The sequence below is a fragment of the Novosphingobium aquimarinum genome (assembly GCF_009746585.1).
Taxonomy (GTDB): domain Bacteria; phylum Pseudomonadota; class Alphaproteobacteria; order Sphingomonadales; family Sphingomonadaceae; genus Novosphingobium; species Novosphingobium aquimarinum.
The window spans coordinates 283840-341229 of record NZ_WRPO01000003.1 but is presented as its reverse complement, the minus strand read 5'-3'; the positions used below and the strand labels follow the sequence as shown (position 1 = coordinate 341229).

The window sequence follows — 57390 nt, the reverse complement described above, 5'->3', positions numbered from 1 at the left end:
GAGGGACCAAGGGCGATGACGTTCTCGCGCCGGATGATCCATTGGCAGCGCGCCAGTTCGAGCACCTGCATCTTGTTGAGCTTCGGGATGGCGGTAAAATCGAAGCTGTCGAGGCTCTTGGCCGCCGGGAACCGCGCGGCCTTGATCCGGCGCTCGACCATCCGCCGTTCCCGGTCGATCAGTTCCAGTTCGACAAGCCGGGCAAGATAGCGGACATGATCCACGCCCTCTGCCGCGCATTGCCGGGCCAGCTTGTCATGCTCACGCAGGAACGTCGGCAGCTTGAGCGTCTTGAGGTGATTGGTGAGCAGCAGTTCGGGAGCCGGGCTGCTCATGCCGCATCCTTCGCATCGCTCGACAACAGCCGCATGTACGAGCGCGCCGATGTCGTCTCCACCCTCGCCCTGGGCAGGTAGGGATAGATCGCCATGTCCAGTCTGGGTGGGCGGCGTTCAACCCGGCACAATACAAGGTGCTTCACCGCATCGAAGCCGATTGCCCCCATGTCGAGGGCCTGCTTCACTGCGCCATGCAGATCGGCAAGCGTGAAGCTTTCCAGCAGGCGCAGCACCTGCACATACTCGCGCCGTCCATGCTTGCCCATCCGCGCTTCCATCAACCGGCGCAGCGTCACAAACACCTCGGGCAGGTTCCAGCCCTGCAAGGGTGCGGCCTGATCGAGGGCATTGATCTTCTGTTCGATCAGGGAAAGGTAATGGACAGGATCGAAGATCACATCCTCGCGCTCGTAGCTGCGGGGATGGCGGGCAATGACCTCGCCCCGGCAGCCGATCACCACCTCGCCGACATAGCCCCGGATCCACACCTCCTGATGGCCGAAGCGTACCGGCACCGAGTAATCGTTGGTCCGGTAGCGCACCAGCGCCTGCGACGAGACCTGGCCGCTGGTCTGGTCACAGGCCTCGAACGGCGACGCCGGCAGCTCCTGCATCGCCGCCAGATCGCGCCGCAGCCTCTCGCCGATCGTCTCGCTCTCGCCGCGCAGCCGGTCGTTCTGCCGTTTGCGGCATTGCTCCTCGAGCCACAGGTTGAACGCGTCCCATGTCGCGAACCGCGGGATCGGGACCATGAAGTTGCGGCGGGCATAGCCGACCAGACCTTCCACGCTGCCCTTGTCGTTCCCCTTGCCGGGGCGACCATACCGGTCGCGGATCAGGTAGTGCGACAGGAAGGCGCTGAACAACCTCGCGCGCAGCCTCGTGCCGTCGGGCAGGATCTTCGAGACCAGGCAGCGGTCATTGTCGTAGACGATCGAGAGCGGCACAGCACCGAAGAACGCGAAGGCATGAACGTGGCCGTCCATCCACGCCTCGGCCACGGCAGCAGGATAGGCGCGCACATAGCAGGCATCGCTGTGCGGCAGATCGAGCACGAAGAAGTGCGCCTTCTGCTCCACGCCGCCGATCTCGACCAGCGCCTCGCCAAAATCGGCCTGGGCATGGCCGGGAGCGTGCGCAAGCGGCACGAACATCTCCCGCCCGCGCTGATCCCGCTCCCGGATGTAATCCTTGATGATCGTGTAGCCGCCGGTGAAGCCATGCTCTTCGCGAAGGCGGTCGAACACACGCTTTGCCGTATGGCGCTGCTTGCGCGGAACCGACCGGTCCCCTTCCAGCCAGCCATCGATGATCGGTATGAACGCTTCCAGCTTAGGTCGCCGCACCGGGGCGCTGCGACGGTAACCGGGCGGCACCGAATACGACAGCATCTTGCGAACCGTGTCGCGCGATATGTTGAAATGCTTCGCTGCCTCGCGCTGGCTCATCCCTTCAGAACACGCCAGACGAACCCTCAGGTAAAGTTCCACGGTGTAAATCCCTCATCCCCCTCGCCGCCATCGCGAAAGGGAAAAAGTGGACGACTTTTACGCCGCCCGCAGCAGCACTTCGCCGCCGCTACCGTGGTCTAATTTTGCACCGCCGTTCTCACAGTCGGGTGTATTGCAGCAGGTCGTAGGACGAGCTGAAATAATAGGCACCGACCACGTAATCCAGTCCGAAGCCAAGATCGCCGGCGGCGCGCAGCTCCTGGCTGAACTGCTTGTAGTCCTGGCCGCGCAGCACGTAGTAGAGATCGACCGAGGACGCATCGAAATCCTGGGTCTGCGATTCCGTCGATGTGCGGTAGCCGGTGACGGACGTCAGCGTTACGCCGCCCAGTCGCAGATTGGCTTCTGCGGTCACGGCAGGGGCGGAGTATTTGGACACGTTGGGATCGCCGAAGACGGTATAAAGGTCGCCGCGATTGTTCCGGTTGCATTCGATCGCCGGAATGAACCCACAGAACAGTTCGGTGGAATTGGTCAGGTTCGAAACGACCGGATCCGCCTTCTGCACCTGCTTTTCGCCGGTGAGCAGGATGTCGAGCGAATCATTGGGAGTGACGAGTATACTGCCGCCGAAGTTCTCGTTGTTGCCGAAACCGCGGCTGCGTCCATCCTGGAACTGTTTGTACCAGCCGTCGGTCTCGTTGTGGAAGTAGAACAATTTGGCGGCGATGATGTCCGGGACGACAGGGATATTGACGACGGCGCGCGTCGCGAGCGAATCGTACTTGCCGTAGGAGACTTCGGCCTTGACGCCGAATTCTCCGGTGGGCCGGGTGCGGCGAATGTTGATGACGCCGCCGATGGTGTTGCGACCGAACAGCGTGCCTTGCGGACCGCGAAGGACCTCAATCTGCTCGATGTCGAAGAAGTCGAAGAACTGGCCGGTGCTGGTGCCGATGAACACGCCATCGACGACTACACCGACCGTGGGTTCCTGCGACTTTTCGACGTCGGCATACGTGAGGCCGCGGATCGAGAGGTTTGCCGCCGCTGCGCCGGAATTCTGGTTGGTAATGATGAGGTTAGGCGCGGTGCCGGCGAGATCGCCGATGTTCACCGCGGCCTTGGTCTCGATCATCGCGGCATTGATCGCGGTGACCGCGACGGGCGTGTCCTGAAGGCTTTCCTGGCGGCGTCGGGCCGTGACGATGATGTCCCCGGAGTCGGCGACGGCCGCCTCGCTATCCGCATCCTGCGCCATGGCAGGAGCTGCGACGCAGGTCAGTGCGCTTGAAGCTAGCGCGACGGCGAACACACCGCGAGTATACGCGAAGTTCATGGAATACTCCCCCATTTGTCGCACGGACTTTATGTCCGCGCATTTATTCTGGGCGTATCATGCACGACAACTTGGGCAGACATGACCTGCCACTATGATCAGGTGTTCACACACCGAGGGCTGGCGGGAATTGAAACGATCGCCGCGGACCATTCTTCAGCCAAATCGGGCATTCCGATAGGTCGGCAATCGGAAATTAACCTTCTTTGATCAGTCTCGCGAACGCCAGGACTTGGCGCGGGGAACCTGATGTCCAATACAACACCAGAGCTGTCAGTGGTTGTGCCATGCTATAACGAGCAGGAGGTCATCCGACTGACGCATGAGCGCTTGTGCGCTGCTCTGCGCAAGATCACTCGGGATTTCGAGATCCTCTACGTGGATGACGGGAGCCGCGACGCCACCGCACGGATGTTGGCGGACATACACCATGCGGACGAGAGCGTGCGGGTCGTTCGGCTATCGCGGAATTTCGGCCATCAGATCGCCGTGAGCGCCGGGCTCGACAGCGCGAGTGGGGACGCCGTGGTCGTTATCGATGCGGACTTGCAGGACCCTCCCGAAACGATTGCCGCTCTCGTCGCCAAATGGCGCGAAGGCTACGACGTGGTCTACGCGCAGCGCACCGAGCGCGCTGGAGAATCCCATTTCAAGCGTTGGACCGCGAGCGCCTTCTATCGCTTCATCAATCGCTTGTCGGAAGTGCCGATCCCGCTCGATACCGGCGATTTCCGGCTAATGGACCGACGGGTCGTCGCCGCGATGAAAGCAATGCCCGAGCGGCACCGCCTGCTACGCGCGATGACCAGCTGGGTCGGCTTTCGCCAGGCGTCCGTGCCTTACGAACGCGCCGAACGGGCCGCAGGCGAGACCAAGTATCCCCTGCGCAAGATGTTCGCGCTGGCGATGGACGGCATCACCTCGTTCTCGGTGATCCCGCTGCGGCTGGTGACGTTCGCAGGGCTCATCTTTTCCGGGCTCTCGGTGGCTGCCATCGGCTACGCCCTGGTCTTGCGCCTCCTGACCGACAACTGGGTTCCGGGCTGGACGCTGAGCTTCATCGCGACGATGCTGATCGCCGGCCTTAACTTTCTGTTCCTGGGCGTGATGGGCGAATATATCGGACGCATATACAGTGAGGTGAAGGCGCGGCCCATGTTCCTCGTGATGGAGCGTCTGGGCTTCGACAACCCGGAAGCATCGCGAAATCCCGTGGCCGATCAGCTCGCGGTGATAGCCGAACGAGTCAATGCCGCCTGAAAGCTTCCCGGTTAGGGGCGAGCACGCGCTCAGGCCTGAGCGCCATCGCGGCCCCAGGCACCACTGGCGAACGCCAATGCTTACCCACGAGGTCTCTAACTCCATGACTTTCACGAGAGAAATCCTCGCAGGGTCCACGTCATGGCGGAGATATTGATCGGCGAGAGGCCCCTAGGCGCGGAAGGTGGTTCGGGGGGCTCAGAAGCTATGGGGAGCATCGAGCAGACGGAGGCCGGTGCTGCGCGCTGGGTTCGGTACGTCCTGCCAGTGGCGATCGTGCTGACGCTGGGCCACCGGCTCTGGCTCGCGTTCTCTGCGGACTTTCCTTACAACGATGGCGCGCTGTTTCTCGCCTTCGTCAATTCGATCGGGAAAACCTTCCCGGCATTGCCTGCGACCGTGGATTTCAACGGTCTCGCGATTCCGTTCGCGTATCCGCCGCTTTCGTTCTGGATCGGGGCCGGGTTTGTGCGGCTGGGGATGGCGCCGCTGGACGTGGTCAGGTTTCTGCCGATCCTGTTCAGCACCTTGTACGTCCTTGTCTTTGCCGCGGTGTTGCACCGGATGCGCTGCTCCGCGGCCGTGGTCGGCCTCACGCTCCTTTTCCTGCTTTCGAACGCGCGCGCCTTCGAATGGCTGGTCATGGGGGGTGGGCTCAGCCGCTCGCTGGGCGCCCTGTTCTTCGCGCTGACCTTGCTGCTGAGCGAGTGCGCGGTGCGCCAAACCGATCGCATGCGGCGGCTGCTGCTGCTTGCCGCTTCGGGACTGACCGTGAGTGCGGCAATCGTGTCGCATCCCGAATTCGGGCTGGACAGTGCGGTCGCGGTCGTCGTCTGGCATGCCTTTCGCGGGGCCAGCCTGCGCCAGTCGGTGCTCAACGTCACGTTCGTAGGGGCGCTGGCAGCGTTGGGAATCGCGCCCTGGGTCATCCAGATGCTGGAGGTGCATGGGATTGGCCCCTATCGGGCGGCGTCGCAGAGCCGAGGCGAAGTCGGCCTGCTGTTCGAGATTCTGATCAAACTCGGGCGGCACTTCCTCAGCAACCCTCTGGCCTTGCTGGGACTCGTCCTGGCCTTGCGCAAGCGCGAATGGCTCTGGCCCGCGCTGCTGGTCGCGACGCTGCTCGCGACGCCGCGCCACGGACTGACGCCGGCGGCCTTGATCCTTGCGGTTCTGGCCGCCGAGGCCTTCTTCTGGCTGCTCTCGCTGCGAAGGTTCTCGGACAATCCGGTCGATCGCAAAATTCTTGTCGCCTCGCTGATCGTGCTTTTGATCCTGCCGCTCAGGGCCAACCACTTCGGCTATGGCACGTCGATCGCGCCGCTGACACACGAGCAGCGGGAAGCGATGGCGTGGGTCGCTCGCAACGCGCCCCACGGGCGCTTCGTCCTCGCCAATGCCCATTCCTGGGACCTCGACAGAGCCTCGGAGTGGTTCCCGCTCCTGACGGGTGCGACCGGGGTGAATACGGTGCAGGGGCGCGAGTGGCTCAACGGGGATCAGTTCAACAAGTGGGTCACGATCGACGCGCAGATGAAGTCCGCGACAAGCTGCGATGGCATCCATCGAGCGATATCGCGCTTTCCTGCGCGCGACTACATCTGGATAGAATTTGCGCTCAAATGCTTTCCGTCCGCGCAGTATCCCCGCGTTTACGCGAACAGCGAGGTCGTGATCGTGCGGACCGATGCCTCGTCATCGCTGGCGCACGAAAACCCGGAACCCCGCAACGCCCGGCCGCTCGCGATAGGCAGCGAATAGTCTGCGCAGTCGCGGATCGCTGCGGAGCCAGGGCGCATAGTCGAAAGGCTTTGCGTCGAAGCCGAGTTTGAAGTCCCGGTCATCCACCAGAAGGATGCGCGGCGGGTCGTGCGCGAGGTTCGCGATCAGGTCGTCCAGCTTGCGAGTGGCGACGGCTCGCGTCCTTCCTGCGCCCGAAGGTCCCCGCTCGTCGCCGCGGACAAGCGCGGGAACGAATTGGACGCAACACGCGCCGGACCGCCAGCGCCGATCGGTTCGCAAAACGGCGGGCAGAACCGCGCGCGGCGTGGTGATGAAACCGAACACACCCTCGCCGGGCCGGGACCATTGCCGGATCGTCGCGGCCAGCGCGCGCTCGTCGCGCAGTGCCCCAGCACTCTCGCCGCGCCGCTGCACGGTCGGAGCGAGCGCGGCGAAAAGGATCGGCGCCAGCGCAACGAAGCGGAACACTGCGCGGCCGGGGAGCCCAGCCGCGTCGATGATCAGCCAGATCGCACCGATCACAGCGAAAGCGCGTTCCGGTAGGAAGTGATATTGCCAGCCTTTGAATTGCAGCACCGCCGCCAATAATGCGCCGAGCGTTGCTGCCGCGAGGGCTTGCGCGCGCGGCGGAACCGAAGTCGTCGCGCGAAGGAGCATGGCCCCGCCGGCGACGATCAGCAGCGAAGGTAAGGCGTGAATGCGCAGGATCTCGGCGAACGATACGTCGAAAGCCCAATAGATCGCGAGCGTATCGGGAAGGACCCGCGTGTAGTATTCGGGGGCCAGCGCCCAGACGCTCAGGCCATAAAGCACGCCGATCGCGAGCAGACCGAAGTTGCCGGGCCGCAGGGCATCAGCCAGCGATCGTCGGCGCACGAGGAACCAGCATTCGACCGCGATCGGTATCAGAACGAAATAGGGTTTCAGACAGAAACCGATCGCGCCGCTCGCCACCGCCACCGTCCGCATTCCACGGCCCAGCTTCCGCCGGTCGCGCCAATCGGCGGCGGCCAGAAGCCATGGCAGTGCCAGGATCGCCAGCCAGTGCTCGCGCTGCCCGAAATCATAGCCGGGCAACGCGAGCAGGACGATCGCTGCCGCGATCGCGTGCCTGGTCCCGGCGGCACGGGCAATGAACAGGCACGCACCGAAGGAGAGGGCGAGCGTAAAAACCGTGGCGGATGTTTGCGGAGCAAGCCGCAGGGCGTTTCCGATAGCGAGGAAGGCTGTCGCGAGCCACCAGGCGAGCGGCGGATTGGGATCGGTCACGTCCACGCCGAACTGGCCGCCCACGAGCAGCTTCTGCCCGCCCACGACGACGAAGGCGAGGTCGTGATTGAAAGCGCCGGAGCGAACGAGGACGAAGCCGAGCGCGTGGATCGCGAATAGTGCGACAACGCTGCCCATCCCCGTCCAGCGCTTGCTCTTGCTCGCGTCCATTAGACCCACGCAATCCCCCCTTTGCGCTCGGCTAACGCCAGCAAGGGCGCGTGTCGAGCAGACTGTGCCGGGCGCCCACAAGCTCAAGGAGTCCTCGGAGGAAATCCGATTATTCGCTCTCGAAGTAAATTCCGACAGCTTCTAAGGGAACCTGGGGTCAAGGGGGGCGCGCGATGACATACATGTTGCAGGATCTGGCTGGCCTGGCGCTTGGCACGATCATTCTCTTTGTCATTCTCATCGTTCCAGGGACCCTGATCGCAGATCTGCTCGACCGGTTTTGTCCTCCGGCCGACGACCGCACATGGAAGGGCTGGTCTCCCATTCTTGGGCTGATCGCGATGCCCGTCCTCATCGTCCTGGGGATCCGACTGATCGGTCTCGAGCCGACATCTTTCGTGGTGGCCGGCATCGCCATTGCCGCCATGGTCTGCTCGAAGGGAAAACTCTGGCTTCCGAACCGACTGATGGCGGGTTTCATGGCGGGTTGGTGGTTGTTCTGCGCCGCCTTCTACGTCGATGTCGATGCCGGGGGCGGGCTCCATCAGTCGCTGGCTATCCTCGATCTGGTCAAGCATGCCGCCGTGGTCCGTGAGATTGCGCAGCACGGCTTGCCGATGCACGATCCCTTTTTCCTGCGCGAAGGGACCGCCGGTTACTATCACTATTTCTACGACGCTCCGGCGATGGCGTATCGCATTTCCGGTGGGCTCGTCGATCCGCGCATGGCGTTCGTCGCGGGCGCGTTCTGGACCGGAGGAGTGTTTCCCCTGTTTCTCTATGGTCTGATCCGCGAATTGGGCTGGCAGCGCGTCAGCGATACGCGGCTCTGGCTGCTGTGCGGGGTCGCCGCGATGCTTGGAGGGCTCGATCTCATCGGGCTGCTGTTCCGGTTTTCGGTGTTCGGCATCCTCGAGCCAAACATCGAATGGTGGGACGATGAAATCAGCTTCGTCCCCACCACCGCCGCATGGGTGCCGCACCATCTGAGCGCGGTGATTGCCGTGTACCTCGCGATCGTGATGCTCGGACGAGCCGAACTGGCATCGCAAGGGCGCGAGCGGCTGGTCCTGATTGCAGCGGCCGGCGTGGCTTTCGCGGCGGCGTTCGGCCTATCGATCTGGGTGACGATCGGCGCGGTGTTCGTCCTGGCTGCCAGCCTGCTGCCGCTGTCCCGCCTCAGCGCGCGGTGGATTGCCGGGCTGGCCGGGGCCGGGGCCGTGGCGCTGCTGCTGTCGCTGCCGCAGTTTTACGATCTGCTTGGTGGCCGGGCGGTGGACCAGGCGCCGCTCGGTCTAGGCGTGCGTGAGCCGGCGCGATCGTATCCGGTGTTGTTGTCCGCATTGCCGATGCCGGTGGTTGCGCTTCTGGCGCTCGCGCTCGCACCGCTTGTCTGGGGGATCGAGTTCGGCGTTTTCGCGCTGGGCGCCTGGTTGTTTCACCGCAGCCCCGGCTTCGATCGGGAAAGTCGCTTGGCCCGGCTGCTGCTGAGCGGAGCCATCGGGGCTCTGGTGCTCAATTTCTTCGTGCATTCCACAATCATCAACAACGATTTCGGCTGGCGGGTCGCCTGGTTCGCGCAAATGCCTGCGATGATCTGGACGATCTGCGCTGTCCAAAAGCTGCCCGCCGGCCGCGCCTTGCGCCGCACGCTCACTGTCGCCGCCGTACTCGGCCTGATGGTCCCGCTTTACGACCTCGCCGCCGCCCGGTTCATCCGTCCCCCATTCTTCCGCACGGCGCACCCGGAGATCAATCCCGATCCCGAAGTCGATCTGGCCATGCGCCAGGCCTACGACTGGGCCAACGCTACCTTGCCCGCAGATGCGGTCCTGCAGCACAATCCCGCGGTCGGGATGCGCGCTTATGACTTCGGGCTCTATTCTAACCACAGGATCGTCGTCGCCGATCGGCAGGCGAACCTGTTCGGGGGCAGCCGGGACGACGTCGCGCGGCGCGTCAATCGAATCGGCGAAGCGTTCGCGGGTGAACGCCCGATCGCGGATGTCGCCCGAGCGGGGGCGACGCATCTTGTCGTCACTCGCCACGATCCGATCTGGACGCGCATGGGAGGTAATTGCCGCAGGTTCGATGGCGTGGTCTGTATTCTGCCGCTGGACCGCACACCTTAAGGGAGGGGCGTCAGCCTGCGAGGCCCCGATCCATCAGGTCCATGAAATCCCGCGCGGCGTCGCGATCGCGCGGGTCCTTGAAGGCGACATCGAGATCGGGCGCGTTGCCCAGCATGAACATCAGCGTCCACAGCGCGAAGCGGCGGCCGCGGTCGGTCTCGAGCCCGAAGTCGACCGCCATGCGTTCGAGACCCGCCTCGAGCGCGCCTTGGGGAAGGGATGCCAGCTCGGTGGTGCCGAAATAGCGGCGCATCTGATCGTCGAGTTCCATCACTTCGCTCCTGTCAGACGCCGCTGTTCTCAAGCGCCTCGCTGGTTTCCAGCCACACTGCCTCGGCCGTCTCGAGTTGCTTTTGCAGGTCGGCCCGGCGCTTCATCAAGTCGGTCATCGTCAGCTTTGCGAGCGATGCCTCCGCGGAAGACGGATCGAACATGGCGCGGTCGATCGCACTGATCGCCGTGCCGAGCTTTTCGATGTCGCTTTCGGCCTTCCTGGCGCGCTTGCGCAAGGACGTGCTTTGTTCGCGTGCCGCGGCCGCGGCGCGGCGCTGATCCTTGCGGTTGCCGCCTTTGGTGCCGCCGTCTCCAGTCTCGGACGTGCTTTTCGCCGGATCTTTCGTCAGCACGAAAGCGATATAGTCGTCGATCGAACCGTCGAATTCGTCTGCCGTGCCCTGATCGACGAGGATGAGCCGGTCCGCGGTCATCTCCAGCATGTGCCGGTCGTGGCTGATGATCAGGACTGCCCCGGCATAGGCATTCAGCGCGTGGATCAGCGCTTCGCGGGCATCGATGTCGAGGTGGTTGGTCGGCTCGTCGAGGATCAGGATATGCGGCGCATTGCGCGTGATCAGCGCCAGTGCCAGCCGGGCTCGCTCACCGCCGGACAGCTTGCCGACTTCGGTGGTGGCCTTGGGGCCGGAGAAACCGAAGCGGCCGAGCTGGGCTCTCACATGCGCGGGGCTGGCGCCTTCCATCTGCTGCGTCATGTGCTGGAGCGGGGTTTCCGACCGATCGAGTTCCTCCACCTGGTACTGCGTGAAATAGCCCACGCGCATCTTGGTGGAGGCGTTGATTTCGCCGTCCATCGCATCGAGCTGCCCTGCCAGCAGGCGCGCGAGCGTGGTCTTGCCGTTGCCGTTGCGCCCCAACAGCGCGATGCGCTCGTCGGCATCGACTCTGAAGTTGAGGCGGCTGAGGACGGGTTTGTCGCCATAACCCACGCTGGCCTGGTTCAGTGTGATCAGCGGCGGGCGCAACTCGTCCGGGCTGGGGAAGTCGAAGCTGAGCGACGGATCGTCGATCTGTTCCGCGATCGGCTGCAATTTGGCCAGCGCCTTGGCGCGCGATTGCGCCTGTTTGGCCGTGGAGGCGCGCGCGGAATTGCGAGCGACGTAGTCCTGCAGCCGTTCGCGCTGCGCCTTCTGCTTGGCGCGGGCGGACTCGATCTGCGCGTGTCGCTCGGCGCGCTGGCGCTCGAAGGCGTCGTAACCGCCGGGGTAGATCGTCAGCTTGCCCCCAGAAAGATGCAGGATGTGATCGACGACGTTGTTGAGGAAATCCCGCTCATGGCTGACCAGCAGGATCGTCGCCGGATAGGACTTGAGGAAATCCTCCAGCCACAGCACGGCTTCGAGATCGAGGTGGTTCGACGGTTCGTCGAGCAGCAGCAGATCGGGCGCCGAAAACAGCAGCGAGGCGAGCGCGACGCGCATGCGCCATCCGCCCGAAAAGCTCTCGAGCGAGCGATGTTGCGCTTCTTCGTCGAAACCCAACCCGTTGAGGATGCGGGCGGCCCGCGCCGGAGCCGAGTAAGCATCGATCGCGATCAGCCGCTCGTGAATCTCTGCCAGCCGGTGCGGCTCCGTGCAGGTTTCGCTTTGCTCGAGCAGGGTAACGCGTTCGGCATCGGCCGAAAGCACGGTCTCGAACGGCGTCGCCTCGCCGCCCGGTGCTTCCTGCGCGATGTAGCCGAGGCGGCTGCCGCGCGGCATTCCGACCGTGCCGCCATCGGCCTCCAGCATCCCGGCGATCACGCGCACGAGCGTGGACTTGCCCGCGCCGTTCCGTCCGACCAGGCCAATCCGGCCGCGCGGCGGCAAGCTGGCGGTCGCTCCGTCGAGGATCGTGCGTCCGCCGAGGCGAACGACTATGTCGTTGAGGTTGAGCATCGTGCGCGCCTAGCGCGGAGCCCGGTAGGCTGACAATCGCGCAATCGGCCAACGCGCCTGCAAATTTGACCGGGGCGAGGGCGGATACGCCGTTTTCTGGTGGGAAGACCGCCCATGATGCCTTGTCGCGCGTGGCCGCGAGACAGCCTTGTATATCGTACGCTTGGCCATAGAATCGCCCGGTGGAGCCGACCTTACGCCAGTTACGTTACCTCGTGGCGCTTGCCGAGCACGAGGGTTTCTCCAGAGGCGCTGCGGCGGAGGGTGTGTCGCAGCCCAGTTTCTCGCAAGCGATCCGCAATCTCGAGGATCTGCTCGGCTACCCCCTGGCAGAGCGCGGCACGCGAGCGATCATGACGCCATTGGGGCGCGAAGCCGTCCTCGCCGCGCGCATGGTGCTGGCCGAAGTCGACGCCTTCATGTCGCTCGCTCAGCGCGATCAGGCGGAAGGGACGGGAACGCTCCGGCTCGGGGTGTCGCCGACGCTTGGTCCCTATCTGCTTCCCAAACTCGTGGCCGAATTGCATCGCGCGAAGCCGAACTTGCGGGTTCACGTCCGCGAAGGCTTGCCGAGCGAATTGATCCGGATGCTCACGGAAGCCGAACACGATGTCGTGCTGGTGCAATTGCCGATCGGCGAGCCCGGCCTTCACGTCGAGCGACTGTTTCGCGACCCTCTTCTCGTGGCGATGGCGCCTGAAGACCCGCTCGCTGCGAAAGAGGCGATCGAAATCAGCGATCTGGAAGGGCGGGGGCTCCTGACGCTGCTCCCACAGTATCGCCTCAGCGAACAGATACAGACCCTTGCGCAGGCAGCAGGCGCGCATGTCCGGCGTGACTACGAAGGGACGAGCCTCGATGCGATCCGGCAGATGGCGGGTCTCGGTATGGGGCTGGCAATCATTCCGCAACTTTATGCCCGGCAGGAAGTCCGCGGAAACGATGTCGTGGTCAAACCCTTCGCGGGCGGGCGTTTCTACCGGGAAGTCGGGCTGGTGTGGCGCAAGGGAGCCGGTCTTTCGCCCACCTTTCAGTCGCTCGCCGAATTGCTGAAGTGTGTCGCCTGATAGACAAAAACTATTGAAGTTATAATTCGGGGCCGGTTGTGCAAATATAGTCCCCTTCTCACCTTCGCTTGTGCAACAATGGGAAGCGCACGTGTCACAACCAGATTATGGCGTACGGGATCTTGGGCGATGGATCGGACTGATCCTTGCCCCCGACGCCACATTTCTCAGACTCGCGCTCGTCTATGGCCTGGCGATTTCCTTGCTGTCGCTCGCCACACCCATCTCGGTGCAATTGCTGATCAACTCGGTGGCGAACACGGCTCTGACCGCGCCACTGTTCACGCTGTCTGCCATGCTGCTGCTGCTGCTGCTGCTCGTTGGCGTGCTGAGCGCCTTTCGCGTCCACCTCATGGCGCTTTTCGAACGCCGGCTGTTCGGGCGCATCGTGGCCGAGATCACCTTGCGCGAAGTGCACGCGCAAAATCCGTTCTTCAACGACGCGCGACAGGGCGCTCTGTTCAACCGCTATTTCGATTTGATGACGGTTCAAAAGGCATTGCCCAGCCTGTTGATCGGCAGCTTTACGATCCTGCTGCAAGGTGTGGTGGGGCTCGTCGTCACCAGTTTCTACCACCCGTTCTTCCTGGCGTTCAACGCGCTGTTGATGCTCCTGCTGTATCTGGTCTGGCAGATCTGGGCCAACGGTGCGGTCAGGACGGCCATTGCCAAGAGCCACGCCAAGCACGCGACGGCACATTGGCTGGAAAGCGTTGGCGGATCGAACGGCTTCTATCAGTCGGCGCGGCATCTGGACTACGCGATCACCCGCTCGGAGGCCATGACCGAAGGCTGGGTCAGGGCGCACGAAAGGCACTTTCGCTACACCTTTTCCCAAACCGTTTGCCTGCTGCTGATCTACGCCCTGGCCAGTGCCGCTTTGCTGGCGCTTGGGGGGTGGCTGATCATTCAGGGGCAGCTTTCGATCGGGCAACTGGTCGCGGCCGAACTGATCCTGTCGAGTGTGTTCTACGGCATCGCGCAGTTCGGGCCCTATCTCGAAGCGTTCTACGACCTGGCCGCCGGACTGGAAGAACTCTCGCTGTTCTGGGACATCCAGCAGGACGAGCCGCGCGGCGACGATCGCGGGCCGGCTGACGGCACGATCAAGCTGAGAAACGCCGAGTACTCCCAGTTCAAGCTCGATTTCAGCCTCGCCAGCGGTGAGCAGGTGGCGGTCGTGGCGGCGCCTGGGGTGGAGCGCTGCCTCAGGTTGCTGCTCAAGCGTCACGAGACCCCCGAACGCGGCCTCGTGCTCGTTGGCGGCAGCGATATCGGCCACTTCGATATTTTCCGTCTGCGCTCGGAAGTCATGGTCCTGGCCCGCGCCTCCTTCGTCGAAATGACGATCCGCGAGTTCTTGGAACTGTCATCCTTCGATAAGGGCGGGGATATCAGCGAGGCGGTGGAGATTGTCGGTCTGTCGAACACGATCGCCAGCTTGGCGGATGGGTTCGATGCCGTAATTTCCACGACTGGCTCGCCGCTGTCGGTCGGCGAACTGATGGCGCTCAAGCTGGCGGGCGCGTTGCTGGCTCGTCCGCGGGTTCTGTGCCTAACGCAATTATACGACCTGCTTGCGCCCGAATGCCTCGATGCCTCGCTTGCCGCCTTGCGCGAGCATGGAACCACGGTGCTGCAATTCACGCGTCGACCCGAAGCCTCGCGCCGCGACAGATACCTCTGGATGGGGCGGCGCGAACAGCGCTTCTGCGACTCCGCCGCCGAACTGGTCGCTGTCGCGAGCGAACAAGGACGCTCCGATGCCTAACCCGGAAAATTTCGCCCAGTTCCGGACGCTGGCCAAGCTCAAGCCCCCGCGGTTGACGCGAGTGTTGGCCTGGATGATCGGCCTTACGATCATCATCGTCAGCATCATTCTCTTCACCGTTCCGTGGGTCCAGACCTCTGCGGGGACCGGACAGATCGTCGCTCTCAATCCTGAGGACCGGGTGCAGACCGTAACCGCGCTCGTCCCCGGACGAGTCGAACAGTGGTACGTTCAGGATGGCGACCGCGTGGAGAAGGGCGCTCCGATCGCGCGCCTGGTGGATAACGATCCGTCGCTGCTCAGTCGCCTGGCGGCCGAGCGGGCGCAGGTCGAAGCGGAGATTGCCGCCGCACGGCAAGCGATGGCGGTCGCGCAGATCGATGTCGATCGTTCGCGTCAGCTCCTGTCCGAAGGACTGGTCGCCCGGCGGGATTACGAATCCACTCAGATCAAGGTGGCCGATCACCGGGCCAAGCTGGCCGAGGCGCGGGCCAAGCTCAATCGCCTGGATGTGAGCCTGAACCGCCAGTCCGCGCAAACGGTGCGGGCGCCGCGCGCGGGGCGCATCCAGTCGATCAATGCCTCAGCCGGGGCCAGCCTGGTCAGCGCCGGGGACGTGCTTGCCATGCTCGCGCCCGAAAAGCCGGTGCGGGTCGCGGAACTCATGGTCGATGGCAGGGACATCGCGCTCGTCCATCCCGGGCGACGGGTCCGGCTGGCGTTCGAGGGATGGCCCGCGATCCAGTTCAGCGGCTGGCCGTCGGTCGCCGAAGGGATGTTCGATGGCCGTGTCCGAACGATCGATCCCTCGGCGCAGCCCAACGGACTGTTTCGCGTCCTGGTCGAACCGGCTCCGGGCAAAAGGCCGTGGCCGCCGAGGGACTATGTCCGCCTGGGCGCCAAAGTGCGCGGCTGGATCCAGATGGAAACGGTGACCGTAGGTTACGAGCTCTGGCGTCAATTGAACGACTTCCCGCTCGAATTTCGTCAGCCCGCGCTTGAGGGAGGGGGAACCGGTTCCGGCAGCGGCAGTGGCACCACGGCGGAGAGCAGCAAGTGATCCGGATCGTTTTCGGGTTGCTGGCAATGCTCTATCCGCACGCGGCGTTCGGCGAGGAGCCGTTGCTGCTGGAGGACGTGCTGCAGTCTTCGGCGCGCCATTCGCCGGCGATCATCGAGGCGATCAACAAGGAACAGGCCGCGCAGGGAAAGCAGCTTTCGGCCTATGGCGCCTTCGACACGGTCGTCGATATCGACATGAAGTCCCGCGCTCTCGGCTATTACGACGGCACCTACCTCGATGGCGACATCACCCGCCCGCTGACCAGCAATGGCGGGAAGCTCTATGGCGGCTATCGCGTCTCCCGCGGCGAATTCCCGGTCTACGACGGCAAGGCCTATACCAATCGGTTTGGCGAAGCGCGGGTCGGCACTGTGTTCTCGCTGCTGCGCGACCGAGTGACCGACGATCGGCGCACGCAAGTCGGACTCGCCGCACTGGATGTCGAACTGGCGCGGCTCGATCGCGATCTGGTGGCGATCGACGTGCAGCGCCGCGCCATCGCCGCCTATCAGGAATGGGTCGCGGCCGGGATGCGCGTCGGCTTGTACCGCGACTTGCTCGGGCTCGCGGCGGAACGGCAGACGTCGATCGAACGGCAGATCCAGCTTGGTGCGCGTCCCGGCATCCTCGGCACCGAGAACCAGCAGAACATCGTGCGCCGCGAAACCCTGCTGGTCCGTGCCCAGCGCGAGCTCGATTCCGCGGCCAACGCGCTGTCGTTCTACCTGAGGGACGCGAACGGTGAACCTTACGTGCCCTCGGCGGACCGCTTGCCTGCCAGCCTGCCGAGTTTTGATCTGCCGCAGATCGATGCGCTGCTGCGCAACGGCCTGTCGCGCCCCGAATTCAATGCGGTTCTGGTGAGGCTCAATCAGGCAGAAGCCCGCCTTCGTCTGGCCGAGAACGATCTCAAGCCGAGGCTCGATCTCCAGGCCGAGCTGTCCAAGGATGTCGGCCCGGTGGGGCTGGGCGGCAGCACCCGCACACCGACCGAGGGTTATGTCGGCTTTCAGTTCAGCCTTCCGCTTCAGCGGCGCAAGGCCCGCGGTCGCATTGCCGAAGCAGAGGCCGAAGCGCGCGCGCTCGCGGCGCGGCGGCGACTGATCGAGGATCGGATCCTGGTCGAAGTGAACGAACTGGCCATCGAAGTGCGCGCGACCGACAAGCTCGTGGCGCTGGCCGCGGATGAGACCCGCCTTGCCCAACGCATGGCCTCGGCCGAACGGCGTCGCTTCACGCTCGGCGCGAGCGAAGTCCTGGTCGTCAATCTGCGCGAGGAAAGCGCGGCGGACGCGCGCTTGCGCCAGATCGAGGCCGAGTATCGCCGCGCTTCGGCCCGCGCGGATCTGATCGCGGCGACCGTGGACCGCGAGCAGCTCGGCCTGGAGCCCGTGCCATCAGGCGTTCGCTATGACGATGCCGAGATATACTGCGTAGGCTGCCAGCAGCCCCAGAGCCGCCATGCGCGAGATCCGGCGCCTCAGCGCCAGGGCGAGGATCACCAGCCCGCTCGCAAGGACAACTCCGATGTCGAGTGGTAGCAAGTCCTGCGGAATGGGAGCTGGGGCGAGGAGCAGGGTCGCGCCGCCGATCCCGAGGATATTGTAGATATTCGAGCCGACGACATTGCCGAACGCCAGTTCCGGCTCCCCCTTCCGCGCGGCGATGACGGATGTGACGAGTTCGGGCAGCGACGTGCCCAGCGCGACGATGGTAAGCCCGATGAACGCTTCTCCCAGACCCGCAAGCAGGGCAAGGTCGATCGCGCCGCCGACGAGCAGGCCTCCACCCCACACCAGCAGCGCAAAGCCACCGATAAGAAGCACCACCGGCTTCGCCCACGAGCCCTGCGCATCGTGCAAGGCCGTATCTGCCAGTTCGAGCGCGCGACCGCGATCGTTCGGGGCGTTATGGATGGTGTCCGGTGCAACGAGCCGCTCTTCGCGATAACACCAGGCGATATAGGCGATCAGGCAGGCGAGGAGCGCAGCGCCAGTCCACCAGCCGCCAATCTGGAACACCGCGAGCAGTGTCAACGCGCCCGCGGCCGCAAGCGCGACCGCCGGATCGCGATAACGGTTGGGCGCGGTTATCGTGATCGGCGCGGCGAGCGCTGCGGCGCCCAGGATCAGCAGACTGTTGAGGTTGTTGGAGCCGACGATATTGCCCCAGGCGATGGCGGGCGATCCCGCCAACGCCGCCTCGGCGCTCGTCACCAGTTCGGGCAGCGACGTTCCGAAGCCGATGATGACCAGACCGATGACGAGGGCACTGACCCCGAGCTTCTCCGCCAGCCTGACGGCGCCGCGGACCAGCAGTTCTCCCCCGATCACGAGCGCGATGAGGCCGCCCGCGACGGCCAACAACGCTGCGATCATGCGGTCATGCTTCCGGAGCGAGCGCCTGGAGCGAAGCGAAGGATAGTCATGCCGGCGATCGCGGCGATCAGCGAGGCGCACAGGACGCCGAGTTTGACGGCGGCGATTTGTCCTTCGTCCTCGAAGGCGAGGTTGCCGATGAACAGGCTCATAGTGAAGCCGATGCCTGCGAGGCACGACAGTCCATAGATGTGGCGCAGGCTCACGCCGGCCGGGAGCGCCGTAATCCCGCTCTTGGACGCGATCCAGCATGCTCCGAAGACCCCGACCTGCTTGCCGATGACGAGCCCGGCGATAATGCCCAGAGACAGGGTGGAGGTGAACGCGTCGATACCGACCCCGGCGAACGATACGCCGGCGTTGGCGAAAGCGAAGACGGGCAGCACGAAGAACGCGACCCAGGGGTGCAACGCATGCTCGAGCCGTTCGAGCGGACGTTCCTTACCGCTGGCGATCGGAATGAACATCGCGGTCGCCACGCCAGCGAGTGTCGCGTGCACGCCCGACTTGAGGACGCAGACCCAAAGGAGAGCGCCAAGCAGCACGTAGGGAATGGTTCTGGCAACGCCCGCGCGGTTGAGCAGCAGCATGAGCGCTGCGGGGACCAGCGCCAGGCCGAGAGCCTGCAGATTCAGGTTTTCGGTATAGAAAAACGCGATGATCGCGATCGCGCCGATATCGTCGATGATCGCGACCGTGAGAAGCAATGCCTTGAGAGCCGTCGGGACGCGCTTGCCCAGGAGCGCCAAAAGCCCGAGTGCGAAGGCGATATCGGTCGCGGCAGGGATCGCCCAACCGCGCAGGTTCTCGGGCGAACCGGAATTGATCGCCGCGAACACGAGCGCGGGAACGATCATTCCGCCCAGCGCGGCGTAAATCGAGAGCGAAGCCTGCTTCCAGCTGCCGAGATCGCCCTCGACGATCTCGCGCTTCACTTCCAGGCCGATCAGGAAGAAGAACAGCGCCATCAACCCGTCGTTGATCCACAAGAGCAAGGGCTTGTCGATCGTCACCAGGTCGCCTGCACGGAAGTAAACCGGTGTGCCGAGCCACGCTTCGTAGAAGCTCAAGGCGGGGGAATTGGCGATCACCAAGGCGATCGCCGCGGCGATGATCAGGATGATCCCGCCGGCACTCTCGCTCGCGATGAAGTCGCGTAAGCGCTGTTTGGGGTTGCTAAGTGGCATGAGAAAAAGCGCGGCGCCCTTGTACAGTCGGGGGGCGGGTGCAGTCGGGCGCCGCTATGGTGCTACCTCGCAAGGTTTGAGGGCTGACGAAGCATCGCGATCTCGTCCTTGATCCGGAGCCGCAGGCGTTTGAGCAACTTCATGTCTTCCTGCCGGCTGCGAGCACGACAATTGTCGATGAGCCGGTTGAGGCGTCTGTGCCGCTTTTTAAGATTGTCCAAGCGATCCATGAAATCGTCTCCTTTCTGCTGACGATCATTACCGGAATCCCGCTGATTAGGCCAATTGAAAGTTGGAGGCCCATTCGATAGCCTGCGCCTATCGGAAGTGAGGCTGATGCCGACGATCAAGCAACTACAATACTTTGTCGCCGTCGCGGACGCTCGACACTTTGGCAGGGCCGCCGCCGCGGTTCACGTCTCGCAACCGACGCTCAGCCAGCAATTGAAGGCGTTGGAGGCCCGTCTTGGCGTCATGCTGATCGAACGCGGCGAGACCCCGGTGCAACTCACTCCTGTGGGCCGGGAAATCGCGGTGCGCGCACGCCGGATCCTGCTCGAGGTCAGCGATCTGCGCGGCCTAGCCCAGCGCAGCAATTCGGGGATGGCGGGCACGGTGCGGTTCGGCGTGACGCCCACGCTCGGGCCCTACCTGCTGCCCCCGGTGGTCGCGCAATTGCACCGCGATCATCCGATGATGCGCCTGCACATGCGCGAGGGCATACCCGACGATCAATTGGCCGAATTGCGCAAGGGTGGGCTCGATATGGTGCTTTCGCCGCTGCCCGTGGCCGGTACCGATCTGGAGATCGAGCCGCTGTTTCGTGAGCGTCTGCATCTCGTGGCGGCGCCCGATCACCCGCTTTTCGCAAAGTCCTCTCTGCGAAAGGCCGACCTCGCGGGCTCCGGAATCCTGAGCCTGGACCGCCGTCACCACTTCCATCGCCAAGTTTCCGGGGTCTGCGAGGATCTGAACGCGGAGCTCTTGCGAGATTACGAAGGCACTAGCCTGGACGCCCTGCGGCAGATGGCAGGATCGGGCATCGGGCTCGCCATTCTTCCCGAACTATACTTACGCTCGGAAGTGGGAGGGGAAGACATGGTGCGCCGTCTGGTCGTCGAAGACTGGTCGGCAACGCGTTCTATGGCGGCCGTCTGGCGTTCGGGGGCCGCCTATTCCGAATACTACCGGGTGATCGCGCAGTCGACGCAAGGGGCCGCGAGAACGTTGCTCGAAGGGGCTTGATCGTTCGGGCCGGCATTACCGCTCGCGTCGTGGAGGCGTGACCGTCGCCGCAGGGCGCGCCATGCGCCGTCGCAATCCCATCCTCAGCGGCGGCCAAGGCGTGGCAACTAAACGTTAATATCTATCGACTTACACGTATGTGCATGCCATTAACCATAAGGGTAGCGCGGGACCCTGTGGGCGGGGGCGCTGACGTGGGGGGCTGCTGAATGCTACAAAGGTTGAGCGTTTTCGTACTGCTGCGGGTTTCCTCCCGGCGGGCTGAAATCTGCCGGGAACTGACCGGCGATCATTTCGTCGCAATGCCGGTCGAAGATCTCGAAGACATGCTCTGCAAACCGCCAGAGACCGGTCTCCTCCTGTTCGATTCCAGAGAGCTGTCCATCGACAGCCTCACCTTGGCCATGGACACCCGCAACGTCTGGTTGCCGTTCGTCGCGATTGGCGAAAATCCCTCGGCGAGCGACGTGGTAAGTTGCATGCGCGCGGGCGCAATCGACTTCATCGATCTGGCGCGGACCGAAAACAATTTTGCGCATCAAATCGCAAATGCGGTCAGTGCGTTGAACAGCCTTTCGGGTGTCCGCTATCGTCAATACCGCGCGAGGCGGCTGCTCGCGAGCCTGACGAGCCGCGAACGTCAGGTGCTCGACGGTATGGCGAACGGCAAGAGTTCCAAGTCGCTCGCGGCCGAACTTTCGATCAGCTATCGCACTGTCGAGGCACATCGCACCAACATGCTGCGCAAGATGAACGCCTCCAGCTTTCAGGCGATCCGTATCGCCATCGAGGCGGCCATCGCTTAACAGCGTGGCTCAGGCGCGCGTAAGGGCGCCGTCGCCCGAAAGCTTTGGTTTCCATCGGGGCGAGCGGTCCTGGCTCGCGCTTGTGTCGGACTTCGAGCGCCGTGCGGACGATTCTACGCCGCGCCGGTTCCCTTTTGTGTCTCGATTTGTTAGGGGGCTCGCCTCCCCACAAACAGCACGAGCACCGGCAGCGCGGCCGGCAGGATGGTCAAAGGCAGATCTCGTTCTCGAATTTTGACATCGTTTCGCATCGCAGGACTTCGGTCGCGTCATCGGTTTCCTTCATTCTTTCAGCGGTGCGGCGGCTTTGTTCTGCGCGATTTGTGCTCGTTGCGGCGCTGGGTGTGTTTTGTGCTCCCGCGATGCTCTACGCAGCGTCCCCGCCAACCTTCCGTTCGGATGGCGCGATCGATAGCGATACCGGATATAGCTTGATCGAATGGGATGCGTCCGGCCCGGCGACCCTCGCGATCGCGCCGCCCGGCGCGCCATCGCGAGAGCTTTATTCCGGCAGCAACGAAGCCTTCTTCATTTCCGGTCTCGCCGATGGGACCTACCGCCTGACGCTGCGCGACGCATCAGGCCAAGAGGCACCGCCGCTGGAACTGCGCGTCGCGCACCAATCCGTGACGCAGGCGCTGTGGCTGGTAGCGCTTGGCGCCATCGTCTTCCTGGCGACCGTCGCCGCGATCCTGCGGGGTGCGCGCGATGACTAAGACGCAGGCTCTGCTTGATCCGACGCTCGGCTGGGTGCTGTTGGCGGCCTTCAGCGTGCTGTGGGTTGGCCTCGGCATCTACTGGGGCCGACGCAACAAGAACTTCGAGGATCACGCGCTGGCGGGGCGCAACATCGGCCTCGCGCTGGGTTCAGCGACGGCGGCGGCAACGTGGATCACGTCGAACACGACGATGCTGGCGCCGCAATTCGCGCTGCAACTCGGCATCTGGGGCATGCTTGCCTATTCGACTGCCTCGTTCGGGCTGCTGCTGTTCGCGCCGATGGCGGGCCGCATTCGCAGCTTGATGCCCAACGGCTACACCAGCGGAGATTTCTTCCGGCTGCGCTACGGACGAGTGGCCTGGGGGATCTTCCTCGTCTTCACGCTGTTCTATTCGCTGACCTGGTTGGTCTCTATGGCGATGGCGGGCGGCATCCTGCTCAACGCGCTTTCAGGCATCAGCTATGCCTGGGGGATGAGCGTTATCCTGGGCGTTTGCGTGCTGTACACCATGCGCGGCGGGCTCGCAGCGGTGATCGGCACCGACTTCATCCAGAGCATGATCATCCTTGCGGGCATCGTCATCGTCGGTATCGCGGTGCTGAGCCAGGTGCCTGTCGCGGAGATTCACGCCAACCTCACCGCCGAGCGCCCCGCACTGCTCGACGTGCTGTTCCCGGCCGCGATCATGGCGATCTTCAACAACCTGCTGTTCGGCCTCGGCGAGGTGTTCCACAACAATGTGTGGTGGAGCCGAGCCTTCGCGTTCCGCAAGGGCGTTGCCGGCAAGGCCTTTGCGCTGGGCGGGCTGATCTGGTTTCCGGTGCCGATCGCGGCGGGCTTCATCGCGCTCGCCTCGGGCGCGCTCAATGTCCCGGTCCCGGCCTCCGACATGGTCGGACCGCTGGTGGTGGCGACTGTGCTGGGCAAGGCGGGCGCGATCGGCATCTTCGTGATCGTGTTCTGCTCACTCGCCTCCAGCATCGACAGCCTGCTCGCCGCGACGTCGGACTTGCTGACCGAGGATGTCTATCGCCGCATGATCAAGCCTGCCGCTACGCCTGACCGGCTGAAGACGGTCGCGCAGTGGGTGACGCTGGGCCTGGGCGTGTTCACCTGGGCGGTGTGCCTCCCGCGCATCGGCACGCTGGCGACCGTGTTGTTCTTCGCCGGGCCGCTGGTCGGGGCGATGATCTGGCCCATCGTGACCGGCCTTTACTGGCGCAGCGCCACGACCACTGGCGCGATCGGCGGCATGCTCTTAGGCGCTGCGGCGGGGCTTGCCTGTTACTTCCTTATCGGCTGGTATACCGGCGCGCTCGTCGCCACCGCCGTCTCGATGGTATGGGTAGTTGCCTGTGCCCGCTTTTCCGCCGCCCGGTTCGATTGGGCCAAGCTGAAAGAATCTTCATGACCTTTTCCGCAGGCTTCCTCGAAGTCCTCGTCTATGGATCGATCGCGTGGTGCGCGATCTCCGTGATCGGGCTGGGCGTCACGCTGGTGCCCGACATCGCGCGGGGGGAAACATGGTGAGCCTTCCCGCCGCGCAAGTCGAGCATGGCCCCGATCCGGTCCGCAAGGATGGTATTTTGGGCAATCGCCCGGACCCGGCCAAGTTCCTCGAGAGGTCGCCCAAGCTGAAAGTGACAGTGCTCGATCGGTTGCATCACCAGTCGGTGCTGTCGGCGACGCTGTTCGACAAGGAACTGCTGACCGAACTCGCGAAACTGGCCGCCTATCTCCAGCTTGGCCGCTTTCCGGCGGGGCATGCGCTGGAAGACAAGATCATGGCGGCCGCCTTCTTCGAGCCGAGCACGCGCACCCGGCTCTCGTTCGAAAGCGCGATGCTGCGCGTGGGCGGCAAGACGATCAGCGTGGCCGACGCCAAGACCACCGGCGTCGCCAAGGGTGAATCGATGCGCGACATTGGCCAGATGTTCAATTCGTACGCCGACGTCGTCGTGGTGCGGCACACCGAGCAGCGCGCGATCGAGGACTTGACCGAATACCTCAAGATCCCGCTGATCAATGGCGGCAATGGCTCGGATGAACACCCAAGCCAGGCGCTGGCCGACTGGTACGCGCTGCTCAAGTGGAACCCCGAAATCGCGTTCGGAACGCTCCCCGAGCAGTTTCGCCTGAACATCGGCATCATCGGCACGCCAGGCAACATGCGCACGGTGAAGAGCTTCCTCATGCTGGCGCTGCTGTTCCACGAGAACATCAACCACATCACGATCTTCTCCGAGATGGCCGATCCGCTGGGCGACGAAATGCGCGAGCTGACCAAGTCGAGCCCGATCGGCATCGATTTCTCGCGCAACCTCAAGCAGAGCCTCGAATATCTCGACGTGATCTACATGAACGCGATCGCGTTCCTGGGTGACGGCTACCGCAGCTTCGGCAGCGAGTTCGCGCTCGATAACGAGAGCAACCTGAAGTCCGACACGGTGATCCTCCACCCGCTCGCGCGCGGACCGGAATTGTGCACTGGCCTCGACGAAACGCAGCACAATCTCTATTTCAATCAGGCGGACGGGGCCGTGTGGATGCGCCAGGCTCTGCTGCTGGCGATTTTCGGCCGTGTGCGCGATGTCGTGCCGACCACCTTCCTCGCCTGACCCGAACCCTTTCGAACCAATACCAGATCAAGGATACCTGACGACATGTGCGGCATTGCCGGGCTCTGGAGCCCCAACGCTCCCAAGAACGCCGACCAGGCACTGGCCGAGAAGATGGCCGACACCCTCTACCATCGCGGTCCTGATGGGCGCGGCTTCCATGTCGATGCCGACAAGGGGCTGGCGATGGCGCACACGCGGCTCTCGATCATCGGCCTCGATGCGGGCACGCAGCCGATCTACGGGCGCGAGGACGATGGCACGCAGGACCTGATCCTTACCGCCAACGGCGAGTTCTACGATTACAAGCGCCTGCGCGGCCTGCTGCGCACCGACGGTTATGCGTTCAACACCAAGACTGACAGCGAGATCGCGCTCAAGCTTTACGACAAGCACGGCCTCGATTTCATGCCGCATTTGCGCGGCGAGTTCGCCTTCACGCTCTATGACGCGAAGCAGGATCGCCTGATCCTGGTGCGGGACCGGTTCGGCATCCGCCCGCTGTTCTATCACCTTGGCGATGAGGGTTTTTTCTGGGGTTCGGAACTCAAGGCGATGCTGGCGCACCCGGCGGTGCCGCGCGAAATGTGCCCCAAGGCGCAGCTGCACCAGATGATGCAGGTTCAGGTCCCCGGGATGACCCTGTTCAAGGGCATCCACGCGCTGAAGCCCGGGCACATGCTGATCGTCACGCGCAAGGGCGACGGCTTCGAAGTGGAGGAGCGCGAATACTGGGACGCGGTGTTCCCGCTCGATGGCGAGCATGACGAGCTCACCGACGAAGAGCACATTGAGAACGTGCGCGCCAAGCTGGTCGAGAGCATCACCTTCCGGCTCGAGGCGGACGTTCCGGTCGCCTGTTATCTATCGGGCGGAATCGATTCCTGCTCGATCATCGGCATGGCCGCGGCGATCCAGCAGTCGCCGGTCAAGGCCTTCACCATCAGCTTCGACGATACGCGTTACGACGAAGCCGCGATCGCCACCGAGATGGCTGAGAAGGCGGGGGCGGATCAGGACATCCTGAACGTGAAGGCGCTCGATCTCTACGGCCAGAACTTCGAGGACGCGATCCGCTTCTCGGAGCGCACGTTCTACAACACGCTCGGCGTCGCCAAGATGCTGATGAGCAAGCATGTGCGCGAGGTCGGCTACAAGGTCGTCATCACCGGTGAAGGCTCGGACGAACTGTTCGGCGGCTACGCGCAATTCAAGGCCGACTACTTCCTCCACGATCCGGCCTACGCCGAAACCGCGGCGGGCGATGACATGAAGAAGCGCAACGCGATCTTCTCCGGTTCGGTACTCGCAGAACAGGCGATCAGCCACCCGGCCTTCGAGGAAGTGATGGGCTTCACCCCCTCGTGGATTCAGCCGTGGATGCTGGTGCTCGAACGCGTGAAGCCGCTTCTGTCCGAAGATTTCAAGGCGAAGCTGGGCGACTACGATCCGATCGCGGCGATCGCCTACAGCCTCGATCGGTCGAAGCTCGACGGGCGCCATGTGCTCGACAAGGTCCAGTACTCGTGGATCAAGACCATGCTCGAAGGCCAGATCCTCAATTGGGGCGGCGACCGCGTCGACATGGCCAACAGCCTGGAAAGCCGACCCGCCTTCCTCGATCACCACGTCGCCGAAATGGCGATGCGGATCCCGCCGCACGTCCGCATCCGCGACGGCATCGAGAAATGGGTCGTGCGCGAGGCGATGAAGCACGTGCTTCCCGAAGTGCTCTACAAGCGCGAGAAATTCGCCTTCATGGCCCCGCCCGCGCACACCGACGAGGCCAAGACCGCCGAAATCAACAAGCTGATCGAGAAGTGGCTATCGTCTGAAAAGCTGGCCGAAGTGGGCATCTTCGACGAGGCGAAACTGACCGCCTCGATCGAAGATTACCGCAAGAGCGACGATCACACGCAGAACACGCGCAAGGACATCATCCTCAACCACGCGATCGGCCTGCACGCGATCGGCGACTTGCTTTAGCGCACCGACGAAAGGCGGGTCGTTCAGGCGCTTGGGGAAAGAGCCTTTTGGACGGCACCGACGGCGTTACCGAGGGCCTTGGCTTCCGGGCACGCGGCGTCGCAGGCATCGCGGCGCGACTCCAGTCGGTCGAGAATGCGCTGCGCTGCCGCTTGGTCGCCCAGCTGAATTTCGGCGAGGGCCAGGCCGGTCAACGCGCCGGGATGTTCGGAACGCCGCATCGATGCGGCCTTCTTGAACAGCCGGCGTGCGGTCTCGGGATGGTCCTGCCCCAATGCGGCGACGCCTTTCAGGAGCCGTAACTGCAACAGGCCGCCGTTGGTCCGAGTGGCACCGAGTACGTTATCGAGAACGTCGTCGGCTTCGGCATAACGGCCTTGCGCGAGCAGCCCGCTGGCTTGCTGCAGCGGTCCGGGCGTAACGTGCGGTGCGACCTTCATATTGTCGAACCACAGGGTTCGGGCGTCTGTCGTGATGACAGGGCCGACAACCGGACCCGTGCTTTGTGCGGCAAGCGGTGCGGCGATCAGTGCTGCTACCAGGGTCAGCGATGATGTCAGGCGCATGTTTCGACCTCCTTTTGGGAAGAAGAGATAGTCTCACTCGTGCCAGCAACCGTCAATCTATAACTGGGATCGAGACTGCACGCTTTCCTTAATCTGCGAAATCCAGGTCTCATACAGAACAAGGCGCGCAACCCGAAAGTCGCGCGCCTTGCTCTTGATCGACGTTCGGTCGTCTTCGGGAATTACATCATCATGCTGCTGTCGGACGAAAAGTCGTTGAGCATCTCGATGATGTTCGACGCGTCGTCGGACATCACCATTTCAAGCTCGCCCGCCGCGACGGGAAGGTTGCCCTTGTAGCCGGCGGTACCGTCGGCTTCGCCCGGGCCCGCGCCTTCACCGGCTTCGAGCGTCATGCCATGCAGCACGATCTCCCGCAGCGCGAGCATCGGATCGGCCCCAAGGTCTTCCTCGGGAAGCGTGAACGACATCGTGTACTTCACGACACCATCGTCATTCGGCATGGGGAAATCGCCCATGTCGTTGGTCAGCGGCAGCAGCACGGGACCGTAGTCGGGCTGTGCTTCGGCCAGTTCGATGAACCCGTCACCATCGGCATCGGAGTCCATCGTCGGGAGCATCGATTCCTGAACCATGCCCATCGCATCGGCCATGAAACCATGGATGTGCTGGGCATGCATCTGGCCTTCTTCGAGACCTTCGGCGTAGATCGTGACGGTCAGCTCGTTGGTGTCCTCGTCAAAGCCAGCGATCGCCATGCCGCTGACGCCCGAATCGTTGAGCGCGGTGAACGAGGTCGAGAAGAACATCTCATCATCGGCAAATGCGTCTTCACCGGTCAGCGCGGCGACATCCGCACCGAAGCCCATCGGGAAGTTGCTGTCGCTGGCGGTATCGAGCATGTCGAACACGTCGGCCTGGGTCTCGGCGGTGACGAGATTGAGCTCACCGGCCGCGACCGGCAGGACGGCTTTGTATCCGGCGGTGCCGTCGGCTTCGCCATCGCCCGAACCTTCGCCCGCATCAAGCGTCATGCCGTGCAGCACGATCTCGCGCAGAGCCAGCATGGGATCCGCGCCCAAGTCTTCCTCGGGCAGTGTGAACGTCTGCGTGTACGTCACCATGCCATCGGCACCCGGCATCGGGAAATTGCCGGCATCATTGGTCAGCGGGAGCAGGATCGGGCCGTAATCCGAGGAGGCTTCCGCCAGTTCGATGAAGCCGTCATCGTCCGCGTCGGCGTCCATGCCGGGCGTCATCGCATCCTGCACCATGCCCATATCGTCGGCCATGAAACCGTGAATGTGCTGGGCATGCATCTGACCCGCTTCCAGACCATCGGCGTAGATGGTGACGGTCAGCTCCTTCGTATCCTCATCGAAGCCAACCAGCGCCGTGCCGGTCACACCAGAGCCATTCAGCGTGGTGAACGAGGTCGTGAAGAACATGTCGTCATCGGCGTACGCATTTTCGCCCGTCAACGCGGCCACGTCGGCGCCGAAACCCATCGGGAAATTAGCGTTTTTGGCGTTGTTGATCGTTTCGAATGTGTCGGACGCGTTGTCGGCGGTGACCATTTCGAGTTCACCGGCCGCCACTGGCAGGACGGCCTTGTAGCCAGCCGTGCCATCGGCTTCGCCATCGCCAGAACCTTCGCCTTCATCAAGCGTCATGCCGTGCAGCACAATCTCGCGAAGGGCCAGCATCGGGTCGGCGCCAAGGTCTTCTTCGGGAAGAGTGAAGCTCTGCGTGTACGTGACCCTACCATCGGCGCCGGGCATCGGGAAATTGCCTGCGTCGTTGGTGAGCGGAAGCAAGATCGGGCCGTAGTCCGACGCAGCTTCGGCCAGTTCGATGAAACCATCGTCATCGTCATCGGCGTCCATGGTGGGCGTCATCGCATCCTGCACATTGCCCATGTCGTCGGCCATGAAGCCATGGATGTGCTGCGCGTGCATCTGACCCGCTTCGAGACCATCGGCGTAGATGGTGACGGTCAGTTCGTTCGTGTCCTCATCGAAGCCGACGAGCGCCGTTCCACTCACGCCAGAATCGTTGAGCGCGGTGAACGAGGTGGTGAAGAACATCTCGTCATCGGCATAGGCGTCCTCGCCGGTCAGCGCGGCCACGTCGGCGCCGAAACCCATCGGGAAATTGGCGGTCTTGGCGTTGTTGATCGTGTCGATCGTGTCGGCGGCGTTGTCGGCGGTGACCATTTCGAGTTCACCGGCGGCGACCGGCAGGTTGCCCTTGTAGCCAGCGGTGCCGTCGGCCTCACCGTCGCCCGAACCTTCGCCTTCATCAAGCGTCAGGCCATGCAGCACGATCTCGCGAAGGGCGAGCATCGGGTCGGCCCCAAGATCCTCCTCGGGAAGGATGAAGCTTTGGGTATATGTGACCATCCCGTCCGCGCCGGGCATCGGGAAGTTGCCCGCGTCGTTGGTGAGCGGAAGCAGGATCGGGCCATAGTCCGACGCGGCTTCGGCCAATTCGATGAAGCCATCGTCATCGTCATCGGCGTCCATCGTGGGCGTCATCGCATCCTGCACATTGCCCATGCCATCGGCCATGAAGCCATGGATATGCTGAGCGTGCATCTGGCCCGGCTCGAGACCATCGGCATAGATGGTGACGGTAAGCTCGTTCGTATCTTCATCGAAGCCGACGAGCGCCGTGCCGGTTACGCCCGAACCGTTGAGCGTGGTGAACGAGGTCGTGAAGAACATCTCGTCATCGGCATAGGCGTCCTCGCCGGTGAGCGCGGCCACGGTATTCGCGAAGTTGACCGGGAAGTTCTGATCAACGCCATCTTCGAGGTCGTTGACGGCAACCGTAATGTCCTGCCGCGTCTCGTTGCCCTGCGCGTCCGTCGCGACGACGGTGAAGGCGTAGTTTTCCTGCATCTCGAAATCGGGCGAACCGGCAAAGACGATGTCGCCGTTATCCGCGATCATGAACGCGTCGGCATCGTCGCCTTCCAGCGTGACGGTGATGTCGCCACCTTCGGGATCGGTGACACCGGGCGTAAGCACCACGGTTCCGGCCGGGCTGTTCTCATCGAAGTCAAAGGCGGTCGTCGTGTTGCCGAAGACGGGCGCTTCCGCGACGTCGGTCACCGAGATCGTGATGTCCTGATCGGTGGAATTGCCCTCGTCGTCCGACGCGGTGACCGTGAGCGAGTAGCTGCTCTTAGTTTCGAAATCAGGCGAATTCACGAAAGTGATCTCGCCGCTGGTCGCATTGATGTTGAACGCCGAGGCATCGGTGCCCGTAATGCTGAAGGTGATCGGATCGCCTTCGGGATCGGTGGCGTTGGCATCGGCGACAACCGTTCCGGTCGCGCTGTTTTCCGCCACGCTGGCATCGGCGACAGTCAGCGTCGGCGCCTCGTTGTCGTCATCGTCGTCCGTGATGATGATGACCGCGGCGGCCACCGCAGCGATGCCAAGGACGGGCAGGATCCAGCCGGCCATTCCGTTGCCGCCGAATTGCGCGTAACCTTCCGCCGCGCCATTGTCGGGATTGGCGGTGATCGTATCGCCCTCACCGCTCCACGCCACGTCCACCGCTTCGCCCATCATGGTCGAAAGCTGCGCGGAATTGTCGGCGGCGATCTGTTGCACCGGTGCCTCACCGTGGGCTTGCGCCTGCGCTTCGGCGACCTGACGGTCGTCTTCGGAGCGAACCTCCTTGCCGTCCTCTTCGGTGTCGCGCTCGATCTTTGCCCACTTGACGTCCGCGAAGTTGGCAGGTGCCTGGGCGTCGGAATTCGCAGCTACTTGCGCGGCATTCGCAGCGTTCGGGGCCGCGCTTGCGGAGCCGTCTTTTCCAGCTGCGCCGGGTTGTGCCTGATCCTGGTGAGGTGCCGGCGCGGCGCCCGCGACGGTTGGGGCGACTGCGGCTTGGGGTCCGCTGTTCGTCTGGTCACTCATCGATGTCTCCCTGTCTCGAATGAAAAGCGGATGGGTAGACACTATTGACCAAGCAACGCAGCCAACTCTCCCCAGCCAATATAATACGATGCCCACGTCTACTCGTGAACGTAGCGTATATTGGGCATCGTCCAGGAGCGAACGATCCTGAGAAAGGAATGGTTCCCCGATAGTTAGCGAAAAATTATGCGTTCACACTTCGACACAAATCGCATTTGGCCGGTTCTACTATTGAATAGTGGCAGTATTTTCTTGGATTTTTAGGTAAAGGAAAGCAGTATTATTTAGCGCCCAAAGTGCGGAGGCGGGGGCGGCCCAAGGCGCGCAGGTTGCATCCTAATAGGATTCCACAAGCCTAGGCTCGCCAGCCTGTCGAGTGCCCGCGCAGTGACTGCCACCGGAACGCTGGGGTAGGGCGCCGCTACCGCGCGCCAGTAACGGGCGGCGCGCGGTCTTGACGACTTTGGATGAATCAGGCCTGCGCGGGCACTTTTTCGCAGGCCAGTTCCAGCACGCATTCGTAGAGCAGCTGCGTGCCGCGTTCGATGTCGGACCAGTGCGTCCATTCGTCGGGAGCGTGGCTCACGCCCTTCACCGAGGGCACGAAGATCAGGGCTGCGCGCGTATGATTGCAGAAGAACTGCACGTCGTGTCCCGCGCCCGAGGGCATGATTTTGTAGCTGTAGGCCAGGTCCTGCGCCTTGCGTTCGATCAGCTGCATCAGACCGGCATCGCAATAGGCGGGTTCGAGCCAGCTCATCCGCTCGTACTCGAAATGCAGCTTGTGCCGACGCGCGATGGACGAAAGCACGCGTTCGCAAGCGTTCGCGATCGCGCGCATCTTTTCTTCCGAAAGATCGCGGCCGACGATGGTGAATTCGACTTCGCCCGGGACCGTGTGCGGGAAGCCGGGCTTGCAGGCGACGTGGCCGATCGTGATGCGGCTTTTGTCAGTGCCTTCTTCATCGATGATGCGCTGAATTTCGTGCGCGAAGTCGACCATGCCCATCAGCGCGTCGGAGCGCATGTTCATCGGCGCGGTGCCGGCGTGGTCGGCCTTGCCGATCATCCGCACCTTCCATTTGAACACGCCCGAGATCCCTTCGACGATCCCGATGGTGACTTTTTCCAGATCGAGAACCGGGCCTTGCTCGACGTGGAGTTCGAGAAACGCATGGATCGTCTCGGGCCGGCGATAGGCATGCAGCGCCTTGGTATAATCGAGGCCCGCCTCGGTCATCGCATCCTTGAGCTTGTAGCCGTGTTCGTCGGCGGCACCTTCCAGCCATTCGAGCGTGAGGTTGCCGGTCATCGCCTGAGCTCCGAGCATTCCGCCGAAGCGGCCTTCCTCCTCGCTGGTGGCGATGATTTCGACCGGGTAGTGCGGGACGACGCCGTTCTGCTTCATCGTGCGCACCACCTCGAGTCCGGCCGCGACGCCCAGGACGCCGTCGAAAATGCCGCTGGCGGGCACCGAATCGAGGTGCGATCCGATCACGACCGCGGGCCGATCCTCCGGACCGTAGCGGCCCCAGACATTTCCGGCGCCGTCGATCCCATGACCCATGCCGAGCGCCTCGAACTGCGCGCGCAGCCATTCCCGCGCAGCCATGTCGGGTTCGCTGAAGCCTTGCCGGTAAACGCCGCGATCCTCCTCGTTGAAGCCGAAACGGGAAATGGCGGTGATGTCCTGCTCGACGCGATCTACGTCGATGCCGGGGGTCTGGGCCTGGGCCACGGGTCCTCCTTTTTATCGCTTGGGCCCAACATAGGGCCTGGGCTCCGAGGCGCAAAGGGGTGCCGGCAAAGCGCTACAGGCACCATTTCGGAGCAATTGGCACCGCAATCGACCTTAAGGCGTGCCTTCCTAGGGAAAACCCCGGATTCAGGGCTTAACCCCATGGTTGCTACGTTGCTCAGACAATTGTTCACGGCAAACAGAAGGCAGTCCGTTTGCCAAACCGTCGATGCCGAAGGGCCAGGGGCGAATGCTCCGGTTTCTTCCTGCGATGTTACGCCTCTGGACAAGGTGAATTCGTAGGAAGCCGGAACACAGCGATCCCGGTCTCTCGGCGGCAAACGCGAGGCTGCCTTATGCCGAAACTAGACGACTACGTGCAAACGAGGAATGACGCGAACGGTGCGGGAGAGCGAAGTGCGCTCAATTTTGCCGCCTCGCGATCGGAATCGCTGTTGTGGCCGATGTTCGAAAGCGCGCCTTCGGGCCTGCTTATCGTCTCGCAGGACGGTCGCATCCAGGCCGCCAACCGCCGCCTTCTCGCCATGTTCGGTTATACGCACGACGAGCTGATCGGCCGCTCGGTGGAGATGCTGCTGCCGTTGCGCGGTCGCGCCGGGCACGTCGGGCGTCGCAGTGGCTTCATGCGCCAGCCCGCCGCTCGCGCGATGGGACGGGACCGCGATCTGACCGGTCTGCGCAGCGACGGCATGGAATTTCCGCTCGAGATCGACCTCAACGCCATCGACATCGACGGCGAACGGATCGCCATCGCAACGGTGGTCGACATCACCGAACGCAGGCGGGCCGAGATCCAGCTGCGGGAGGCGAAGGCACGCCTCGAAGAATTCTCGTACGTCGCCTCGCACGATCTGCGATCGCCGATACGCGGCATCGCCAACCTGATCGAGTTTCTGCGCGAGGATCTGGGCGAAGACGCCCGGCCCGATCTGCTTCGCCATGTCGACCGCATGACCCAGCGGGTCGAGGCGGCCGAAAAGCTCATCGTCGACTTGCTGGCTACGCCCGCGCAGGAAAAAGCGAGTCGATGACGGACACCGTCTCGCTATCCAAGCTCGTCCCCTGGATCGTCGAGCTTGAGGGGCTTCCCGAGGGCTTTACCATGGAAATCGATGTTCCCGAGGAGACCTTCGTCGGATCGGAAACCGCGATCGCCATGGTCATCCGGAATCTCATCAGCAACGCGGCCAAGCATCACGACAAGGAAGACGGCACGATCACGGTGCGCGCCTGGTTCGAGCATAATACCTGCGTCATCGAGGTCGCCGACGACGGACCGGGTATTCCCGAAGTCGCGCAAGATCGCGTGTGGCGGCTGTTCCAGCGGCTGAACCCCAAGGGCGAGGGCAGCGGCCTCGGCCTGTCCCTCGTCCGCCGGCTCGTCGAAGGCATTGGTGGCACCATTTCGATGCACAGTGTCGATGGCGAACGCGGGACGACCTTTCGGGTCGAATGGCCCCGCTTCGCGAGGGCTGACCACGATGATTGACCACGATGAAATCACGGACATTCTCGTCGTCGATGACGATGACCTGACCGCCGAGCTCCTGGAACGATCTCTGCGTAAGGAAAGGGGCCGCTTCCGGATCGTATCCGCTCACGACGGGCTCGAAGGTCTCGTGCAATTGCGTGGCTCTCAGCCCGGATCGGCCCAGCCCCCGATGATCGTCGTGCTCGATCTCAATATGCCGCGCATGAGCGGCCTCGAATTTCTGCGGGTCGTACGTGCCGACGCCACCATGCGCCAAAATGTGATTTTCGTTTTGACGACGTCGGATGCCGACGAGGATCGCTGCCGCGTCTACGAGGAATGCGTCGCCGGCTACATCCGCAAGTCCGATGTCGGACGCGGCTTCCGCGATGTCGCGCATCTCATCAGTACCTACTGCAAAACCGTATATCTGCCAGCATGAAGGATCACCCCATGTACGATGCCCGTCTGCGCTTCCTCGTCATCGAGGATGAGGAAGTCGATCGCGAACGTCTGACTCGCTTGCTTTCCACGATCTATCCTCTGGCGCGGATCGTCGAAGCCGATTGCGCCGAGGACGCACGTCGCAAGCTGCGCAGCGCGACTTTCGATTGCGTCTTGATAGATTACCAGTTGGGCGATGCCGTCGGCGCCGAACTGCTCAGTGACGTCACGGCTCACCGACCGGAAGTATGTCCGAAAATTCTGAGCACACTGCATGAATCGGACGAGCTTATCGTCGAATCGATCCGCCAGGGCTTTTCTGACTACATCGCCAAATCGAGCCTTAGCGAGGATTCCCTGCGCCGCGTGATCGACGAGGCGCTCGCACGTGCGGCGGCCGAAGAAAAGCGCCGTAACGACGAAGTCGGGCTGCGATCGCTCGCCACCACGATCCAGCGCAGCTACGAGCAGCTGCTGATCTCGACCGCGGACCGCGCCAAGGTCTTGTCGGACAGCAAGACCATGTTCCTGGCGAACATGAGTCACGAGATCCGCACGCCGCTCAACACTCTGATCGGTTTGTCGCACCTGCTCGAAAGCACGGATCTGAACGCCGATCAGAGCGACATCGTCGCCAAGATGCGGGTCGCGGGTCGCAGCTTGCTGACGACAGTGAACGACGTGCTCGATCGCACCAAGCTCGATGCCCAGGAGATGGTTCTGGAGCACGTCCCCTATTCGCTCACCGAGCTGTTGCGCGATTTGCATTCCCTGGTCGAACCCCAGATCGGCACCAAGCCGATCGAGCTCGACGTCGCGGCAGCGCCCGAAATCCCCCCGTATCTGCTGGGGGATCCCTCGCGCCTCCATCGAGTCTTGCTCAATCTGCTGACCAACGCGATCAAGTTCACCGACAAGGGCACCGTAAAGCTGCTGGCGGAGCTGGACGAGAGCGAAACGCGGCTCCGCATCAGCATCAGCGATACCGGCATCGGCATCAAGCCGGAGTTCCAGGGCGAACTCTTCGCGCCGTTCGCCCAAGCCGACACGTCGACCACGCGCCGCTTCGGCGGGACCGGTCTGGGCCTGTCGATCTCGCGCGATCTGGTCAGGTTGATGAACGGCGACATCTCGATGGTCAGCGAGCCGGACAAGGGATGCACGTTCATGGTCGACATCCCGCTGCACCGCTATGCCGCAGCTGTCGACAAGGCTCCGCGCAACCGCAAGGGCAAGGGCAAGGGCAATCAGCCGCGGCTGAAGGATGTGCGCGTGCTGGTGGTCGACGATTGCGACATCAATCTCGAAGTCGCGACCCGCATTCTCGAGATGGAAGGCTGCAGGGTCGCGACATCGGTCAATGGACAGGATGCGGTCAAGTTCGCGATCGACGCGCAAGGCGCGATCGATGTGATCCTGATGGACTTGCAGATGCCTGTGCTCGACGGGCGCGATTCCTTCCGCCGGATCGTATCCGCGCTCGGTGCCGAGCGGCCGGTCGTCATCGCCTTGACCGCTGGTGTCGCCTCCGGCGATTTCGGCACGCTCGACATTGGCGGGATGGACGGCCTCATCTCCAAACCGTTCGACATCGACAATCTGGTGGCGACCATCCGCGCCAGACTCGAGGAAGGGCCGGGCGTGAGCCGGACGCATACCGAACGCCGCTCGGTGGCCGAGTGGCCCGCGATCGCTTGCATCGAGATCCAAGACGTCCGGTTGCGGCTGGGCGACGATGTCGAGCTGTTCCGCTCGATTCTGCGCCAGTTGATCGACGATTATCATAACATCGCCTGGGTTTCGGGGATGAAGGACAAGGCCGAGCAGAGCAAGCGGCTCAACTTGTTGCGCGCGAGCGCCGCGCTCGTCGGGGCGGGGCAGCTTTCGCAAGCTGCGGCGAAAGCCGCCGAAGTGGCCAGTCGGGGAGAGCTTACGAGCGAGCCCAGCTATCTTGCGTCGGTCTGCTTCGAGATGAGCCGTCTCCAGTCGGAATCCGCGACGTTCCTCGAAGGGCTTGCTGTCCCAGGTTCCAGGGCCCGGCAGACGCTGGAGCCTGGTTCTCGCCGCCAGCCTCGCGACGCTATCCCGGCTTCGTTGCACTGAGCGAATTTCGGTGCGAGCCGGGACCCGCAATGTCCGGGGCCGGCTCCGCCAGCGCGAACGTCACCCCATGCTTGCCATGCGATTTTATGCAAAAGGAGTTTGACCCATGCCTCAGGCCACCATGCCCAATGCGATCCGCAACCCGCAACTGATTGCGCGTTTCGAGGCCCGAAGGACCGAGTTCCTGCGCACTCTGCGCCGTTTCAAGCGCTCTGGCGGCACGGAGGACGAAAAGGTCGAAGCCATCCTTACCGAACTGCACAAGCTGGCCGGCGTCGCTACCCTGTTCGGCGCTACCAACCTCGGCAGGCATGCCAAGGATTATCAGGCCAAACTTCGGACGGCGTCGATCGAACGGCGACCGGAAATCCTGAGCGAAATGCTCGAGGCCTTCAGCGACGACGGGGTCGTCTTAAGCCTTCGCGCAAGAGACCAGTCGAGGCCCTCCCGCGCGGGATAGGCAATCAGCCCCGAGGGTTGGCGAATTCGATCGCCCAGTGCTGAGCGTGGGCCGGGACGGGCCTCGGGCAGGTTCGCGCGTCAGGCCGGCAGGCCCCTGCCGTCGCGCTCACGTCATTCCTGCTCTTGCGCCCTGATGGCTGAGACGCATCAGGGCAGCAGCACGGTTTGGGTCCAGAACCTCTCGATCGCGCGGATCGCTTCGCGATAGGATTTGAGACCAATCGGCTTCAGTACATAGCAATTCGCGCCACGTTCGTAGCAGCGACGCACATCGGCCTCCGCATCCGACGAAGTCAGCATGACGACCGGAATTACGGCGAATTCCGGAATCTCTCTGATCTTGAGCAACACGCCCGGGCCATCCAGCCGGGGCAGATTGAGGTCGAGCAGGATCAGATCCGGACGCGGGCGCTCGCCACCAGGCAGACAGGTTTGCAGGTATTCGAGCGCTTCGACCCCGTCGATCGTGACCGTGATATCGAGAAAACCATGTTCTTTTTCGAGTGTTCGGCAAATAAGTTCGGCATCGGCGTCATTGTCTTCGACGATGAGCGCTCGCAGCAGTCGCATCAGTGCTTATTCCTTCGATTGTAAAGTAGACCTCGGTTCCCTCTCCGGGGCGGGAGGTGACCCAAATCTTGCCGTTGTGCCGGTCGACGATGCGCCGGACGATCGCGAGACCGATCCCGCTGCCGGGATATTGCTTGCGGGGATGCAGTCTCTGGAACATTTCGAAGATCCGACCGGCATGAGCGGTCTCGAAGCCGATACCGTTGTCCACCACGCGGAAGGTCCAGCTGTTGCCCTCCCGACTGGCGTCGATGCGGATCTGGAGTGGCTGTTCCCCGCGGAATTTGATCGCGTTCCCGATGACGTTCTGGAAAACCTGTCCCAATTGCAGATCGTCACCCAGAACGACCGGCATTTCGCCCCAGCTCAACTCGCCGCCACATTCGGCAAGCGGTTCCTTGAAGAGCGTGGCCACTCTCTCAAGGATCGGCTCGACGGGGGTCGGAACCAGCGGTCGGCCCTGCGGATCGACTCTTGAATAGGCCAGCAGATCCGAGATCATCTGCTGCATCCGTATGGCACCATGCGAGACGTGATCCAGGTACTGCCGCGCGGTATCGTCCAACTTGTCGCCACAATGTTCTTCGAGCAACTCGGCATAATTGGCCATCATGCGCAACGGTTCGCGCATATCGTGCGAGGCGACATAGGCGAACTGTTCGAGCTCGGCATTGCTGCGCAGCAATTGGGCATTGATCTGAACGAGGTCGGTAATGTCGCGCGTGATCGAAGAGGCGCCGACGATGGTGCCGTCGGCCGCGAGGATCGGCGAAGCGGTCACCGAGACTTCCAGTTCGGTGCCGTCCTTTCGAACCCGTCGCGTCTGGAACGACTTGAGCCTTTGCGACTGCCGAATGCGCGCGAGCATCGAGGGGCCTTCTTCCGGCCGGTCCCCGGGGATCAGCTTGGCCATCGTTTCGCCGAGAATTTCCGTCTCGCGATAGCCGAAGAGACGTTCGGCGCCCCGGTTCCAGCTGACGATGCGACCGTCGAGATCCTTGCCGACGATGGCGTCGTCCGACGATTCGATGATGGCAACGAGCCGCGCCGAAACCTCTTGCAGGCGCTCGAATAGGTGGGAGGTGCGGATGATCTCGTGCGCCAGGATGAGACCGACGATGGAAGCGACGAGCGCTTGGCCAAGCGGTACCGGCATGTCGTAATTCGTCATGAACCACGCGATTATGGCTTCTACCAGGATTGGCAGCACGATGGCGCTGAGCATGAGCCGTCCGCGAAGAATTCCGGCGCGTCCGCCGCGGACGATATAAGACAACCAGTTGCCGTCATCCGCGAGGCACAGCACGACCATCGACAGGATGGCGGCGATTGCGGCTGTGATTGGCGACATGTAGCCGAAGAGCAACGTTTGCTGCATGGCGCTGTGATCGAGGAGATAGCCGACCAGATTGACGTGGCAGACGATCAGGCAAGTGGTCGCGATCCAGCTGGCGAGCCGATGGCGGCCGCCGTCGAGCGCGAGCAGCGCGGTCCCGTTGAGCAGCAGCGTGATCGCAGTTCCCGGAGACGTCACGCCCCAGTCGCGACCCAACGGGCTCCCGGCATCGGGGATTCGCCAAACGTACGCCGTCAGCAGGTAGCTTGCGAAGACGACCATCGCGATGAGGGCGGACATGCGCACGACTTTTCGTTGCGGCAGTTCGCGACCGCTCGGAAAGATCGCACACGATTGTCCGACGAGAGAGAGAAGCGCGAAGCTCATAGCCGTGACCAGCGACGGATACAGCGCATCCTGGCGAAGTTCGGAGATCGCGAACGGAAGCGACCATCCCGCAAGAATTGCGCCGCAAACCACGAAGGCAGTGACAGCAAGTGCATATCCGGCTCTTCGACTACGTTTAATGCCGGATGCAAGCGGGCGTGCAGCGTTGCTCACCCCCTCGCCAAGCGAGTTGGACCGACGTTCAATTGCGACCTGTTTCATTGTGCGTACTTGTACCCCGTCAGTAAGGCCGGGCGGCACCTTATTGCATCCGCAATGGAGACTTACCGGGCGGACGCAGCCGCGACCAAGCGTTAGCAAAGCGTGCCAAGTGGCTCGATCAGCGCGAATTTCCCGTATGCGCTGCCGGTCATGCGGCGCGCGCAACGGCGGGATCCCAAGCCAGACCAGCAATGGCAGGGTCTTTTGCCAGGTACTTGATGGATGGATGCTCCGAAATGCAAGATGCCATCCTTGTCGTCGACGATCATCCGCTCTGCGCAGCGGCGATCGGTCAAGTTGTCGAGGAGCTTGGCCGGGATATAGCGGTGCGATATCTCGACAGCATTGGCGCGCTCGAGGATGCGGCGCCCGACAGCACCGTTAAGTTTGTGCTGCTGGACCTCAAGTTGCCCGACGCGGTGGGCATGCAGGGGCTGGAGCGTGCGCTGGCCGCTTGGCCCGACGTGCCCATCTGCATCATCAGTGCCCAGGCCGACGCCGGCACGATCCGGCAAGTCATGGCTACGGGCGCCCACGGCTTCATATCGAAGACCTTGGCGTTCCGCGGGCTTGTCCGCGCGATCGATCGCCTGCTGGAAGGGGAGCGCGTGCTGCCTCGCGAGACAGCGAACCGGGAGATCGAAGCCGGCCTGCTGAGCCCTGCCGAAAACCGGATCATGAAGTCGCTTTCGTTCGGGTTGCAGAACAAGCAGATCGCGCATGCCCTGGGCATTTCGGAATCCACGGTCAAAAGCCATCTCGCCCATGTCTTCGCAAAGCTGCGGGTGCAGAATCGTGCGCAGGCGATCGCCATGTATTCGCGCCTCGGCAACGGCGATGGAACGGGCGGGGATGACGATGATGACGATCCGTCGGGCAGGCGGGCCATTCCCTTGCCCTGACCAACAGGCAAGCCACGGATCTTAGCCGGCTGTTGATGCCATATCGGATGAGATTGGTAAGTAATTATAAGAAGTTAAGACACCTAGGATGCCTTACGGAACTTGCGTATGTTACGCGATCAATGGCGCGAGGCTGAAGGGGAGAGAGTGCGTCCGCGCGCGAATCCACAGGCGTGATCGATCGGGCCGACTTGCGGCCTCGGGGTCTGCTCCGGGAGGAAGCGTCGATGCGCGCGGTCGCGAATCTCGCGATTCCTGGATGCGCTCACGCGCATCGACACAAACCGGCAGATCGGCGGACGTGACCAACCGGGAGATCTGTGAGGCAGCACAGACCAATGCAGGCGACGACGAGCTTTATGCCCGCGCCTCAAGCAGTTGCGTTGTGCCACAACGCTGATCGCGGACCTATCGTCCGAAAGTATGATCGGCCGAGCCGGAGGTCAGACGCGGGTCGTCGCGTCCTGCATCACGATCGAGCCTCGCGGCGGCTGGCGGCGCGGCTCGGGCTAGCTCTTTTTCGCCGAGGTGCGGCGCGTGCGGCGCGGCTTGGGAGCCGGAGTGGCCACCGGCGGCTCATCGCCCTGCGTGAGCTTCTCGATCTCCTTCTCAGGCGAAACGAACACGTCCTCGCCCTTGGCTTGGCGGCCGATCGAGTACTTGTAGATGGCATAGGCAGAGGCTCCGCCGACCGCCCATCGTAGCAACTTCATGCATGCGTCCTTCGCGTATCAAACTGCGCAACCGCGGCGCTTTCGGAGCTTTGCGCCCCGTCGCGCGCTGGCCTCGCAAAACCATCCCGGGCCGTATCCGACACGGGCACGAAATCGGGGTCCTAAACCAGATGGTCCTTCTTGTAACGCTTTCAAATGGAAGTTTTCCCGTTTGCGCGTCGATTTGGCTTTCCGAACGCGTTCAAGCGCGGGCGGCCGGCACAAGGGGCTGGAAGCCGGTCGGTCTGACGTCAGAACGGTGGCGTCGTCCTCCCTGGCGACCGCCTGCCGGTAACGGCTGCGGCTCAGTCTCGGCCTTCGCCGCTTGGCTTTTCGCAGATGCAATGTAAGCATGATGCGCTTCAGGCCTCGAAGCCGCATCAGGGACACGCATGACAGCCACCACACCGACGAGTACCTTCGAAGCGGCGTTCAATCGGCTGATCGATCCGATCGTCAACATTTCGGACTTCATCTGGGGAGGAACCTGGCAAGGCGAGGAAGTGCTGCCTTTCCCGCCGATGGTCTTCATCCTGCTGGGCATCGGCCTTTACATGATGATCGGGCTGAAGTTCTACCCGATCCGCAAGCTCGGCTCGGCTTTCGCCGGGGCGTTCCGCAAGAGCGATGCGGGTTCCGCTGGCGAGATCTCGCCGTTCGCCGCGCTCAGTACCGCGCTTTCGGGCCAAGTCGGCACGGGTAACCTGGCTGGCGTGGCGACCGCTCTCGCGCTCGGCGGACCGGGGGCGATCTTCTGGATGTGGATTACCGCGCTGATCGGCATGGCGCTCGCTTTCGGCGAGGGCGCGCTCGCGGTGCGCTTCCGCGAGACCACGCCCGACGGCCATGTGCGCGGCGGGCCGATGGCCTACATCATGATCGGCCTCGGCCCCAAGTGGAGGTGGCTCGCAGCGCTGTTCTGCATCGGCACGCTGTTTTCCGCGCTGGTCACCGGCAACGGCATTCAGGCGAACTCCTTTGCGGATTCGGTGCAGGAATTGACGGGGCTGGAGGAATGGATCGGCGGCCTGATCGCGGCGGTCGCGGTGTTCGTGGTCATCATCGGCGGCATCAAGTCGATCGGCAACGTCGCCGAGAAAGTCGTGCCGACGATGGCCGCGGCCTATATCCTGATGGCGATCATCGCGCTGATCCTGAACATCCAGGACATTCCCGAAACCTTCTCGCGGATCTTCACCGGCGCCTTCAACACCCAGTCCGCGAGCGGCGGCTTCCTGGGCGCGGCGCTGATCATCGCGATCCGTGCCGGCGTGGCGCGCGGTCTGTTCTCGAACGAGGCAGGGCAGGGCTCGACCCCGATCGCGCATGCCGTGGCGCAGAACCCCGATCCGGCGGCGCAGGGCCGGCTCGCCATGCTCGGCACGTTCATCGATACGATCGTGATCTGCACGATGACCGCGCTCGTGATCCTCACGGTCGAGGGCAACTTCACGCATACCGATGCGGCGACGGGCGCCAGCGTCGCGGTCAAGCACGCCTGGCAGTCCGACCTCGCCGGCTTCTCGATGACATCGGGCGCGTTCGCGGCCGCTTTCCCGTTTCAGGTCGCCGGTATCCCGATCGGCACTCTGGTCGCTTCGGTGGCGCTGCTGCTGTTCGTCTTCACTACGCTGCTGACCTGGAGCTACTACGGCGAACGGGCGATCACGTTTCTGTACGACATGGTGCCGGGCGCCAATCCCAGGGGCGAGATGGTGCTGCACATGATCTGGCGGGTCTTGTGGTGCTTCGTGATCTTCGTGGGCTCGTTCGCGCCGCTCGGTTTCATCTGGCGGCTGGGCGACATTTCGAACGCGGCGATGGCGCTGCCCAACCTGCTCGCGCTGGTGGCGCTTTCGGGCGTGATCTTCGCCTTGTCGCGCGGCGAGACGGTGCGCGGCAAGGGCGAACTGGAAAGCGGGGCGGTTCCGGCGGAATAGCGCAAGCTGGGCTTCGCGGGGCAACACGCCAATTCGTTTGCGAGGCGCCCTGCCAGTTCCTACCTGCGTTGTCATGAAGACCGCTCACGAAACCGCCGCGCCAGTTGCGCATCCGTCCGCTCGCACCGATACGCTCTCGCTGATCGGCAACACCCCGCTCGTGCTCCTCAAGGGGCCGAGCGAGGCGGCCGGTTGCGAGATCTGGGGCAAGTGCGAATTCGCCAATCCCGGTGCCTCGGTGAAGGACCGGGCCGCTTTGTGGATCGTGCGCGATGCCGAGGCGCGCGGCGAACTGAAGCCGGGCGGGACAGTGATCGAGGGAACGGCGGGCAATACCGGCATCGGCATCGCGCTGGTGGCGAACGCGCTGGGCTACAAGACGGTGATCGTCATGCCCGACAACCAGTCCAAGGAAAAGATGGACACTTTGCGCGCGCTCGGCGCCGAGCTCGTGACTGTTCCGCCGACCAAGTACGCCGATCCCAGCCATTTCGTGCACACCTCGCGCCGCATGGCGGAAGAGACGGAAGGCGCGGTCTGGGCGAACCAGTTCGACAATGTTGCCAACCGCAAGGCGCACATTGAGAGCACTGCGCCCGAAATCTGGGAACAGATGGGACAGCGCATCGACGGCTTTACCTGCGCGGCCGGAACCGGCGGGACGATCGCGGGCGTCGGGCTGGGGCTCAAGTCGTTCGACGAAACCGTCACCATCGCGCTGACCGATCCGCACGGCGCGGCCTTATACAACTACTATGCCTGCGGCGAACTGCGGGCCGAAGGCTCGTCCGTCGCCGAAGGCATCGGGCAGGGCCGCATCACCGCCAATCTCGAAGGCGCGCCGATCGACGATCAGTTCCGCATCTCGGACGAGGAAGGCCTCGAATGGGTCGCGCGGCTCCTGCGCGAGGAAGGGCTGTGCCTGGGGCTGTCTTCGGGGATCAACGTGGCAGGCGCGGTCGCGCTGGGGCGCAAGCTCGGCCCGGGCAAGCGGATTGCGACGATCCTGTGCGATACGGGCTTCCGCTACTTGTCGACGCTCTACAATCCGGAGTGGCTCGCGGCGAAGAATCTGCCGGTCTTCCCTTGGCTCGCACGCTGAGGTAAACGGCATGGCGATGGCAGAAACCCCTTCGCCGCCACTTTACGGTTCCCCCCGCGCCCCCACCAGGCCCGCTCCTCCGACTGCGCGCGATCTTCGCATGCAGTCGATCCAGCGGCTGCAGGTCGGGGTCTTCGGCTTGTGCACGATGCTGATGATCGTGGGACTGGCCAACATCATCATGGAGCGCGCCAAGCTTACGGCCGAACCCGATCCCATTCAGGAAGTGGTGGCGGTCGATTCGGAGCCCAAGAAGACGGCGACGGATCCGCTGGCCGACATCGGTGTCGTCCCCTCGGCCGATCCCACGCCGAGCGAAACGGCCAACTCGAGCGGGGAAGACGCGCTCGGGATCGAACCGCGTCCCTGACCCGCGCGGATGTTGCGGGCGGCCATGACGGGGTTGGCAGTGGCTTTACTGGCCGCTTGCAATGCCACCCCGAGCGAAAGCGCGCCAGCGGCTGAGCCGGTGGCAAGCGGTAGCCGCAGCGAATCGCGCATCGTTGCCCTGCACACCAGCCTGCCGATCGTATGGCGGGAATCGGGGGCCATTTCCGATCTTCTGGATGGTGGCCAGGCGCCGCACTGGGTGCTCGCCGCGCTGCGCGAGGAAGGCAAGGTGGTCCCGCTCGACACACTGGCGGGCGCGCGCGGATTGCAGGCGCTTCCCAGAAATTCCCTGCTGGTGCTCGCGCAGCCGCGCGCGCTGTCGCCGCAAGACAACGTGGCGCTCGATGACTGGGTGCGGCAGGGCGGACACGTTCTGCTGTTCGCCGATCCTATGCTCACGGGGCACTCGGATTATGCGCTGGGCGATCCGCGGCGGCCGCAGGATATCGCCTTGCTGTCGCCCATTCTCGGGCACTGGGGACTGGAATTGCGGTTCGACGAGGATCAGCAGGGCGGCAAATCCGCAGTCGCGTGGCGTGGCCGGCAAGTGCCGGTGAATCTGCATGGCGCGTGGAACGCGACGAGTGGGGCCTGTGCGCTCGAAGCCAAAGCGCTCATCGCGCGCTGCACGGTGGGATCGGGCTCGGTCCTGGCGGTCGCGGATGCGGCCGTGCTCGAAGATTCGGCCGAATCGGCCGATTCGGACGCGGCGGGAGCGCTCGCAACCTTGCTGAAAGCCGCATCCGCTCCCGGATCGGCGGCGTTTTCGCGCAAATTTGGGATGGCTTGGGACAGGCTGTTCTCCAGCGTAGATCTCGTGGGAATGGCCGCGCGGGGCGCAGATCCGCCACGAGTGCGGGCTCGGAAAGTGGCCTGATCCCAAGGGTTGGGGCCTTTTCCCACAACGGATCCCAACTCAGTCCAAGTTTTCCCTTTAATCCCATCCTATCCCACGGTATGACTGCCTTTCATCGGATTTGGTGAAGTGCGCCGTTCCCGCTTGTCGGGCGCGGACCCTGCCGCGCGGGCGTGTGGCAGGGCTTGGCGAAGCTGTATCCGCAGGGGTCCACTCGAGGAAAACGCGTGTCGATGGCTGGGCAGCCAATTTTCAGGGGGCAGGGTGCGTCGATCCAGCGCGACAAGAACCGCTTTGTCCTGCCTGCGAAATTCCGCCCCGTCCTCAAAGACAAGAACCACGGCGGCGAAAGCAAGGTCTCCTTCAACAAGAGCCCGCAGTGGACCTGCCTCATCGGCTATGGTGACGATTACTCCGATCAGTTCGCCGAAATGATCGAGCAGGAAAAGCGCGAAGCCCGCGAGGACGGCGTTCCTTACGACGTGATGCTGCGCAAGACCCAGCTCTACAACGATGTGACCGTGCCCTTCGACAACGGCGGACGGTTCGTCATGCCGCCCTCGCTGCTGCGCGCCGCCAAGATCGACGACCAGGCCTTCTTCCTCAGCGCCGGGGAGATCTTTCTCGTGTGGGCGCCCGAGCAGCTCTACGCGATGGGCGACGAGTGGGACATGGCCAAGGAAAACTGCCGCGACGAGATGGCGGCGGAGCTGGCCAAGGGGAACCGCAAGTGAGCGGCGGCCACGTTCCTGTCCTGATCGAGGAAGTGTGCGCCGCGTTGCAACCGCTGCGGCAGGCCTGCGTGCTCGATGCAACGTTCGGCGCGGGCGGCTACACTCGCCGTTTTCTCGATGCCGGCGCCACCGTGCATGCCTTCGATCGCGACCCCACTGCGATCGCGGCTGTGCAGGACGACCCCGCCAAATGGCCTGAGGCGCAGGGATCCCCGCCGCGCCTCGTGCTGCATGCGCGGCGCTTTTCCGAAATGCGCGAGGCGCTGCGCGAGGCGGGTGTGGATCGGGTCGATGCGATCGCGATGGATATCGGCGTGTCCTCGATGCAGATCGACCAGGCCGAGCGCGGCTTCGCGTTTCAGATCGATGGCCCGCTCGATATGCGCATGGGCCGCGAAGGGCCGAGCGCCGCAGATTTCGTCAATACGGCTGCCGAAGCGGAGATAGCCGACGTGCTCTACCGCTTTGGCGAGGAACGGCAGTCACGGCGTCTGGCCCGTGCGATCGTGGCTGCCCGCCCCCTTTCCACCACGGGCGAGCTGGCGGCGCTGGTGCGCAAGGCTCTGGGTTATCATCCTGGCATGCCCAAGGACCCGGCGACGCGGACCTTTCAGGCGCTGCGCATCGCGGTCAATGATGAGCTGGGCGAGCTCGAGGCCGGTCTCGCCGCCGCCGAGGCGCTGCTGGGCGAGGGCGGCCGGCTCGCGGTGGTCAGCTTCCACAGCCTCGAAGACCGCATCGTCAAGCACTTCCTGCGCGATGCGAGCGGCGCTGCGGCCGCGACCTCGCGGCATATGCCCATGGTCACCGATGGCCCTGCTCCCACGTTCTCCCAGGTTTCGAAGGGCATCCGCCCCGGCTCCGCCGAGATCGACGCCAACCCCCGTTCCCGTTCCGCCACTCTGCGCAGCGCCGTGCGCACCGGAGCTCCTGCCCGCGAAAGGATCGCTGCATGAACCTGACCAGAGATCGCCTGCAATCGCTCGGCTGGGTATCGCTTCTCGCGATATGCGGCGCTCTGACACTCGGCCTGGCGCTGCACGTGAATGCGGTGAAGAGCGAAGTCTACCGCACGCGCCAGCAAGTGGTGAGCCTCAGCCGCGACATCGACATGCTCGAAGTGGAATTCGCGACCCGCTCCAATCAGCACCAGCTCAAGACGATCAACGACCTCGAGTTCGGGTACACCGCGCCGCTCGCCGACCAGTATATCGAGGGCGAACGCCAGCTCGCCTCGCTCGGCATTCCGCGCGCGCCCGACGCACCGCAACCGATCCTGATGGCGGAAGCGACGACGACGGATCGCGCCGAGGCTCCGGCGAAGATGGTCTCGCCCGTCACCGGCAAGCCGGACGGCTCCACGCAGGTGCAGGACGACGATGCCGCGGCGCTGCGCAAGGATGCCGCCCGTCTCGGTCAACGCCTCGCCAAGGTCGATCTTCCGGGAGCCGCCGACGACCGATGAGCGGGATCGCCATCTCGACGACGGTTACGACCGGCAGGCATCGCCAGTCCGCGGCGAAGCAACGCTCGCTGAACATGGCGAAGTGGCGCGGCCTGTGGGTGCTGGCGGGCTTCCTGCTCGTCAGCCTTTGCGCCTTGATGCGGGTGTTCTTCCTCGGCGTCTCGGGCGCCGACCGCAGCGAAGGCGACATGTTCGATCAGCTCGTGCCCGCGCGCGGCACGATCGTCGATCGCAACGGCGTTCCGCTGGCCCGCGATTTCCGCACGTATGCGCTCTGGTTCAATCCCGAGGCGATGCAGGACGGTGATAGTCCGCTGGTGGGCAATCCGCATGAGATCGCGGGCAAGCTCCACGCGATTTTCCCCGATCTCGATGTCGCCAGAACCGAGCGCCTGCTGGCCACCGGCAAGAAGGGCTATCTGCGCAAGTCGGTGCTGCCCGAGCAAGTGAACCAGGTCGAGGCACTCGGCGAACCCGCGCTGGAGCACCCGCGCGAGGTCGAGCGCTTCTATCCTCAAGGTTCGATGGCCGCGCACGTTCTCGGCTACGTCGATTCGTACGGGCAGGGCAAGATCGGCATGGAGCAAGTCTTCCAGGACAAGCTCACGTCCGCCGAGGGGCGCTCCGAACCCTCGGTGCTCTCGATCGACTTTCGCGTGCAGGGCGCGCTGGAGGACGAACTGGGGCGCGGGATGATCGAATCGCGCGCCAAGGGCGCGGCCGGCATAGTCCTCGACGTCGAGACGGGCGAGATCCTGGCGATGGCCTCCTTGCCCTCGTTCGATCCCAACAAGGTTCGCGCCAACGACATGGTCGTGACCGAAGACGAGGCCAAGCTGGGCGAAGTGCCCAAGGGCTTCAACCGTGTCACCAATCAGGTCTACGAGCTCGGATCGACCTTCAAGCCGATCACGGTCGCCGCCGCGCTCGATGCCGGCACTGTGACCGATCTCGGTCACCGCTATCCCGCGCATCCGTTGCGCGTGGCGGGCTTCACTATCCGCGACAGCCACTCGATGGGCGCGTCACTCAACGTGCCGCAGACGCTGATTCACTCGTCGAACGTGGTCACCGCGCAGATCGCCGACGAAGTGGGCGGCGCGCGGATGAAGCGGGTCATGGAAACGCTCGGGATGAACGAGCGTCCTTACGTGGAACTGCCGGCGCGTGGCTTCCCGATCTGGCCTTCGGGCAAATGGCCGCGCCTGCGCACGATGACCGTCTCCTATGGCCACGGCATCGCGGTAACGCCGCTGCACCTCGCCTCGGCTTACGCGGCGTTGGTGAACGGCGGGATCTGGCGCCCGGCCACTTTGAAGAAGCTTTCGGCCAACGAAGTGCCCAAGGGCCGCCGCGTGTTCAAGGCCTCGACCAGCGCGCGCATTCGCCAGATGCTGCGCATGATCGTGGTCTACGGCACGGGCCGCAAGGCCGATGCTCCCGGCTTTCGCGTCGGTGGCAAGACTGGTAGCGCCGAGAAGCCGGGCGCCGGCGGCTATCGCCGGTCCTCGCTGGTTTCGACTTTCGCCGCCGCGTTCCCGATGGACGCGCCGCGCTATGTCGTGATTGCGATGATGGACGAGCCGCAAGGCACGGCGGCCACTTCGTTCCAGCGCACCGCCGCCTGGAACGCCGGGCCTGCCGTTGGCCGCGTGGTCCCCCGGATCGGTCCGCTGCTCGGTATCATGCCCGACGAGACGCGGGACATCGACATTTCCGATCTCAAGCCGCTGATCCCCGGGGAGGCGCACTGATGCGGCTTGGTGCACTTTGCGAAAAGGCGGGTGTAGCCTTGTCGGGCGATGCCAATGCCGGTGTCACCGGCTTCGCGATCGATCACCGCAAGATCGCGCCGGGGACCGTGTTCGGCGCGTTTCGCGGGGCGCGCTTCAATGGCGAGGACTTCATCGCCGATGCGGTGAAAGCGGGTGCGGTCGCGATCGTCGCGCGGCCCGAAGTGCAAGTCGACGGCGCGGTGCACTTCGCCGATGCCGAGCCGCGCCGGCTGTTCGCACGGCTCGCCGGTCAGTTCTTCACGCCAGTGCCCGATACGCTGGTCGCGGTGACGGGGACCAACGGCAAGACCTCGACGGTCGAGCTCACGCGTCAATTGTGGCGGATGGCGGGTCTGCGCGCGGCCTCGATCGGCACGCTTGGCGTCACCACCAGCGACGAAAGCGTCTCGACCGGCCTGACGACGCCCGACATCGTCACTTTCCTGTCGAACCTCACCGGCCTTGCGCGCGAAGGCGTGAGCCATGTCGCGTACGAAGCATCCAGCCACGGCCTCTCGCAGTTTCGCAACGAAGGTCCTGCGGTAATGGCGGGCGCCTTCACCAATCTCAGCCGCGACCATCTCGACTACCACGCCGACATGGAAGACTACTTCGCGGCCAAGATGCGGCTGTTTGACGAAGTCGTATCGCCCGATGGCACGGCAGTGATCTGGGCCGACGACGCCTGGTCCGTTCGCGCCGCCGAGCATGCCGCGCAGCGTGGCGTCAAGCCTTTCACTGTGGGCGAGAAGGGCGACGCGATCCGGCTGATCTCGCGCACGCCCGGCTTGCTGGGACAAGTGCTCGAGATCGAACACGCCGGGACGCAGCGCAAGATCGAGCTGCCGCTCATCGGCGCCTATCAGGCGGCCAACGCGCTGGTCGCGGCGGGGCTGGTGCTGGCGACCGGCGGCGATCCGGCGCTGACGTTCGATGCGATGAAGCGGCTGCAGACGGTGCGCGGCCGTCTCGAGCGTGCCGGGCTGACGGGCGCGGGGGCGCCGATCTACGTCGATTACGCGCATACGCCCGATGCGCTCGAAGCGGCGATCGCCGCGCTGAGGCCGCATGCCGAGGCCCGGCTGATCGTGGTGTTCGGCGCGGGCGGGGATCGCGACACCGGCAAGCGCGCGGAAATGGGCAAAGTCGCGGCAAAGGGAGCGGATGTCGTCATCGTCACGGACGACAATCCGCGAGGAGAGGATCCGGGCACGATCCGCGCGATGGTGCGCGAAGGATGCCCGGATGCGCGCGAAATCGGCGACCGGCGCGAAGCGATCGCGGCGGCCGTCGGCGAAGCCGGGGCGGGCGACATCGTCCTCGTCGCGGGCAAGGGGCACGAACAGGGGCAGATCATCGGCAGCGGCGCTCAGGTGCGCGTCCTGCCATTCGACGACGTCACGGTGGCCAGGCAGGAAGCCGGCGCCAAGGGAAGGACTTGAATACCATGAACGCCATCACGCGCATTCTCGATTGGCCCCTTCAGGACAGTGACGAGAACCCGCTTGTCTTGTGGGATGCGATCGCCATTGCGCGTGCCGTCAAAGGCACCGCGAATGCCGATTTCACCGTGACCGGGATCGAGTTCGACAGCCGCGAGGTCCAACCCGGCGATCTGTTCTTCGCGCTGCGCGGCGAAACCACTGACGGGCATCGCTTCGTCGACATGGCGCTGGCCCGCGGCGCTGCCGCCGTCGTCGTAGACCGCCCCGTCGACGGCCCGCATGTGCTCGTGAAGGATACCACCGAGGCGCTGGTCCGGCTCGGCGCCGCCGCTCGCGCGCGCAGCCGCGCACCGATCATCGGGGTCACTGGATCGGTCGGGAAGACCGGCGTCAAGGAATCGATCTTCACCGCGCTCGACCGCGCCAGCCGCGGCGACGCGCACCGCTCGGTAAAAAGCTACAACAACCACACCGGCGTGCCGCTCAGCCTGGCGCGGATGCCCGCGCGCGCGCGTTACGGCGTGTTCGAAATGGGCATGAACCACGCGGGCGAGATCGCCGCACTGACGCGGCAAGTGCGTCCCAACGTTGCGGTGATCACTACGATCGCGCCCGCCCACATCGAAATGCTCGGCTCGGAAGAAGCGATCGCCGATGCCAAGGCGGAAATCTTCCAGGGCCTCGAACGCGGCGGCACGGCCATCATTCCTGCCGACAGCCCGCACTTCGAGCGTCTGCGCAAGGCGGCGCTGCGCTGCGGCGCGCAAGTGATCGCTTTCGGCAAATCCGCGCATGCCGATGTCCGGCTGCTCGATGCCGTGCCCTCGCTCGGCGGCGGCTCGCTGGTGACTGTCGATCTCGGCGACCGCCGCTTGTGCTACACCGTGGCCGCGCCGGGCGAGCATTGGGTGATGAATTCGCTGGCGGTCATGGCTGCCGTACGCGCAGTGAATGGCGATCTGGGGGCCGCGGGCGTGGCGCTCGCCGAAATGGAAGGGCTCGCCGGTCGCGGTGCCAGAGTCGAGATCGACGTTCCGGAAGCGAACGGCGGCGGGCGTGCGCTGCTGATCGACGAAAGCTACAACGCCAATCCCGCCTCGATGCGCGCGACGTTGGCCCAGCTCGGCCGGACCGACGCGACCCGGCGCATTGCCGTGCTTGGCGCGATGAAGGAACTGGGCAAGCACGCGGACGGCTATCATGCCGCGCTCGCGGCGCCGATCATCGATGCGGGCATCGATCATGTCGTGCTGGTCGGGCCGGAAATGGCGGCGCTGGCGTGTGAATTGGGGAAAGCCGCGCCTTCGCCGCTTGGCAAACTGGTCACCTTCGCCCATTGCGCCTCGGTGGAGGAAGCTGTGGACAACCTCTCGGCCTTCGGTCTGAGGCGCGGAGACGCGATCCTGGTCAAGGGATCGAACTCGGTTGGCCTGGCCAGCCTCGTCACGGTTCTCACCAAGTAGGAAGGCCAACGGCGTCCTCGAACGATGCTTTACCTAATCGCAGATTGGCTGAATTACGGGGGGCTTGCGAACCTCTTCAGATACCAGTCGTTCCGTTCCGGCGGGGCGCTGATGACGGCGCTCGTCATCGGGCTGCTCATCGGCCCGCGTTTCATCAACATGCTCCGGGTTCGGCAAGGCAAGGGCCAGCCGATCCGCGAGGACGGACCCAAGACCCACCTGGCCAAGCGCGGCACGCCGACGATGGGGGGGCTGATGATCCTGACCTCGTTCATCGCCGCGATGCTGCTGTGGATGGACCTGATGAACCCGTTCGTGCTGGCCTGTCTGGCCGTCACTGTCGGGTTCGGTCTGATCGGATTCCTCGACGATTTCGACAAGGTCACGAAAGGCAGCCACAAGGGCGTGTCGGGGAGGACGCGGCTGCTGATGGAATTCGCCGTTGCGGGCGTGGCGGCGTGGATCATCGTCGGCCAGCTCAACACCAACCTCTACGTGCCGTTCCTGAGTGGCCGGGCGATCCCGTTGGGCCCGTTCTACTACGTGTTCGCGGCGTTCGTGATCGTCGGTGCGGGCAATGCGGTGAACCTGACCGACGGGCTCGATGGCCTCGCGACCTTTCCCGTGATCGTCGCCGCCGGCACTTTTGCGATCATCGCCTATCTCGCAGGCCGCGTGGACTATGCCGGCTATCTCGGGATCCCGCACGTTCCCGGCGCGGGCGAACTGGCGATCTTGTGCGCGGGCATCGTCGGGGCAGGGCTCGCGTTCCTGTGGTTCAATGCGCCCCCCGCCGCGATTTTCATGGGCGATACCGGCAGCCTGGCCCTCGGCGGCGCGCTGGGCGCCATCGCCGTGTCGGCCCATCACGAGATCGTGCTGGCCATCGTCGGGGGGCTGTTCGTGCTCGAAGCGGCCTCGGTCATCATTCAGGTGTTCTTCTTCAAGCGGACGGGCAAGCGCGTGTTCCGCATGGCGCCGATCCATCACCACTTCGAGCAGCTTGGTTGGGCCGAATCGACCGTGGTCATCCGCTTCTGGATCATCTCGATCGTGCTCGCGGTGATCGGCCTTTCCACGCTCAAGCTGCGGTGAGCGGCGGGCGATGATCACGTCTCCCGTCTTTGCCGGCAAACGCTACGCGGTCCTCGGTCTCGCCCGCTCGGGCGCGGCCGTGGCCGAGACGCTGCTGGCGAGCGGGGCCGAAGTCATCGCCTGGGACAATCGCGAGGAGCCGCGCCAGCTGTTCGACGGCCGCATCGAACTGGCCGATCCGGTCTCGGCCGATCTTTCGGGATGCGAAGGCGTGATCGTGTCGCCGGGCATTCCGCTCAATCGCCATCCGATTGCCGCCGCCGCCGCGAATGCCGGCGTTCCGATCATCGGCGACATCGAGATTTTCGCGCAGGCCCGAAGCCATCTGCCGCCGCATCGCGTCGTCGGCATTACCGGGACCAACGGCAAGTCGACCACGACCTCGCTGGTCGAGCACCTGCTCGTCGAGGCAGGTGTCGCCGTGTGCATCGGCGGCAATATCGGCATCCCGATTCTGGCGCAGCAACCGCTGCCCGAGGGCGGCGTCTACGTGCTCGAACTGTCGAGCTATCAGATCGACATCACCCGCTCGCTCGATTGCGATGTCGCCGCACTGCTCAACATCACGCCCGATCACCTCGATCGATACGACGGGTTCGAGAGCTACGTCGCTTCGAAGGCCCGGCTGTTCACCATGCAATCGCCCGGGCACGATGCGATCTTCGGCATGGGTGACAGCGAGACGGCGTCGATCGCGGCAAGCGAAAGCACGCGCCATGATCCGGGCCGCTTCCATCAAGTCGACGGCGCGGCCTTGGTCGAGCAGCAAAAGCAATGGCCTTCGCTGCAAGGTCCGCACAACCTGCAAAACGCCGCCGTGGCGATCGCCATTGTCGAGGCGCTGGGGGTCAAGCCCCAGCAGTACGAGCGCGCGCTCACCACGTTTCGCGGCCTGCCGCACCGCATGGAGCGGGTCGCCGAAAAGGACGGCGTCCTCTACATCAACGATAGCAAGGCCACCAATCCGGCCTCCGCCGCACCTGCGCTGGCCGCCTTTCCGCCGGTCGAGGGCGCGCAGGGGCCGAAGCCGCGCATCCATTGGATCGTCGGCGGACTGCCCAAGGGCGAGGATCTCGGGGAGTGCGAGCCGTTCTTCGGCAATGTCGCGGCGGCCTACACGATCGGCGATGCCGGCCCCGCATTTGCCGATCTGCTCGAACCCTATACTGAGGTTCACCGTAGCGAGATGATGGCCGAAGCGATCCGCGAAGCGATGGCTGCCGCGCGACCGGGCGAGATCGTGATGCTGTCTCCCGCTTGCGCCAGCTTCGACCAGTTCCGCGATTTCGAAGCGCGCGGCGATGCCTTCCGGCAAATCGTCGAAGCGCTGATGGCGGTGGACGACAAGGGCGAGGACCAGGATTGATGGCAACGCAAGCCCCCCCATCCGGCTTTCAGCCCACCCACCGATCGCTCCCGCCCGCGCATTATCGGCGCGGTCGGCGCAATTCGCTGCAGATCTGGTGGCAGGAAATCGATCGCGGCGTCCTGCTGCTCGCGGTGATCCTGATGGTGATCGGCTCGGTGAGCGTGGCCGCGGGCTCCCCGGCGAGTGCCCGCCGCCTTTCGACATCCAGCAAGTCCCTGGACGATCTACACTTCTTCTATCTGCACTTGCGCTGGCAAATCGTCGCGCTGGCAGCGATGCTCGCGGCCTCCACGTTGCGCAAGGACGTCGCGCGTCGCCTCGGCATCCTGTTGGCCTGCAGCATGATTCTGGCGCTCGCGCTGGTGCCGTTCCTCGGCTTCGAAGTGAACGGTGCGCGGCGCTGGCTGAATCTCGGTCTCTCGCTTCAGCCCTCCTCGTTTCTGAAGTGCGGGTTTCCGATCCTGCTGGGATGGCTGCTGTCACTCAAGGTCCGGGACGAGGAATTGCCGATGCTCGGCGTGACCTTCCTCATCCTCGCGCTGGTCGCCGGGCTGCTCATGCTGCAGCCGGACTTCGGCACCACGATCTTGCTGTGCGGAACCTGGTTCGTCCTGGTGTTGCTGACGGGCATCGACATGCGCCGTATCACGATTGCCGGCGTGGGCGGCGTGATCGGCGTGATCGTCACCTACTTCTTCTATGAGAACGCACAGCGTCGCATCGACAGCTTCCTGGGCGGCGGTTCGGCGTTCGACCAGGTCGATCTCGCCAAAAAGACTTTGCTCAACGGGGGCTGGATGGGCCGTGGCTTCTGGATGGGCGAGCGCAAGCTGGCGCTGCCCGAAGCGCATACGGACTACATCTTCTCGGTGATCGGCGAGGAATTCGGACTGCTCGCCTGCGCCGTGGTGGTGGTGCTGTATATCGTCCTGGTGCTGCGCATCATCCTGCGCCAGATGCGCGAAGAGGACTTGTTCACCGTCTACGCCGCGACGGGTTTCGCCGCGCAAATCGGCGGGCAGGCCTTCATCAACATTCTCGTCAACCTGCAGCTCTTTCCGTCCAAGGGCATGACCCTGCCGCTGATCAGCTACGGCGGCTCCTCGACGCTGGCGACCGGCATTACGATCGGATTGCTACTGGCCATCACGCGCAGAAATCCGTTTATCCAGGGTGAGCGCCTCGTGCTCAGCGAACTGGGAGACTCCCGATGACTGCCGTCAGCCGCCACTACGTTCTCGCCGCGGGGGGAACCGGCGGCCATCTCATTCCCGCTTTCGCGCTTGCGACCGAGCTCGATGCGCGCGGGCACCACGTCGCGCTGATCACCGATACGCGCGGTGCGGCGATCCCCGGAAAGCCCGATTTCCTGCCGGCCCATATCCTGCCCGAGGGCCGAATTGCCGGCAAGAACCCGCTCGGCTGGCTGCGCGGCGCGAAAGGTGTGTGGGAAGGCCGCGCGATGGCGCTGCGCCTGTTCGAGACCTTCGAGCCGTCCGCGGTCGTGGGCTTTGGCGGTTATCCTGCGCTGCCTACCATGCTGGCAGCGCGTTCCGTGAAGATCCCGACCGTGCTGCACGAACAGAATGCGGTGCTGGGCCGCGTCAATCGCCGCTTCGCATCGCGCGTGGATGCCATCGCGACATCCTGCGCCGAGGTGGATCGCCTGTCGCCCCGGCTCGCGGACAAGGTCACGCTGGTCGGCAATCCGGTGCGCGCGGATGTGCTCGATCTGCGCGACAAGCCGTTTCCCGCCTTCACCGCAGACAGCCTGTTCCGCATTCTGGTGACCGGCGGCAGCCAGGGCGCGCGCGTGCTCAGCCAAGTCGTGCCCGACGGGCTGGCAATGCTCCCTCCGGCGCTGCGCTCGCGTCTGCAGGTCATCCAGCAGTGCCGCCCGGAAGACATCGACGCGGTGCGCGAACGCTATGCGACGCATGGCATCCCGGCCGAACTCGCGACCTATTTCGAGGATATGCAGGAACGCCTGGCCGACGCGCACTTGTTCATCGGTCGTGCGGGCGCTTCGACCATCGCCGAACTCACGGCTGTCGGTCGCCCCGCGATCCTCATTCCACTGCCGATCGCGACCGACGACCATCAGGCCGCGAACACGCGCGAGATCGTCGCGGCGGGCGGTGCACGATCGATCCGGCAGGAGAAGTTCACTGCAGTCGAACTCGCCAAGCAGATTCAAGCGATGGCGCAACA

At 63.9% G+C, this 57390-nt stretch carries 47 protein-coding genes and 1 pseudogene (1 of these 48 only partly in view); 34 read left to right on the top strand and 14 right to left on the bottom strand.

Going from position 1 to position 57390, the window contains the following annotated elements:
- The 3 genes from GQO94_RS05585 to GQO94_RS05575 form a co-directional block, all read right to left on the bottom strand.
- Positions 1-335: ATP-binding protein (locus GQO94_RS05585; protein ID WP_198045825.1), on the bottom strand; the 335-nt coding region annotated here is incomplete at its 3' end.
- Positions 332-1828 carry an IS21 family transposase gene (istA, locus tag GQO94_RS05580; protein WP_156840168.1) on the bottom strand — a complete coding sequence of 499 codons (1497 nt, stop codon included), beginning with the start codon at positions 1826-1828 and terminating at the stop codon, positions 332-334. The genes istA and GQO94_RS05585, both read right to left, overlap by 4 nt.
- Positions 1829-1946: 118 nt before the next feature.
- A complete protein-coding gene (locus GQO94_RS05575) occupies positions 1947-3128 on the bottom strand; it encodes a TonB-dependent receptor (protein ID WP_156840167.1) in 1182 nt (393 codons plus the stop codon).
- A 249-nt stretch (positions 3129-3377) separates the two neighbouring features.
- On the opposite strand from GQO94_RS05575, the gene GQO94_RS05570 reads away from it, so the two are divergent.
- Complete coding sequence (locus tag GQO94_RS05570) at positions 3378-4388, top strand: glycosyltransferase family 2 protein (protein ID WP_156840166.1); 1011 nt, start codon at positions 3378-3380, stop codon at positions 4386-4388.
- Between the two features lie 141 nt (positions 4389-4529).
- Positions 4530-6149: a hypothetical protein gene (locus tag GQO94_RS05565; protein WP_156840165.1), complete on the top strand. Its 1620-nt coding sequence runs from the start codon at positions 4530-4532 to the stop codon at positions 6147-6149.
- Here the strand turns inward: GQO94_RS05565 and GQO94_RS05560 are convergent.
- Positions 6084-7571, bottom strand: a complete 1488-nt coding sequence (locus GQO94_RS05560; RefSeq protein ID WP_156840164.1) for a hypothetical protein — start codon at positions 7569-7571, stop codon at positions 6084-6086. The genes GQO94_RS05565 and GQO94_RS05560 overlap by 66 nt on opposite strands.
- Before the next feature lie 173 nt (positions 7572-7744).
- Here GQO94_RS05560 and GQO94_RS05555 point away from each other — a divergent pair, with 173 nt between their 5' ends.
- Entirely contained in the window at positions 7745-9703 is a 1959-nt protein-coding gene (locus GQO94_RS05555; RefSeq protein WP_156840163.1) for a hypothetical protein, read from the top strand.
- 10 nt (positions 9704-9713) lie between these two features.
- On the opposite strand, the gene GQO94_RS05550 is transcribed toward GQO94_RS05555, so the two are convergent.
- Both GQO94_RS05550 and GQO94_RS05545 read right to left on the bottom strand, forming a co-directional pair.
- Complete coding sequence (locus tag GQO94_RS05550; protein ID WP_156840162.1) at positions 9714-9974, bottom strand: hypothetical protein; 261 nt, start codon at positions 9972-9974, stop codon at positions 9714-9716.
- A gap of 13 nt (positions 9975-9987) precedes the next feature.
- Entirely contained in the window at positions 9988-11874 is a 1887-nt protein-coding gene (locus GQO94_RS05545; protein WP_156840161.1) for an ABC-F family ATP-binding cassette domain-containing protein, read from the bottom strand.
- 182 nt (positions 11875-12056) lie between these two features.
- Here GQO94_RS05545 and GQO94_RS05540 point away from each other — a divergent pair, with 182 nt between their 5' ends.
- The 4 genes and pseudogenes from GQO94_RS05540 to GQO94_RS21320 form a co-directional block, all read left to right on the top strand.
- Positions 12057-12941, top strand: a complete 885-nt coding sequence (locus GQO94_RS05540) for a hydrogen peroxide-inducible genes activator (RefSeq protein WP_156840160.1) — start codon at positions 12057-12059, stop codon at positions 12939-12941.
- Between the two features lie 91 nt (positions 12942-13032).
- Positions 13033-14712, top strand: a complete 1680-nt coding sequence (locus GQO94_RS05535) for an ABC transporter transmembrane domain-containing protein (protein ID WP_156840159.1) — start codon at positions 13033-13035, stop codon at positions 14710-14712.
- Positions 14705-15772, top strand: coding sequence for an efflux RND transporter periplasmic adaptor subunit (locus GQO94_RS05530; RefSeq protein ID WP_156840158.1), 1068 nt, complete (start codon positions 14705-14707; stop codon positions 15770-15772). The genes GQO94_RS05535 and GQO94_RS05530 overlap by 8 nt, the downstream gene beginning before the upstream one ends.
- A 26-nt stretch (positions 15773-15798) precedes the next feature.
- Positions 15799-17121, top strand: a pseudogene (locus GQO94_RS21320) (TolC family protein); the annotation flags it as partial.
- A gap of 51 nt (positions 17122-17172) precedes the next feature.
- Here the strand turns inward: GQO94_RS21320 and GQO94_RS05520 are convergent.
- Together GQO94_RS05520 and nhaA are read right to left on the bottom strand one after the other, a co-directional pair.
- Positions 17173-18153 carry a calcium/sodium antiporter gene (locus tag GQO94_RS05520; protein WP_156840157.1) on the bottom strand — a complete coding sequence of 327 codons (981 nt, stop codon included), beginning with the start codon at positions 18151-18153 and terminating at the stop codon, positions 17173-17175.
- Complete coding sequence (gene nhaA / locus GQO94_RS05515; protein WP_156840156.1) at positions 18150-19340, bottom strand: Na+/H+ antiporter NhaA; 1191 nt, start codon at positions 19338-19340, stop codon at positions 18150-18152. Before nhaA ends, GQO94_RS05520 begins: the two co-directional genes overlap by 4 nt.
- Positions 19341-19676: 336 nt before the next feature.
- Here nhaA and GQO94_RS05505 point away from each other — a divergent pair, with 336 nt between their 5' ends.
- From GQO94_RS05505 to asnB, 7 genes are all read left to right on the top strand, one after another.
- A complete protein-coding gene (locus GQO94_RS05505; protein ID WP_156840154.1) occupies positions 19677-20585 on the top strand; it encodes a hydrogen peroxide-inducible genes activator in 909 nt (302 codons plus the stop codon).
- 221 nt (positions 20586-20806) lie between these two features.
- Positions 20807-21391, top strand: coding sequence for a response regulator transcription factor (locus GQO94_RS05500; RefSeq protein ID WP_198045824.1), 585 nt, complete (start codon positions 20807-20809; stop codon positions 21389-21391).
- A gap of 362 nt (positions 21392-21753) precedes the next feature.
- The gene (locus GQO94_RS05495; protein WP_156840152.1) at positions 21754-22107 is read left to right on the top strand and encodes a hypothetical protein; all 354 of its coding nucleotides are present in this window, start codon (positions 21754-21756) and stop codon (positions 22105-22107) included.
- Positions 22100-23524, top strand: coding sequence for a sodium:solute symporter family protein (locus GQO94_RS05490; protein ID WP_156840151.1), 1425 nt, complete (start codon positions 22100-22102; stop codon positions 23522-23524). Before GQO94_RS05495 ends, GQO94_RS05490 begins: the two co-directional genes overlap by 8 nt.
- On the top strand, positions 23521-23643 hold the full coding sequence (locus tag GQO94_RS21210; protein ID WP_269748733.1) for a hypothetical protein: 123 nt from the start codon (positions 23521-23523) through the stop codon (positions 23641-23643). The genes GQO94_RS05490 and GQO94_RS21210 overlap by 4 nt, the downstream gene beginning before the upstream one ends.
- Positions 23637-24731 (top strand): aspartate/ornithine carbamoyltransferase family protein, encoded by a 1095-nt coding sequence (locus GQO94_RS05485; protein WP_232332788.1) that lies wholly within the window; start codon positions 23637-23639, stop codon positions 24729-24731. The genes GQO94_RS21210 and GQO94_RS05485 overlap by 7 nt, the downstream gene beginning before the upstream one ends.
- Before the next feature lie 45 nt (positions 24732-24776).
- The gene (gene asnB, locus GQO94_RS05480) at positions 24777-26717 is read left to right on the top strand and encodes an asparagine synthase (glutamine-hydrolyzing) (RefSeq protein ID WP_156840150.1); all 1941 of its coding nucleotides are present in this window, start codon (positions 24777-24779) and stop codon (positions 26715-26717) included.
- A 23-nt stretch (positions 26718-26740) separates the two neighbouring features.
- Here the strand turns inward: asnB and GQO94_RS05475 are convergent, their stop codons facing one another.
- The 3 genes from GQO94_RS05475 to GQO94_RS05465 form a co-directional block, all read right to left on the bottom strand.
- Positions 26741-27283 carry a tetratricopeptide repeat protein gene (locus GQO94_RS05475; RefSeq protein ID WP_156840149.1) on the bottom strand — a complete coding sequence of 181 codons (543 nt, stop codon included), beginning with the start codon at positions 27281-27283 and terminating at the stop codon, positions 26741-26743.
- A gap of 182 nt (positions 27284-27465) precedes the next feature.
- On the bottom strand, positions 27466-31176 hold the full coding sequence (locus tag GQO94_RS05470; protein ID WP_156840148.1) for a cadherin repeat domain-containing protein: 3711 nt from the start codon (positions 31174-31176) through the stop codon (positions 27466-27468).
- Positions 31177-31648: 472 nt separating this feature from the next.
- Positions 31649-32914, bottom strand: a complete 1266-nt coding sequence (locus GQO94_RS05465) for a Zn-dependent hydrolase (protein WP_232332787.1) — start codon at positions 32912-32914, stop codon at positions 31649-31651.
- 356 nt (positions 32915-33270) lie between these two features.
- Here GQO94_RS05465 and GQO94_RS05460 point away from each other — a divergent pair, with 356 nt between their 5' ends.
- From GQO94_RS05460 to GQO94_RS05440, 5 genes are all read left to right on the top strand, one after another.
- Entirely contained in the window at positions 33271-33966 is a 696-nt protein-coding gene (locus GQO94_RS05460) for a PAS domain S-box protein (RefSeq protein WP_156840147.1), read from the top strand.
- Positions 33963-34424 carry a sensor histidine kinase gene (locus GQO94_RS05455; protein WP_156840146.1) on the top strand — a complete coding sequence of 154 codons (462 nt, stop codon included), beginning with the start codon at positions 33963-33965 and terminating at the stop codon, positions 34422-34424. Before GQO94_RS05460 ends, GQO94_RS05455 begins: the two co-directional genes overlap by 4 nt.
- Entirely contained in the window at positions 34417-34848 is a 432-nt protein-coding gene (locus GQO94_RS05450; RefSeq protein ID WP_156840145.1) for a response regulator, read from the top strand. Before GQO94_RS05455 ends, GQO94_RS05450 begins: the two co-directional genes overlap by 8 nt.
- Positions 34849-34859: 11 nt before the next feature.
- A complete protein-coding gene (locus GQO94_RS05445; RefSeq protein ID WP_198045823.1) occupies positions 34860-36953 on the top strand; it encodes a hybrid sensor histidine kinase/response regulator in 2094 nt (697 codons plus the stop codon).
- A 106-nt stretch (positions 36954-37059) separates the two neighbouring features.
- On the top strand, positions 37060-37413 hold the full coding sequence (locus GQO94_RS05440) for an Hpt domain-containing protein (RefSeq protein WP_156840143.1): 354 nt from the start codon (positions 37060-37062) through the stop codon (positions 37411-37413).
- A gap of 149 nt (positions 37414-37562) precedes the next feature.
- Here GQO94_RS05440 and GQO94_RS05435 read toward each other — a convergent pair whose 3' ends face one another.
- Both GQO94_RS05435 and GQO94_RS05430 read right to left on the bottom strand, forming a co-directional pair.
- The gene (locus GQO94_RS05435) at positions 37563-37985 is read right to left on the bottom strand and encodes a response regulator (RefSeq protein ID WP_156840142.1); all 423 of its coding nucleotides are present in this window, start codon (positions 37983-37985) and stop codon (positions 37563-37565) included.
- Positions 37948-39621, bottom strand: a complete 1674-nt coding sequence (locus tag GQO94_RS05430) for a sensor histidine kinase (protein ID WP_198045822.1) — start codon at positions 39619-39621, stop codon at positions 37948-37950. Before GQO94_RS05430 ends, GQO94_RS05435 begins: the two co-directional genes overlap by 38 nt.
- A 545-nt stretch (positions 39622-40166) precedes the next feature.
- Here GQO94_RS05430 and GQO94_RS05425 point away from each other — a divergent pair.
- A complete protein-coding gene (locus GQO94_RS05425; protein WP_198045821.1) occupies positions 40167-40832 on the top strand; it encodes a response regulator transcription factor in 666 nt (221 codons plus the stop codon).
- 509 nt (positions 40833-41341) lie between these two features.
- On the opposite strand, the gene GQO94_RS05420 is transcribed toward GQO94_RS05425, so the two are convergent.
- Positions 41342-41545 (bottom strand): hypothetical protein, encoded by a 204-nt coding sequence (locus GQO94_RS05420; protein ID WP_156840139.1) that lies wholly within the window; start codon positions 41543-41545, stop codon positions 41342-41344.
- A 392-nt stretch (positions 41546-41937) separates the two neighbouring features.
- Between GQO94_RS05420 and GQO94_RS05415 the strand changes: the two genes are divergently transcribed.
- The 14 genes from GQO94_RS05415 to murG all read left to right on the top strand — a co-directional run.
- Complete coding sequence (locus tag GQO94_RS05415) at positions 41938-43485, top strand: alanine/glycine:cation symporter family protein (RefSeq protein WP_198045820.1); 1548 nt, start codon at positions 41938-41940, stop codon at positions 43483-43485.
- Positions 43486-43558: 73 nt separating this feature from the next.
- Positions 43559-44587, top strand: coding sequence for a cysteine synthase A (locus tag GQO94_RS05410; protein WP_156840138.1), 1029 nt, complete (start codon positions 43559-43561; stop codon positions 44585-44587).
- Between the two features lie 100 nt (positions 44588-44687).
- Positions 44688-44957, top strand: coding sequence for a hypothetical protein (locus GQO94_RS05405; protein WP_232332786.1), 270 nt, complete (start codon positions 44688-44690; stop codon positions 44955-44957).
- A 99-nt stretch (positions 44958-45056) separates the two neighbouring features.
- Positions 45057-45854, top strand: coding sequence for a motility-associated ABC transporter substrate-binding family protein (locus GQO94_RS05400; RefSeq protein ID WP_198045819.1), 798 nt, complete (start codon positions 45057-45059; stop codon positions 45852-45854).
- 212 nt (positions 45855-46066) lie between these two features.
- A complete protein-coding gene (locus GQO94_RS05395) occupies positions 46067-46567 on the top strand; it encodes a division/cell wall cluster transcriptional repressor MraZ (RefSeq protein ID WP_156840136.1) in 501 nt (166 codons plus the stop codon).
- On the top strand, positions 46564-47523 hold the full coding sequence (rsmH, locus tag GQO94_RS05390) for a 16S rRNA (cytosine(1402)-N(4))-methyltransferase RsmH (RefSeq protein ID WP_156840135.1): 960 nt from the start codon (positions 46564-46566) through the stop codon (positions 47521-47523). The genes GQO94_RS05395 and rsmH overlap by 4 nt, the downstream gene beginning before the upstream one ends.
- Positions 47520-48032: a hypothetical protein gene (locus GQO94_RS05385; protein ID WP_156840134.1), complete on the top strand. Its 513-nt coding sequence runs from the start codon at positions 47520-47522 to the stop codon at positions 48030-48032. Before rsmH ends, GQO94_RS05385 begins: the two co-directional genes overlap by 4 nt.
- Positions 48029-49786: a peptidoglycan D,D-transpeptidase FtsI family protein gene (locus GQO94_RS05380; RefSeq protein WP_156840133.1), complete on the top strand. Its 1758-nt coding sequence runs from the start codon at positions 48029-48031 to the stop codon at positions 49784-49786. Before GQO94_RS05385 ends, GQO94_RS05380 begins: the two co-directional genes overlap by 4 nt.
- On the top strand, positions 49786-51249 hold the full coding sequence (locus GQO94_RS05375) for a UDP-N-acetylmuramoyl-L-alanyl-D-glutamate--2,6-diaminopimelate ligase (RefSeq protein ID WP_156840132.1): 1464 nt from the start codon (positions 49786-49788) through the stop codon (positions 51247-51249). The genes GQO94_RS05380 and GQO94_RS05375 overlap by 1 nt, the downstream gene beginning before the upstream one ends.
- A gap of 5 nt (positions 51250-51254) precedes the next feature.
- Positions 51255-52715 carry a UDP-N-acetylmuramoyl-tripeptide--D-alanyl-D-alanine ligase gene (locus GQO94_RS05370; RefSeq protein ID WP_156840131.1) on the top strand — a complete coding sequence of 487 codons (1461 nt, stop codon included), beginning with the start codon at positions 51255-51257 and terminating at the stop codon, positions 52713-52715.
- Positions 52716-52739: 24 nt separating this feature from the next.
- Positions 52740-53810 (top strand): phospho-N-acetylmuramoyl-pentapeptide-transferase, encoded by a 1071-nt coding sequence (gene mraY, locus GQO94_RS05365; protein WP_156840130.1) that lies wholly within the window; start codon positions 52740-52742, stop codon positions 53808-53810.
- A 10-nt stretch (positions 53811-53820) separates the two neighbouring features.
- Entirely contained in the window at positions 53821-55176 is a 1356-nt protein-coding gene (gene murD / locus GQO94_RS05360) for a UDP-N-acetylmuramoyl-L-alanine--D-glutamate ligase (protein WP_156840129.1), read from the top strand.
- Entirely contained in the window at positions 55176-56393 is a 1218-nt protein-coding gene (locus GQO94_RS05355) for a peptidoglycan glycosyltransferase FtsW (RefSeq protein WP_156840128.1), read from the top strand. Before murD ends, GQO94_RS05355 begins: the two co-directional genes overlap by 1 nt.
- A protein-coding gene (gene murG / locus GQO94_RS05350) for an undecaprenyldiphospho-muramoylpentapeptide beta-N-acetylglucosaminyltransferase (protein ID WP_156840127.1) crosses the window boundary here: on the top strand, positions 56390-57390 show its 5' portion. 181 nt of this gene lie beyond the right edge of the window; 1001 of the gene's 1182 nt are visible here — the first part of the coding sequence; its start codon is at positions 56390-56392; its stop codon lies beyond the right edge, outside the window. Before GQO94_RS05355 ends, murG begins: the two co-directional genes overlap by 4 nt.

Coding starts and splice junctions, on each gene's coding strand:
- GQO94_RS05575 (WP_156840167.1), bottom strand. CDS start 3,128: ATGAACTTCGCGTATACTCGCGGTGTGTTCGCCGTCGCGCTAGCTTCA.
- GQO94_RS05570 (WP_156840166.1), top strand. CDS start 3,378: ATGTCCAATACAACACCAGAGCTGTCAGTGGTTGTGCCATGCTATAAC.
- GQO94_RS05565 (WP_156840165.1), top strand. CDS start 4,530: ATGGCGGAGATATTGATCGGCGAGAGGCCCCTAGGCGCGGAAGGTGGT.
- GQO94_RS05560 (WP_156840164.1), bottom strand. CDS start 7,571: ATGGACGCGAGCAAGAGCAAGCGCTGGACGGGGATGGGCAGCGTTGTC.
- GQO94_RS05555 (WP_156840163.1), top strand. CDS start 7,745: ATGACATACATGTTGCAGGATCTGGCTGGCCTGGCGCTTGGCACGATC.
- GQO94_RS05550 (WP_156840162.1), bottom strand. CDS start 9,974: ATGGAACTCGACGATCAGATGCGCCGCTATTTCGGCACCACCGAGCTG.
- GQO94_RS05545 (WP_156840161.1), bottom strand. CDS start 11,874: ATGCTCAACCTCAACGACATAGTCGTTCGCCTCGGCGGACGCACGATC.
- GQO94_RS05530 (WP_156840158.1), top strand. CDS start 14,705: ATGCCTAACCCGGAAAATTTCGCCCAGTTCCGGACGCTGGCCAAGCTC.
- GQO94_RS05520 (WP_156840157.1), bottom strand. CDS start 18,153: ATGATCGCAGCGTTGTTGGCCGTCGCGGGCGGCCTCATCGCGCTCGTG.
- nhaA (WP_156840156.1), bottom strand. CDS start 19,340: ATGCCACTTAGCAACCCCAAACAGCGCTTACGCGACTTCATCGCGAGC.
- GQO94_RS05505 (WP_156840154.1), top strand. CDS start 19,677: ATGCCGACGATCAAGCAACTACAATACTTTGTCGCCGTCGCGGACGCT.
- GQO94_RS05495 (WP_156840152.1), top strand. CDS start 21,754: ATGCTCTACGCAGCGTCCCCGCCAACCTTCCGTTCGGATGGCGCGATC.
- GQO94_RS05490 (WP_156840151.1), top strand. CDS start 22,100: ATGACTAAGACGCAGGCTCTGCTTGATCCGACGCTCGGCTGGGTGCTG.
- GQO94_RS21210 (WP_269748733.1), top strand. CDS start 23,521: ATGACCTTTTCCGCAGGCTTCCTCGAAGTCCTCGTCTATGGATCGATC.
- GQO94_RS05485 (WP_232332788.1), top strand. CDS start 23,637: ATGGTGAGCCTTCCCGCCGCGCAAGTCGAGCATGGCCCCGATCCGGTC.
- asnB (WP_156840150.1), top strand. CDS start 24,777: ATGTGCGGCATTGCCGGGCTCTGGAGCCCCAACGCTCCCAAGAACGCC.
- GQO94_RS05475 (WP_156840149.1), bottom strand. CDS start 27,283: ATGCGCCTGACATCATCGCTGACCCTGGTAGCAGCACTGATCGCCGCA.
- GQO94_RS05470 (WP_156840148.1), bottom strand. CDS start 31,176: ATGAGTGACCAGACGAACAGCGGACCCCAAGCCGCAGTCGCCCCAACC.
- GQO94_RS05460 (WP_156840147.1), top strand. CDS start 33,271: ATGCCGAAACTAGACGACTACGTGCAAACGAGGAATGACGCGAACGGT.
- GQO94_RS05455 (WP_156840146.1), top strand. CDS start 33,963: ATGACGGACACCGTCTCGCTATCCAAGCTCGTCCCCTGGATCGTCGAG.
- GQO94_RS05450 (WP_156840145.1), top strand. CDS start 34,417: ATGATTGACCACGATGAAATCACGGACATTCTCGTCGTCGATGACGAT.
- GQO94_RS05445 (WP_198045823.1), top strand. CDS start 34,860: ATGTACGATGCCCGTCTGCGCTTCCTCGTCATCGAGGATGAGGAAGTC.
- GQO94_RS05440 (WP_156840143.1), top strand. CDS start 37,060: ATGCCTCAGGCCACCATGCCCAATGCGATCCGCAACCCGCAACTGATT.
- GQO94_RS05435 (WP_156840142.1), bottom strand. CDS start 37,985: ATGCGACTGCTGCGAGCGCTCATCGTCGAAGACAATGACGCCGATGCC.
- GQO94_RS05430 (WP_198045822.1), bottom strand. CDS start 39,621: ATGTCCGCCCTCATCGCGATGGTCGTCTTCGCAAGCTACCTGCTGACG.
- GQO94_RS05425 (WP_198045821.1), top strand. CDS start 40,167: ATGCAAGATGCCATCCTTGTCGTCGACGATCATCCGCTCTGCGCAGCG.
- GQO94_RS05420 (WP_156840139.1), bottom strand. CDS start 41,545: ATGAAGTTGCTACGATGGGCGGTCGGCGGAGCCTCTGCCTATGCCATC.
- GQO94_RS05415 (WP_198045820.1), top strand. CDS start 41,938: ATGACAGCCACCACACCGACGAGTACCTTCGAAGCGGCGTTCAATCGG.
- GQO94_RS05410 (WP_156840138.1), top strand. CDS start 43,559: ATGAAGACCGCTCACGAAACCGCCGCGCCAGTTGCGCATCCGTCCGCT.
- GQO94_RS05405 (WP_232332786.1), top strand. CDS start 44,688: ATGCAGTCGATCCAGCGGCTGCAGGTCGGGGTCTTCGGCTTGTGCACG.
- GQO94_RS05395 (WP_156840136.1), top strand. CDS start 46,067: ATGGCTGGGCAGCCAATTTTCAGGGGGCAGGGTGCGTCGATCCAGCGC.
- GQO94_RS05385 (WP_156840134.1), top strand. CDS start 47,520: ATGAACCTGACCAGAGATCGCCTGCAATCGCTCGGCTGGGTATCGCTT.
- GQO94_RS05380 (WP_156840133.1), top strand. CDS start 48,029: ATGAGCGGGATCGCCATCTCGACGACGGTTACGACCGGCAGGCATCGC.
- GQO94_RS05375 (WP_156840132.1), top strand. CDS start 49,786: ATGCGGCTTGGTGCACTTTGCGAAAAGGCGGGTGTAGCCTTGTCGGGC.
- GQO94_RS05370 (WP_156840131.1), top strand. CDS start 51,255: ATGAACGCCATCACGCGCATTCTCGATTGGCCCCTTCAGGACAGTGAC.
- mraY (WP_156840130.1), top strand. CDS start 52,740: ATGCTTTACCTAATCGCAGATTGGCTGAATTACGGGGGGCTTGCGAAC.
- murD (WP_156840129.1), top strand. CDS start 53,821: ATGATCACGTCTCCCGTCTTTGCCGGCAAACGCTACGCGGTCCTCGGT.
- GQO94_RS05355 (WP_156840128.1), top strand. CDS start 55,176: ATGGCAACGCAAGCCCCCCCATCCGGCTTTCAGCCCACCCACCGATCG.